This is a genomic window from Pseudoalteromonas sp. NZS11, assembly GCF_015864765.1.
GTDB lineage: Bacteria > Pseudomonadota > Gammaproteobacteria > Enterobacterales > Alteromonadaceae > Pseudoalteromonas > Pseudoalteromonas arctica.
This window is the reverse complement of the sequence record NZ_JADYWP010000005.1, coordinates 230686-288356: the sequence shown is the minus strand read 5'-3', so window position 1 is coordinate 288356 and position 57671 is coordinate 230686. Positions and strand designations below refer to the sequence as shown.

Here is a 57671-nt window from a genome sequence, read left to right as displayed (position 1 = left end):
GTTTTTAATAGCTGACTCCAAATTTACTTTGGAGTCAGCTTAAAAGGCTAGCGGTTAAAAGCCAAAATCTCTAGTGTGAAACTACTATTAATCGAATTGCATCAAGTTGTAACTGCGTTTTTTCAATATACGTAGTTAGGTCGTTGCGTTGCTTATCGTAGAAGGTAATTTCTTCTTGGCGAATATTCGGGTTAATTTGCTTAAGGGCAACAAGTCGTTCTTGCTCTTCACTGAGTGACGTTTGCATTTTAACAAGCGACGCTGCACGAATAACTTCAAGTTTTTCTTGTGCCATATCTTTAGCGGTAGTAATCATAGGGTGAACAGCACTTTGCAATGCACCTGCAAGTTTACTTGCTGTTTGGCGGCCAACGGCTGATAACTGCTGATTAAAGCCTTCAAATGCCACATTCTCACCTAAATTATTACCTGCTTTATCTAGCAATATACGAATTGGTGTAGGCGGTAAAAAGCGACCAACTTGTAATACTTTTGGTGCCATTGCTTCTGCAACAAAAATAAGCTCAACAAAAAAGGTACCAGGCGGTAACTTTTTGTTTTTAAGCAATGCAACCGATGCGCTACCAAAGTCGTCGTCACAAATCATATCCATGGTGCCTTGCACCATTGGGTGATCCCAACTAACAAAGTGCACGTCTTCTTGCGAAAGCGCCGTGTCGCGATCAAAGGTAACGGTCATACCGTCTTCTTTAAGCGATGGGAATGATGGGTTTAACATATGTTCAGTCGGCTTTAAGATAATGGTATTTTCGCCTTTATCTTCTTGGCTTACGCCAAATGTGTCGAACACGTTGATCATGTAGCTTGGTAATTCAAACTGATTGTCGAGTTTTTCGATTTCAGCTACAAGTGAATCTGCAGCACCTTGACCCGATGAATGTAGCTCTAGTAAACGATCTCGTCCGCTTTCCATTTTTTTACGCAATACGGCATTTTGCTGTGCTACTTGCTCAAGTAATGGATCGAGTTCGTCTTCATCGCAGTTATGCGCAGAAATATATTCAAGTAGATCATCACGGAACTCTTTATAAAGCATTTGGCCTGTTGACGAGGTAGATTCGAATGCATCTAGACCTTCGTTGTACCAACGTAGCAATACTTCTTGAGCGGTGTTTTCAAAATATGGCACATGAATGTTCACATCTTGCGTTTGACCTATACGGTCTAATCGACCAATACGCTGCTCTAGTAAATCTGGGTTCAGTGGTAAATCAAACAGTACTAAGTGATGCGAGAACTGGAAATTACGACCTTCTGAGCCAATTTCTGAACACAGTAATATTTGTGCATTATCGTACTCGTCTGCAAAAAATGCAGCAGCGCGGTCACGCTCAATAATAGACATACCTTCGTGGAATACCGACGCTTTAATTGCTTCGCGTTCACGCAGTATTTGCTCAAGGCTGATAGCTGTTTCAGCTTTAGCACATATAAGTAGTACTTTTTCGCGCTTAAGCGTTTTAAGAGTGTCGATTAACCAATCTACACGTGGGTCAAATAAACCCCAGCTTGCGCTTTCGCCTTCAAACTCTTGAAATATTTTTTCAGGAAAAAGAGCGCGGTGTGCACTTAGTTCAGGGTTTTGAATGCCGCCCATATTACCGAGAACCGACATAGCCGTTTTATACTGTTTTGGCAGTGCCATAGGGTAGGCGTGTAATTTACGACTTGGGTAGCCATCAATGCCGCTGCGGCTGTTTCTAAATAATATGCGACCCGTGCCGTGGCGATCGAGCAGCATGTTAAGTATTTCTTTACGTGCTGGTAAATCACCTTGCTGTGCTTTTTCAAGAATATCAGTAATATCGGTTTCTTTTAATAGCTCAATTAGTGTGGCTTTGGCTGTGTCGTCTAGCCCTTGCTCTTGCAGTAATTGATTTGCAGCTTCAGCAACGTCTTTATAATTTGCTTCTTCTTCTTTAAACACGTCGTAGTCGTAAAAACGGTCAGGATCGAGTAACTGTAAACGTGCAAAGTGGCTGCTGTGACCAAGTTGGTCAGGCGTTGCGGTAAGTAAAATAAGGCCAGGAATATCTTGGCTAAGCTCTGCCATACGTTGATACTCTGAGCTTGGCTTGCCGTTATTTATACTTAGGTGATGGGCTTCATCTATAACTAGTAAATCCCAATCAGCAAGCGTTGCTTGTTCAAACCAGCGTTTTTTCTTGGTTAAAAACTCAAGACTGGTAAGTACTAGTTGCTCTGTATCAAACACGTTTGGAGAATCTGCAAACGCTTCGTCGCAACGTTCTTCATCAAAAATAGAAAAGTGTAAGTTAAAGCGGCGTAGCATTTCTACTAACCATTGGTGTTGTAGGTTTTCTGGTACAACTATTAATACGCGACTTGCACGACCACTAATAATTTGTTGGTGTAAAATCATGCCCGCTTCAATTGTTTTACCAAGGCCTACTTCATCTGATAAAAGTACGCGTGGTGCAAAACGTTTACCCACTTCTTGGGCAATATAAAGCTGGTGCGGAATAAGATTAGCACGCTGACCAATTAAGCCTTTAATAGGCGATTGTTCACGTTCAAATTTATGTAACCACGTTTGGTAGCGAAGTGTATAGCGATCAAAACGATCGACTTGGCCCGCAAATAAACGATCTTGTGGTTTATTAAACTTAATAAAATGATCTAAAAAGGTTTCTTTAAGCTTGGCAGTTTCGCCGTTATCAACACGGGTGCCGTGATAACACAGTAACTCGCCTTGTACTTCAATAGACTCTACTTCTAATTCCCATTCTTCAACGCTTTTGATCACATCGCCAGGATTAAATGCCACACGGGTAACAGGTGCTTCTGCACAAGAATAAACACGGCTCTCACCACTGGCAGGAAATAATATGCTGACCTGACGGCCTTCAATGGCAACAACGGTGCCTAATCCTAAATCTGACTCTGTATCACTGATCCAACGCTGACCTAAGGAAAAATTCATGTATGTCTCGTCTATGATGAAAAAGGCGGCTATGTTACCTGTAAGCTAACACCACTGCAAGGCGCTATTTGGCTCACTTTTAATTAATTTTGTAAGTGTTAATTATTACTATTAAAACAACTTGTTTATGACTCTTTTTTAGGTAAATCAAAACTAATTACAGTTTGTAATAAAACGGACTTTTATGACAAATAGACTAAACTTACATTATGCCTTGGCAATTAAGTATTGCAGGTTTAAGTTTTGCCCGTTTTACTTAGTTATTTTGGTATAGCATAAAAATCATAAAACGTAAGGAAAGTGCTATGGAAAAAGCTTCGAACCTTGAAAGTAAAATGTATGTGCTAGATACCAACGTACTACTTCACGAACCCCTCGCTTATTTGTCTTTTCAAGAACATGACGTTGTAATTCCGATGACAGTGCTTGAAGAGCTTGACCACATAAAAGACAGAAAACACGACGTAAGCCGCGATGCGCGCGTCGCTATTCGTGGATTAGATGAAGTACTTAAAAATGCAACGCCCGAGCAAATGCTACAAGGCGTGGCGCTGCCGAGTAACAAAAAGGCAAAAGCGAGCTCTGCAGGTACCCTCATTATTGTAAACGACCATTTATTTGCCGACTCCATTTCTGGTTTGCCTGGTAACGAAAACGACCATCGTATTATTAATTGCGCCGTGTATTTACAAAAGCAGCACAGTGATTCAAAAGTTATATTAGTAACAAAAGACATAAACATGCGTTTAAAGGCCAAAGGCGCAGGGCTTAAATATGTTGAGGATTACCGTACCGATCAACTTATTGACGATATAAGCTTACTCACTAGTGGTTATAAAAAAATTGAAGGTGATTTTTGGGACCATGTAGGGGAATGTAATACGCAGCAACACGGACGAGATACGTTTCATCATGTGCCTAAAAACTTAATACCTGATGTATTTTGTAATGAATATTTACTTGATGGAGGGGATCAGTTTGCGGCGCGTGTTAAATCGTACGATAACGAGCACATAACGCTAAAAGATATTGGTGTTGAGCGTTTAATGCATCAACAAGCATGGGGCGTTAAGCCCAAAAATATTTATCAGGGAATGGCGCTTGATGCGCTGCTAGATACAAGTATTGAACTTGTTATTTTAACCGGCCCTGCGGGGTGTGGTAAAACCTTGTTAGCGCTTGCCAGCGCCCTTGAAATGGTCATCGAAAAAGGTATTTACGATAAAGTAATAGTTACCCGTAATACGCCAGAAATAGCAGAGTCCATTGGCTTTTTACCAGGCACTGAAGAGGAAAAAATGGCGCCATGGCTCGCAGCCATTACCGATACGCTGGAGGTATTGCACAAAGGCGACGAAAATCCGATATCAAGCCGAAACTACATTATGGAGAAGGCTAATGTTCAGTTTAAATCGGTTAACTTTATGCGTGGGCGTAGCATTCAAAATGCGGTGGTCATTTTAGATGAGAGCCAAAATTTAACGGCATCTCAACTTAAAACGATTATTACCCGCTGCGGCGAAGGTACTAAATTAATTTGTACGGGTAACTTGGCGCAAATAGATAGTAACTATTTAACGCCAGTAACATCGGGCTTAACGTACATAGTAGAGCGCTTTAAAAACTTTGAAGGCAGCGCAACTATAAACCTCAACGGTGTTGTACGTAGTCGCTTAGCGTCATTTGCAGAAGAAAATTTATAACTTGCGCTTAACAAATTGGCTCGATAGTCTATCGATTGATTTTCGAGCCAAATGGCAGGCAGTACATTGAATTTTTTACCTCTGAAGCATTATTATCGTTCATTATTTATTGCGCTTTTAGTGCCATTGATTGTCGCTTTTTTACTGTGCTTGCACTTATATAATATAAAGCTTGAGCGGGCGGTTGAAAAACGCGAAGCCGATTTTACGAATGTTTCAGCACAGGTTACTCACGGGATGGAGTCGGTGAGTAATCTACTCACCACCATGTTTAGCTTATACGAACAAACGACCTATCCAAAAGTAAACCAAAGCTTACTTGAGGGCATAAATCAATATGATGGTTACTATTACCGTCACTTTAGTGAGCAAGGCACTGAAATTGTAGGTAAGGGGGAGTTTGCGTTATCTACTAAGGCATTAGTACAGTGGCAACAGGCGATTGCATTAGGGCCTTCGTTTAATACAACGCTTGCATTAATGCAGTCGTTGTCTGGTGTAGCATATGTTGATAATAATGGCTTTGCTTATGTAAGCAGGCGTAACAAAAGCCAAAGTTTAATGCTTACTGAAATCCTAAATGGAAAATTTAAGCCAAAATTTGCACCAAACAAACTTACTTCAAGTCCTATTGTTAAAGTGAATGATAAATCGTATTTTGCTATTGGCCGACAACGAAGCACCGGCTCAGCCGATTACATTATTTTGATTTATGATGTTCAGGCAATTTCTGGGTGGTTAAAAAAGGTTTCACCGAACAGTGGTGAATACGTTTTTATGAACCAATCACATCAAGTTATCGCCAGCTCTAAACAGTTAATAGAGCAAGCAACAGCATTAAAAAATTATTGGCCTGATTTGGCCCAGCACCATAGTAAAAAAACAGTCTTAACTAGTGATAGTAATTACTTTATGCAGCCAATGGATGAGTTACCTATTCACGCAGCATTTTACGAGCACAAACCCCAACTAATAAGCCCAATTAAGTATGAAATACTATTAGAGTTTGCATTTTTAACGCTATTTTTAAGTATTATGTTTGGCGTGTTTTTTTGGTTAAGTCAGCGCATTTTTATTAAGCCAATGACTCACTTAATGTCGTACCTTGAGAGTAACGGTACACAGCAAGAAGAGCAGCTCGATTATAAAGTACCGCTGAGCTGGCAACCTTGGTTTTCTAAAGTGAAGCGGGTATTTACTAAAAACAAACAGTTAGTTGATTCATTACAAAGTGCAAATAAAGCTCTGGACGACCAGGTTCAGTTGCAATCAGAAAAGCTAAGCCGCAGTTACGAAGCAAAAGAGCGCCACTTGGCTTTGCTCAACACTATGCTAAACAGTGTGCCAGATCTTATTTATTTTAAAAATATTGATGGATCATTCTTAGGATGCAATAAAGCATTTGAGGCGTACATCGGTAAAGATCAAACTGCATTAGTCGGTAAATATGTAGATGATTTAGGCGATAACGATCAACAAATAAATGCGCTTGAAAAACAAGTATTACAAAATAGAAACAGTGTTGAACAGCGAATAGAAACCGATAAAAAAACGTATCAACTTACTATTGCACCTTTTTATAACGAGCACCAACATCTGTTGGGGACTATGGGTATTGGTCGCGATATTACCGAACAGCAACAAGCATTATTGGCCTTAAAAGCATCAGAATCTAAATTTAGAAGTGCGATTGAATTTGCGGCTAACTGCGTGGTTTTACTCTCGCTTGAGCACACAATATTACAAGTAAATAAAGCGGCAAGAAAGCAGTTTTCTGAACAGCCAGTACTGGTTGGTGAGCAGTTAAAAGCATTGTTTGACGATACTCAATGGCAGCAAATAAAAAGCACTTTAGCGCAATTGCTAGATGACAAAAAACGCGTATACCACTTAACGCTTGCTCAAGGGCGCTTAACAAGTTGGTTGCAACTGAGTGTATCGCTTGTATGGGATGAAAACCGCGACCCAGCTTATTACGTTATTCACATTCAGGATGTGAGCGCATTAACTAAATCAAAACTAGATGCCGAACGAGCAACCCTTGCTAAAAGTCGCTTTATAGCCAATTTAAGTCATGAAATACGCACTCCTCTTAACGCTGTTTTAGGGTTGCTTGATATGCTTATTGAGCAAGGATTAACGCAAAAGCAATTACAACAAACGGATCAAGCTAAGCATGCAGCACAAAGCTTGTTGCTAATGCTCAATAGAATGCTTGATTTTGCACGCATAGAAAGTTCGCAAACCGATTTAAAACAAGCATCTTTTAGTATGGTTGAGCTGGTGGATATTTGTGAAAGTTTAACGGCTCCATTGTGCGAAGGAAAAGGTATTGAATTTGTTATTGATATTGACCCGTTAATAGCGCCTGATTTGATATGCGACAGTATTCGCTTACAGCAAATATTAGGTAATTTATTAACAAATGCTGTTAAGTTTACAAAAACAGGTTCTATCACTTTAAAAATGGAACTTATTGAAAGCGATAGCCTAGAGCAACAGCATATTTGCTTTAAAGTAATTGATACCGGTATGGGCATAGATGAAGCCGATCAGAGGCGTTTATTTGACGCCTTTACGCAAGGTGATGAGTCTTCAACACGTATACATCATGGTGTTGGGTTAGGTTTAGCGATTGTTAAACATGCGGTGTCATTAATGGGAGGGGAGATTGCTTTAAAGAGTAAAAAAGGTCATGGCTGTGAGTTTTACTTCAGCGTTAGTTTTTTGGTTGATACCACTAAAAATACGATGTTACCGACTAATACATTGGCTATTTTATCGGATCAAAGTAAAGAGCTTAAGCAAGTAACAAATGCTTATACAGAGCTTGCTAATATTAATTTAGATGAAGTACTCAAATACCCAATTAAGCTCTCCAATACTCAGCAAATAATAATCGATGCGACCGATTTACCTGCACTTTTAAATGTTGAAGCAATTAATGATTCGTTATCAGCTAAAGAAACATCGGTAATTATTATTAATCATCAGCACACACTTAATTTACCAACAAGTGAGCATTTAGCTGCGCATCACGTTAAAGCATCGGCATTGGGACAAAGGCTATTTAGCTTGAACTCTCAGCAACAGCCTAAAGCTAGTACCAATGCCGTAATATATAATATTGCTGAAACTAAAGTTGATATATCGGGTCTACTTGTATTAGCCATTGATGATAATCAACTTAATTTAGAAATAATTAGCAGTGTATTACGCCAAGCAAACGTAAGTGTTGTTACCGCTTTAAGCGCATCTATCGGCATGGAATTATTGCAAGTTTTAAAGCCTGACTTAATATTGATGGATGTGCAAATGCCGCAAATAGATGGCTGCCAAGCTACGGCTTTAATTCGTCAACAGTTTGACGCAAAGCAACTGCCTATTTTTGCTTTAACGGCTCATTGTGAACCCGCTGATATTGAACGTTCTTTAAAGTGCGGTATGAATAAGCATTTAACTAAACCAGTTGTTGCTAAGGTACTTATTGATGCAATTGCCGATTTAAACTTAGTTAAACCAAGCTTTTTTGAAAAATCATTCGCATTAACGCAGTTTAGTATGGATGAAAAGCTCCTCAATACAATGATTGGTAAATTTGCTAATTTATGCGAAACCCAGCTATTGCAAATAGAAGAAACAACCAATAAGGATGATTTGGTACGCTTAGTGCATAGTATAAAAGGTGTAGCAGGTAATTTAGGTTTTAGACGATTGTCTCACTGCGCTTTATTGTGTGAAAGAACACTTAAAACAACTAACAAGCCTGTTGAAATAACACTGAAAGAGCTTATTATGCAGTTAGAACAGGTAATTGTTTTTATAAAAGGGGTAGGGGCTAGGGATGTCGAAAAGAGCTAAAGTACTTATTGTAGATGATGATCCAATCAACAGATTAGTACTTGAAAAAACACTTAAAGTAGAACACGACGTATTCTTAGTTGAAAGTGGTGAAAAAGCACTGACCTTTGTAAAAACTGCGCAAGTTGATTTAATTATCCTTGATGTGATTATGCCAGGAATTGACGGCTATGAAGTGCTTGTGCAACTTAAAGAAAATCCGATAACTCAATCGATCCCCGTTATATTTATATCAGCTAATCGTAGCCATGACGACGAAGCTAAGGGCCTAGAGCTCGGTGCTATGGATTATATCACCAAGCCATTTAGCCCTTCTATTGTGCGTGTTAGGGTTCGTAACCAATTACTTATAAAGCAAAAAAATGATCTGCTAGAAATGTTAGCCTCAATCGACGGCTTAACTGAAATCCCAAATAGACGCTACCTAGACGAAAACTTAGCTCGTGAATGGCGCCGAAGTAAACGCAGTGGAACCCCGCTATCAGTGTTACTTATGGATATAGACCACTTTAAGCGTTACAACGATTGCTACGGACATCGTGCTGGTGATGAATGCTTAAAGGATGTTGCACAAGCACTCGCAGCTCAATGTGAACGTGGTAGTGACTTTATAGCTCGTTATGGTGGTGAAGAATTTGCAGCTGTATTACCTGGAATGAATAGGCATGAGGCTATGGAGTTTGCTAACAAATTACGCAATGCTGTAAATGCTTTGAATATAGAACATAAAGGCTCATTAAATGCAGACCACATCACTATTAGTATAGGTATCGCCACCACTCAAAGTGGTAAAGTGTATGCTGAGCAAGCGTTATTAGAAGAGGCCGATTTAGGCCTATATGCCGCTAAAGATGCAGGGCGAGATAGAATAGTTGCACTCTAAAAACTTAATATACAAAAACGCCAATATTCATATATTGGCGTTTTTGTATCAAACTACTTTTTATTGGTTACTGCGTGATCATACCTAAAGCGGTTTCACCAATGCCCACTAACTTATCATTTTTAAATACAAGTGGCGTACATTCATCTTTCGTTGTTTTAGAATCTGAATGCTTGCTATGAGTTACATAAAAAAGTACTTGGTATACATCGTCATCTTTTTTTAATAGCTCTGTGAAATTAGGCGTTTTTAATTGCGTCAAAACAGATTGGTAACTGCTATCCATTTTTAGCTCTGATATAACTTCACGATTATTTTTATGTTGTGCTTGCCAGCTAGATGAATTCTTACCAGCCCAATGAGTCTCAGCTTCACCATCTGATACGGCAATAACACAGCCTGTTAAAAATGGAGCGATTAAAGCGGCTGCTAAAAGTGATTTTTTCATTTTTATTTACCTTAATAAGATTTTTAATTGGTTATTAGCTGTATTAAAGCAAAGAGTAGACCATATTTATAAGTTGTTATTAATCAGTTTGTTAAGTAGGTTAAGCTGTTTTTATCTAATAAAATATTAAATGTATTAGTAAAAACAGCCATTTTTTAGCTTATTTGATTACTACAATAAAATCACTACACCAAGCGGTTGCGTGATTCGCCTTTATTAAATGCAGCAATATTTAAACTTACTTCATTAATTAAACGCACAATAGATTCGGTGCTTGCCCATGCTATATGTGGAGTAAGTAAAAGGTTATTACCTTTGTAATTAGCAAGTGGGTTTGAAAGCTCAGCAGGTTCTTTAGTTAGTACATCAACACCGGCTCCAGCAATTAGGTTTTGCTCAAGCGCTGTAGCTAAGTCGGATTCGTTAATAATTCCACCACGTGCTGTATTAATAATTATAGCACTTGGCTTCATCATTTTAAGCTCATTAAGTGCAATTAAATCACGTGTTTCATCTGTTAGAGGGCAGTGTACGCTGATTATATCGGCTGTTTTAATGACGTCTTCAAAAGGCGTACGACCGTCGCGACATTTAACACCTTTGCGCTCTGCAACAATAACATTTGCGCCAAATGCCTCAGCCACTTTAGCAACGCCTTTACCTAGCGTACCACCGCCTATAATGGCAAATGTTTTACCTTGTAAGTCGTTAAAGCTGTAATCGAGTATGCAAAACATTTCACTTTTTTGCCACGCGCCTTGCTGGCAATCCGCCTGATAGCGGTGGGTGTTACCCAGTAAGTTAGTAATTAAAGAAAACGTATGTTGAACAACAGAAGGTGTTGAATAGCCAGCTACATTAGTTACGGCAATACCAAATTCTTTAGCGGCTTCTAGATCAACATTATTAGTACCAGTTGCACTTACACAAATTAATTTAAGCTGTGTAAGTTTGCTAATAGTGTCGCGATTTAAAACGGCTTTATTAGTGATTAATACATCAGCACCTTGGCAATGTTCAATAACTTGCTCTGGGCTAGTAAGTTCATAAGTCGTTAATTTACCAAGTTGTTCAATACCAGTAAGAGACGTTTTAGCTAACGTTGCGTTATCAAGAATAGTAATGTTCATTATGAGCCCTAAAATAAGTGGATCTGAAAGAGTTAAAATCGTAAAAAGATGCCTACGATCCATCAAAAATCTAAAATACGAGCTTAAGGTACTACGAAAGAAAGGCTTTGTTAATGGTATTACTACCAAATGATTAGAGGGCTTTGTATTAGTGGTCTGCCCACTAGCAGATTGAGAACATGGTATTTTGCTAGACTGATCAGATTTTTGCACTTTTGAGCAAGCTCATGGTCATAGAAGGTAATTAAACTCGGCTTTAAAGCAAGTTGCTAAAAATAAAATCGCTTTTTTGGTTATTTCGCATTTTAGATTGGCTGAGTTATAATCGGATATAGACATAAACGGTGCGCTTTGGCGTACCGTTTTTTAACATTGTAGATGTAGTAATGAGTGAATTAGAAGATAAATACGCAGATATACGCCCATACAACGACGACGAAGTTGCGGCGTCGCTTACACGTTTAATTAACGATGATGCGTTTATTGATGTAATAGCAAAGTATAATTTACCGCGCTTTTTATCGGCAGTGCCTTTTATTGCGCGTCCAATGGTAAGAAGTCAGTTACGCAAAAAATGGGGCAAAGTAAGCACCGTTGAAGATGTGCAAAATGAAGTGGCACAATACTTAGATAAACTAGTGAAGCGCACCACATCAAAAGTTACCTTTTCTGGGTTAGAACAGTTAGATGCTAACCAGGCCTATTTATTTATTTCAAACCACAGAGACATAGTGCTTGATCCTGCATTAGTTAACTGGGGTTTATACCAACATAAAATGAAAACAGTGCGTATTGCTATTGGCGATAATTTATTGCAAATACCTTACATTACTGAGCTTATGCGTCTAAATAAAAGCTTTATAGTTAAGCGCTCTGCTAAAGCACCAAAAGAGATGTTAAAAGCACTGACTCAATTATCGTCATACATTTACGATTCTGTGGTCGGTGGAAATTCTATTTGGATTGCGCAAAAAGAAGGGCGTGCAAAAGACGGTTTTGATCAAACTGATCCTGCGCTTTTAAAAATGCTGCAATTAAATGGGCGTAAACAAAAGAAAGAGTTTGGCGATTATATTAAAGAGTTAAAAATAGTGCCTGTTTCTATTTCTTATCAATATGAGCCGTGTGCAATTGCTAAAGCCAAAGAGCTTTACCACAAGCAACATCATGGTGAGTACGTTAAATCGGCTGGTGAAGATATTGCGAGCATTGTTGAAGGCTTTAGTACTGCTAAAGGGCACGTGCATTTAGCATTTGGGCAACCAATTGAATCTAAATGTGATAGTGCTGAAGAGCTTGCTAAAACAATTGATAGGCAAATTGTTGATTCGTTTTATTTACACCCAGGCAATTACATCGCTGGTGGTTGTAAAGATGCGGTAATAGACTCTCCTGATACAGCGACATTTGAACAACGTTTAGCCTGTGTACCTGAAGAGTTAAAACCATTAGTGCTAGCTATGTACGCTAAGCCATTTCACCGTAAAACAGAGATAAATACTAATAGCTGTGAACATTAATACTCACAGCTCAATGAAACTAAGCAGCAATTAAATTGCTGCTTTTTTTTTTGCTCAAAAATAACGCTATACTAATACCTCCTCTTCAACTGGGCGGTACTTATGCATGCAACAAATTGAAATATTTGATATTCCAAGTCCTTGCAAGAGTATTTGCTTAGTTAATAACAGAGGGTATTGCAAAGGGTGTTATCGTAGTCGGGATGAACGCTTTTCGTGGAATACCTTAACCAACGACCAAAAAAAGAAGGTGCTTAGTTTGTGCCAGCAGCGCTACAAACGTTATCTTCAAAAAAAGCAGCAAAATGCAGTGCCAAGCACACAGGCGCAGCAGCAAGGGTTCGACTTTTAAAAGCTTAATCCATACTTGGCTCTTAGTGCGTACACAGTGCCATTGTTAGTTAAGTTAATTAATGACATTTTAAGCTTTTCTACCAAGTTTTCATTACGCTTATTTAAATAATGATAAAGCGGATAAGTATTCAGCACTTCTTTTACAAAGCAACCTTGAGGTGACGGGAGCTCATTGTTTTGCATTATAAAATTAATCATTAAAGCTCCCTGTACTTTTTTCTGAGCAAGCAAATTAAGTTGGGTATTCATGCTTTTAACTTTAATAATATTCCCTGCAAACTGTGTGCTTGCTAAATAATGTTCTTGGACAGGGTAGCCATCAACAATTGCGACGCTATCGAGCTGTTCTAAACTGCTAGGTAAACAGTTTTTATATAATACTAAGTCAAACTTAAATAGCTCATAATCGACCCTAATTAAGTTTTCGTAATTTTCTTCAACGCTTGCATCTCTTCCTAACTGCCCATCAAGTACGCCATTATTTGCAGCTAGCAAAGCATTTTGGTGGCTAAAATCGATTATATGTATTTTAAAACCGATATCTGCGTATGCTAACTTTAATAACTCTAAGGCATAATCAGCTTGTGGTGTGCTTTGCGGACGATTAAAAGTGAGGTTGTATTGATGACTAAAACAAGAGGCACTAAAAAATAAATTTACCAATAATAACAAGATACTAAAATGTCTATTCATTATCAGTTCCAATTACTACAGAAATAAATAAAATAAGACGCGTATAATAACAAGGAGATTACCTCTTGCCCAGTTTCGGGGTTAATCAAATAATTTTAAAAGCGAATGAGGAAGTATTGTGAGTTTTAATTTATGCCTATTGCCACGTGAAGAAAAATACCAAATTCAGTTAGATTATGAAGCGTCTTTTTGGGCGTATCAAATTAAGCGAAATAAAAAAACGAGAGAGCAAGTTTATAATACAATCCATAGCCGTCCAATGGCTGAACAAATGGTTTTGAAGCAAAAGTTTGAGCAATATTTAGCGCTAATGCTTAGCTAAGTGTTGATATAAAAATGTATATAGTTAAGTTGCTGGATGGGCTAAAAGTTCCACTCGTTAATAAATTTTATAAAAAATATAATGTAAGAGGGCGGGCTAATAAACAAGATAAGGTATGGGTTACTTACTATAATAATGAAATAGTTGCAGCATGTAGGCTGCAAGATAAAACAGAGTTCTTATTTTTATCTACCATGTTTGTTGCGCTGGAACATCGCGGTAAAGGTGTTGCTAAACAGCTATTATCAACACTCTTAAAGTCGCAAGATAAGATGATTAATACCTTCGCATATAAAAACGTAGTTGATTTATATTGTGCTATTGGTTTTAACCAAGTGTTAACATATACTCTTGCTTTACAAGTACTTTTTGATACTTACAAACATCGAAATATAGTCGCTCTAGAGTACCCATAATAATAAATAATAATATGGAATAAGCATGAGTAAATGCGTTAATGGGATCATTAGTTGCTTTGTAGTTTTAATAACTATCCTAAGTTGCCAAGTAGGCGCACAAGTAAAACGTTTATCTCCAAGCGAAGGCTTATCGCAAAGCTACGTTAATACAATGCTTATCGACACTAATGGTTACCTTTGGCTTTCTACTGAGGCTGGGCTTAATCGTTATGATGGCTATCAAGTTATTCCAATAAACGGCCCTAATGGTGAATTAGAAGAAGCGATCATTGATCGTATTTACCAAGACCCTCAAGGGCACATTTGGATAGCCTCTTTACTTGCAGGCCTATTTAGATACGACCCCGTAACAGATTCATATCAGCAATTCCTAGAAAAACCTACCAGTGAAGAAGAGATTATCAATCAGTCTGTGTTTAGTATGGTGGCCGTTGATAAAAAAACACTTTGGATTGGCCGAGGCCGCGATTTTGCAAAGCTTGATATCGCAACCGGAAAAATAACAACTATTTTTGAGCTGCCTGCTAAATATAAAAATACTCTTGTGAGAAAGCTGTTTGCTTACAATGGTTATATATTTATAGGTACAAGCCATGGCGCATACGTATTTGATATTGCCACAGAGCAAGTTAGACCCCTGCAGCATTTAAAAGGTGAAGCTGAGCATATTTACCAAAATAATGTTAAGTCTTTCGCATTAGGTGAAAATAAACAACTATTAGTCGGGGCGGTACAAGGCTTATACGAAGTTGATATTAGTAATTTATCAAAAATGTTTGAACGCCCAGATTTACCTTTTAAAAGTAAAGTATTACTAAGTGACCTAAATGTTTGGAGCATAGTAAACGAACACGGAACAATAGATTTAGCTACCGACAAAGGCTTGTTTAAATTTGATTTAAACACCGGGGAGATGATTAAAAACACTCGAATAGCCCAAAGTAAGTACACACTTGCCGATACCAGTATTATTGATATGGCAAAAGATAAATCGGGTGGTACGTGGGTTGCGACTAAGACTGATGGTGCGTTTTATTTATCTCATGACAGCTATCATTTTAATAATGTCGATGGCACTTTGCTCGGGGGGGATGGTTTATCGCATCACTCTATCTGGGGGATTACCGAATATAAAGACAAGCTTTGGCTTGCAACGCATAACGGTATTACCGAGGTTGATTTAAAAACAAATATTGGTAAAGCTTATTTAAAAGATTACAAAGTTGACTTACTCACCACTGAGTTTACCGTATATGAAATAACGCCTTATAAAAATAATTTATGGCTTTATACGAACCGTGGTTTGTTTATTTTTGACCCTGTAACGCATCAAGTTAGCGAACCTAAAGTGCATAACCCTGCTAATCAGGAGTTAATTACCGGTAGGGTGCATGGCGTAACACTAATGCCAAATGGCGATCTATACTTTGTACACTCAGATCATGGGGTATTTATATACAATATAGATTCTCAAGTAATAACGCGTTTGGGTGGCCAGTTTGATCAGTTTGAACCATTTTTAGCTCATGGCTTTTTACCTGCGCTGAGCAATAAACCAGATTCACCATTATTTTTTAATGCCGGTATTTTATACCAAGTAAACCCAAGTGATTTAGCACTTAAAATGATTTATAAAGTGCCAAAACAGCATGAAAACGTAGCCATTAGTGTGCTTTCTTACTTAATAGATAACAACAATATATTGTGGATATCACTTTCTAATTTCGGCTTAATAGGCCTTGACGCATCTACCTATCAATTAGTCCATACAATTGATTTAGAAAGGAATAAATTAGGCACTCTGCTATACGATATGGTGCTAGATGATGATGGCATGATCTGGATGAGTAGCCATAAAGGCATTTGGCGATTAAACCCAGAAACACTTCATTTTCAGCAATTTTCTACATCAGAAGGGCTACTCTCTGCTGAGTTTAATAGCAACGCCATGGCACAGCTCAAAGATGGCCATATTGCGTATGGTAGCTTAAAAGGTTTTACTTATTTTCATCCAATGGAAAACCAAAACTATCAGTCGCTTATTGATCACGTAAATATTACGCGAGTTGATTTAATGTCACGAGATTTATCGCTTGATTTAAAACAACCGCTCAACGAGGTTGTGTTAAACCATGATGATATAGGGCTTGAAGTTGCATTTTCGGCCATGGCATTTAGTAATCAAGAACGCATCATTTATGAGTATCAACTCGATAACGGACAAAAAAGTTATACCCGAAATAACAACCGTGTATTGTTTCCAAAATTGAATCCAGGTAATTATCAATTAAAAGTTTGGGCTAAAGACCCCCTGACTGGCGAATATACCTCGCCTGCTATTTTAAAAATAAAAGTAAAGTATCCGCTTTGGCGTGCACCTTATTTTATGGTGCTTTACGGCATGCTGTTTATTGGCTTTGTTGCTATGTGGGTTATGCGCCGTAATAAAATTCAGCGTATTTTATTGGCAGCAAATAAAGAAAGTAAAGAAAGCGAAGCCCGTCTAAAGCTAGCGCTTGAAGGTAGCGAATCGGGTGTTTGGGATTGGGAATCAAGCAATCCAAGTATTTATCAACCTCGCTTAGCGAGTGAGTTAGGCTACGAAAATGAAACCGTGAGCCTTGATGAATATTTATCTAAAATTCATCCGCAAGACAAACAGCTATTTCGCTTAGAGTGGCTTGAGTTTTTATCTACCGATAAAGGTTACTTTAATTGCACCTACCGCCTGCGCCATGCAAAAGGCTATTGGCGCTGGTATAAGGATTTTGGAAAAGTAGTTGAGTGGGATGATAAAACGCCACAAAAAGTAGCGGGTACCTACACAAATATGACCCGTGAGATGGTGTTTGAAGAACACGCTTTACTATTTACGGCAGCATTTGAGCAAACACGTGATTGGGTGTTTATCCTCGATAAAAATTTAAATATTCGGGCTTCTAATAAATCACTGCAAACTGCCTTTAATTTCTCTGCTGAGTCGTTATCTAGTCGAGCATTAAATTTAGGTATATCGCGCAGCAATCGTTTTGATTATTTACGCATAATGCAAAAGCTATCTATTGGAGAACACTTTTCGTGTGAAGACAGTGTAGTTTTAGCAAGTGGTGAGTCGCGTCATGTACTTGTGAAAATAAGTGCAGTGGCCGATAACGAACAGCGCCTTAATAGTTATGTCATTATTTTAACCGATATAAACGCACAAAAATCAGCCGAAAACGAGCTGCACTTATTGGCCAACTACGATGCCTTAACAGGGTTGCCAAATCGTACGTTATTTAATGACCGCGTTGAACACGCCCTTGAGCAAGCAAAATTTCACGAATGTAAAGTCGCTTTATTACATATAAATATTAAGCGTTTTAAATACTTTAATGACTCTTTGGGGCATGCAGTTGCTGATGAGCTAATTAAAGAAGTTGCTGAGCGTTTAAAATGCTCCTTGCGTCCATCTGATAGTGTTGCTCGATTTGGTGGCGATGAATTTGTAGTACTGGTGGAAGATATTCAGCAAATCGAACAAGTACTCATTATATGCACTAAGTTGATGGATTGTGTGAATCAAAATATTACGATTAATGGCCAAGTTGTAAACGTTAATTTAAGTATTGGTGTGTCTATATCACCAGATGATGCACAGCAAGGCTCTGCGCTTTTAAAAGCTGCGAGTATAGCGTTATATCATGCAAAAGACTCTTTAGAGGGGCGTTATCAGTTTTATAAGCAAGAGATGAATCAGCATGTTCAAAGAGCGCTGCATCTTGAGTCTCAGCTAACTAAAGCGTATCAAGAAGAAGAATTTTGTAATTACTACCAGCCTATCATTAACGCTGAAAGTCAAAAAACAGAAGGCTTTGAAGTACTGCTGCGTTGGCCTGAAAATAAGCTTGTGCAAACTCAAGAATTTTCGGTGGCAGCAGAAGGTATAGGCCTAATTACAAAAATTATGCTGCAGACTTTTGCGCGCGCTTTATTAGAGCTAAAAAAGTGGCGAAAAGCCTCACCTAGCCTGTATTTATCTATTAATTTATCGGCTCTTGATTTTGAGTTTAAAGACCTTGTTCCTGAAATTAAAAAAGCGTTAAGTAATTCAGGAGTATCGTCTGAGGCAATTGTTTTTGAAATAACCGAATCAATATTAATGCGTGATTCAAAAGAAGCGCTACACAGCATGGAACAACTTAAAAAGTTGGGCTGTAGATTGTATATGGATGATTTTGGTACGGGTTACGCATCGCTTACTTATTTAAAGCGTTTTCCTATTGATGTATTAAAAATAGATCGAAGCTTTGTACAAGACATAGGCATAGATTCTGACGATGAAGCTATTATTCAATCAATACTCGCGCTTGCAGATAGTTTAGGTAAAGAATGTGTAGCTGAAGGCGTAGAAAGCTCGCACCAACTCGCCTTTTTAAAGGCGCGAGGATGCATGCATTTTCAAGGGTACTTATTTAGTAAACCGGTACCTAATACCGAAGTACTACCGCTTATTAATCGCAATTGGAGTGATATATTTAATTAATAATAGCAGTACTTATTTAAGGCCTTTTACCGCAGTGCCTGCAAAACAAATGGCTATTATGCTCATTCAACTGCGTTTTAATGGCCTTATTAGCTTCTAGTTTACTCAAGCCTAATTTATAGCGTAGTTCTTCTAGGTGTTCTTGTTGAGTATCATTAAGAGTGCCATCTTGAATTTGTTCATGTACGGCATCTTCAAAAAATTGGCGGCGTTTACGTATTTGTTCTGAAAAACTAGACGCCAGTAAACCGGTAGGTATTGCAACCATTCCCATGCTCAGTAGTGTGATAACCCCGCCGAAAAACTTACCCAATGGCGTTATAGGTACTACATCGCCATAACCAACGGTTGTTAATGTTGCCATTGCCCACCACATAGCCGCGGGAATAGAGCCAAATTTATCGGGTTGTATGTCGTGCTCAATTAAGTAAATTCCGCATGAAGCTAAAATAAGCACGACGGCCATAATAAAAAAAGCAGCCATTAATGAACTACCTTCATCGTTAAAGGCTTTTAAAAGTAGCTGCATGGCGCGTGAGTAGCGAGTGAGTTTAAATACCCTTAATAGTCGGAGCACGCGTAAAAAACGTAAATCGAGAGGAAATAAAAACATCATTAAGCTTGGTAAAATCGCAATTAAATCAACAATTGCCAAAGGAGAGAAAAAATAGCTAAGCCGACGTTTGGTATGAGACCCTTCCATTGCTGCATATTGTGTTTTATCTACGCAAGCCCAAAGCCTGGCTAAGTACTCAATAGCAAAAATAGCGACCGAGACAATTTCTAAAACTAAGAATTCGTTGTAATACTGCTCTGCCACACTTGGGATTGACTCAATAACAATGGCTACAACGTTGATCATTATTAAGCTAATGAGTGCAATATCAAGAATATGTCCCGCTCGATGGTACTGGCCTGTGCCTTCAAACAGGCAAGCCATTTTTTGTCTTAAAGTGTGTGGTTCATTCATTATTTAAGTTTAAGTACCATGTTAATACTGCCTTCTTCAAAGTCGCGACTAATTTTAAAACCTAACTTACGGGCAAGCTCAATCATCCCTGTATTCTCTGGTAAGGTTATGCCTTCAATCGATTCCACACCTTGACGTTTACAGTGGTTAATTGCTGCACTCATTAATATGCGACCAAGCCCTAAACCTTGGCAATCTGAGCGTACTACAATGGCAAACTCAGCATGCAGGTTATCGGGGTCCATAATGACGCGAGACACACCTAATGTGCGAGTTTTACCTTCAAAGCGTTGGCAAACAATAAACGCCATTTCACGGTCGTAATCAATTTGCGTCATTTTAGCGAGTTGATCGTGGTTAAACTGTGGTAGTTCGCCAAAAAAGCGTTTATATCTGTCTTCTTTATTAAGTGACTCGTCAAATGCTTTATGAGCTTGTTCATCTTCTGGCTTTATTGGCCTGAGCGTAGCTTGGGTGTTGTTTTTAAGTGTTACCACTTCAACAAGTTCAATAGGGTAGGGACGAATAGATAAGCGCTTACGATTGCTCTGAGTTTGATAGCGGCTAAGTGTCATGGTGGCATCGAGCACTAAAAACTGTCCATTACTGGCAAGTATAGGATTAAGTTCCATTGAGCTTATGTCAGGTTGATCAATAACTAACTGAGAAATACGCGTTAGCAGTGCACACAAACGATACTTATCAACTTTTTCGGGTAATATGCGCTCCTTTAGTACGCCTTTATCGTGCGCTGCGGCAATTAAATACTTTGCTAAGTTCATATTTAGTGGAGGCAGAGCAACAGCGGCTTGCGCATATTCAAGGCCGGTTCCTGCTTCACCTAATAATATAACAGGACCAAAATTAGGCTCGGTTTTAATCGCAATTCGCAGCTCATTTGCGCCTGCTCGCGGCGCCATTTTTTGTAATGAAAACCCTTCAATAACAGCATCCGGATAAGTGTTTTTAATACGGATAAGCATTGCAAAAGCGGTTTGTTCAACCTCGTTGGCGTCGTTTAAGTTAAGCACCACACCACCTACTTCAGACTTTGAAGCAATACTTGGGCTAATAAGTTTTAACGCGACCGGAAAACCAAGTTCTATGGCTTGCTCTCTGGCTTCTGTTGGGGTGTAAGCCACCTCAGTTTGAATGCATGTAATACCATAGTGATTTAATACTTGGCTTGCCTGATGGGTAGGTAAGTAGCTTTGTCCGTCATCTAAAAACTCATTAATAAGCGCTTTAGCTGCTACTTTATTTATTTTTGCGTCATCTGTATTCGACTCAGGTGTTTGCGTTAAATGCTTTTGGTTACGGCGATACGTTACCAAGTGCATAAACGCGCCAACAGCACCCTCTGGTGTTCTATAAGTTGGTATTGCGTTGTTTGAGCACACTTTTCTGGCGGCGTAAGATGCGTCTTCACCCATAAAATTAGTTATAACGTAAGGGCGTGCCATTTTGGGTAATGTTTGTAAGGTTTCTACAATAATGTTGGCGTAGTCTTCGCTGGGTGCAAGCGCTGAGGGAGTATGGATAATCAGTAAGTTTTTAACTTCTTTTGCGTGCAGTAAAATTTCTAATGCTTGCTTATAACGCGCAGGTGCTGAGTCGCCAAAAATATCCACAGGGTTTGAGGTGGTTTCTGATTGCGGAATTACTTTATTTAGCGCATTTCGGGTTTCAGCGCTCAACTCGGCTAATTTACCGGAGCTTTGAATTAGCTCATCAACGGCCATAACACCCGGGCCGCCACCATTAGTTAAAATTGTCAGTTGCTCTACTTTTAATAATTTTGGATGCATGGCGAGTGTTTGTGTTGCTGCAAATAGCTCTCGTAAATCATTTACGCGCAGCATACCCGCTCGTTGAAATAACGCATCGTAAACAGCATCAGAGCTTTGCTTTCCGCCGGTGTGAATTTCGGCTGCAAGTGCGCCTGCACTTGTTTTACCTGTTTTAATCGCAATTACAGGTTTACTAAAGGCAGCAGCTCTTGCTGCTGATATAAAGCCACGAATATCTTCAATGTTATCAATGTAGAGTAAAATAGCTTTGGTTTTAGCATCACGACCTAAAAAGTCGAGTAGTTCATTAAAGTTTATATCAAGGCAATCACCTACCGATACAAAATATGAAAATCCAATTTCTTTGTTTTTAGCCCAATCTAAAATGGTTGAGCATACTGCTGCTGATTGCGATACAAATGCAATTTTACCTGGGCTTGCTACTGTATGTGAAAAGCTCGCATTTAAACCAATATGAGGGATCAGCAAGCCCAAACAATTGGGTCCAAGCAAAGTAACCAGCTTGGCTTGAGCGCATGCTTTAAGTGCGCTTTTTTGCTCTCCAGAAAGCCCATCTGCAATAACAATAGCCGTTTTACAGCCAAGCTCTCCAAGCTGCTCAATAATATCAATTAAGGTATTTTTGTTAGTACAAATAACAGCAAGGTCGGGTACTTTTGGTAAGTCAGCAATAGAGGGGTAAGCAAGTACGCCATGTACTGCGCTATGGCTTGGAGTAACGGGCATTATCGGCCCTTTAAAACCGCCTTGAAGTAAGTTGCGCATAACCACAAAACCAGCACGAGTTGATATATTAGAGGCACCAATAACGGCCACTGAGCTTGGGTTAAAAAACTGGGTAATGCGCTTAAGGCTCATGGTTTTTCCTAGGCTGATTAAATTTTGCGTTATTTATAGTCTCAATGTACCCTGTTTACTGTGTTATTTCGAGCGTCTAGATACTTATTATTGATATCAATCAAGGAGATTATTGTGAATAAAACCCCCGGTTTTTACATTGTTATAGCGGCTATTTGTTTAAGTATAGGCTTAATTAGCTTAGGGTTTATTTTAAAGAGCACAGCTCTCAGTGTAAAAAAGATGGAGCGTACTGTGCAGGTTAAGGGATTGGCCGAGCGAGAAGTTATAGCCGATACGGTAATTTGGCCTCTGCAATTTAGTGATGCCGACAATAATCTTGAAAAATTAGTCAGCCGAGTTGAGAAAAAAAATGATGCTGTAACTGCTTTCTTAAAACTCCATGGTTTTGACGACGATGAAATAACAATAGGCAGCCAGTCAGTTATTGATAAGCAAGCACGTGAATACAGTAATGAAAATCAGCAATTTAGATACATAGTGCGTTCAAATATTATTGTTTATTCTGATGCGCCAGATAAAGTGCAAAACGCGCTGAGTAAAGTAAGCCAGCTTGCTAAACAAGATATCGCGATAGTGCAAGACAGCTACGAAACAAAAGTTGAATACATTTTTACAGGCCTCAATGATGTAAAACCTGCGATGGTGCAAGAAGCAACTGAAAAAGCGCGTGAAGTCGCTAATAAATTTGCTAAAGACTCTAATTCAAAATTAGGCAAAATAAAAACAGCTCGCCAAGGGCAATTTAGTATCAGTAATCGAGATTCAAACACACCGCAAATAAAAAATATAAGAGTGGTAACCAGTGTTGAATATTATTTAAATGACTAGGGCCTGTTGACCTTTCAGGATTAAAATTTGTTCAATCTAGGGGCGATTTAATCGCGGCGTGAGGTTTGTAACCTAGCGGGCTAAGTAAAAACCGAGCAAAGCTTCCGCGTCCTGCTCACGCCCCTTACCTACATCCATGTAGGCAACAAAGAGTAAATTGCCCCTAGGCAGAACCCTTCGGGCAGCGCATGTTTGGCATTTATTCCACGTTATCGCCTATTTATGGGGAATAACCACACTGCATAGGCTCTGCCTTGCCTAAATACCAAACATACTGCTGCAAATTTAACCTCGAAAGATAAACAGGCCCTAGGAAATAATATGTCAGAGTCTAAATATGGTCAGTTTGTACTGGCGCCCCGTTCGTATTTTTTTACTGCTATAGCGAGCGTGGTGTTTGCGTTTATTGGCTTTAGTTATAATGCATGGCGAATGGAGGCAAGTGAAGAGAACAACAATACACGCATTGCTAGCTTTCAAATATTACAAGAACTAGCCGAGCTTGAGCTTATTGTATTTGCGGCACATTACGATAATAACAAAATAGATGGCAGCCCTAGAAAAGGCTGGGTTAAAGTTAACTTAATTCATGACTTAAGCTACTTAGCCGTTGATAAAGTACATTTAAAAACAAAAGACTTACAAAAGGTCTGGCAAACAAATTGGCCAAATATGATTGATCAGCAAAGTGCTGCGCAATCTATTACACATGCCATAGACAGTGTGCGTACAGAAGTTGTGAGTGAATTAAAGCGCCTTGATTAAGTGAGCAACTTGCGCCGTTGAGCGTTGCAAGTAAGCGGCGCTCAGTAAAATTGTGGTCTCGTTAACTTTTTGCCCTTTTAGTACGTTGGCAAGCTGCTGTTTTGCGTTAGGATTTTGTTTTTGCTCTATTTCCATTAATGCTAACAAAGCTGAAAATTCATGCTTTACCGGTGTGCTCGATTTATTTGCATAGGCAATGTAGCAGGCAACTGGTGTTAATCCGTGAGAGTTGGGCTGCGCCAACGCTTTAACTAAGTCATCATTTGATTCAAACAACATTAAAGAGCGTACATAGTTAAATGGCAGCTTTGTAGCATCGGCATGCTTAAACACATTGTGCAGTACGTTATTTCCTTGAGTATCTTGTACTAAAAAGCCTTTATTTACTCTCAGCGCTGGGGTAAAAAAGCTCAATGCGTCAATATTAGTGAGTTGGTTAATAAATAGAGAAGGTGCTGTATTAGTACTTAATATATGGATTGCTATGTTTTGCATAAAGTCATACTTAACACTCAACCGTTGGGCGCTGTCATATAAATGGTTAAGCTGCAAAGTTTGCTGAGCAGGACTTAACTGCCTAAAGTCGTTATCGAGTTCATTTAACTGTTGCTTTGAAATACGCGCATTAAGTAGTTGTATGCTTAAATCCATTATTATTTCCAAAATCTTTTTTGATACTATAAAACAAAAAAGGCCGCAAATGCGACCTTTCATATTTAAAGCAATTGTTTAAATTGGTTTTAAGCCTTTTTGCTTGCTACCCATTCATTAACAAAGTTTTCTAGTACATTAAGTGGTACAGGACCATTTTTAAGCACTACGTCGTGGAACTGGCGAATATCAAATTTATCACCAAGTTGCTTTTTAGCCTCTTCACGAAGCTCTAAAATCTTAAGCATACCCACTTTATAAGCTGTTGCTTGTGAAGGCATTACAATGTGACGCTCAACCATTTTAACACCGTCAGATGTTGCATTAGGCGTGTTATTTACGTAGTAATCAATACCTTCTTGGCGAGTCCACTTCATTGCGTGAATACCCGTATCAACCACTAGACGACATGCGCGCCATAGCTCCATTGAAAGACGACCAAAATCTGAGTAAGGGTCTGAGTACATGCCCATTTCTTTAGGAATGAACTCTGAGTATAAACCCCAGCCTTCAATATACGCTGTGTAGCCACCAAATTTACGGAATTTAGGAATACCTTCTAGCTCTTGCGAAATAGCTATTTGCATGTGGTGTCCCGGAATACCTTCATGGTATGCCAGTGCTTCCATTTGATACGTTGGCATTGCTTCCATATCGTAAAGGTTAGCGTAGTAAACACCTGGGCGTGACCCATCTGGAGCCGGCTGTTGGTAAAATGCTTTACCTGCTGCTTTTTCACGGAATGCTTCAACCGCTTTTACTTTTAAACCTGCTTTTGGTTTAACAATGAATAACTCATCTAAACGCGTTTTCATTGTATCAATAAGCCCAGTGGCTTCATCAAGGTAGCGTTGTTTACCTTGTGCATCATTAGGGTAGTAAAATTGCTTGTCAGTTTTCATAAACTGCATAAACGCTTTTAAGTCGCCTTTAAAGCCAACTTTATCTTTAATTTCACGCATTTCATCATGAATACGTGTCACTTCAGATAGACCAATTGCATGAATTTCTTTAGCCGTTAAATCTGTTGTAGTTGTGCGCTTAAGTGCGTTGTTATAAAACGCTTCGCCATCAGGTAATTTCCATGCGCCATCGCGATCATCTGCGCGTTTTTCAAGCTGTGCAAGGTAATTAATTAGTTTAGAGTAAGATGGTTTAACAGCCGATTTTAATGCATCTGATGCATCGCTGATTAACGAGTCTTTTTCGTCTTGGCTAATTTCAAGCGCTGTTACTTTACGTTTAAAGTCAGCAAGCAATGTAGAATCATCGCCTTTTTCAAACGGTGCACCGTGAATAATGTTTTTGCTTGAATCAATAACATGCGGGAATACAAATTTAGGGGCAATGATGCCTTTTTCTGCACGTACAGTTAAATCATCGATAAGCTGATCAATAACACCAGTTACACCATTTAAACGTGAAATGTAGTCTTTAGCTTCTTTTACATTACTAATTGAGTGCTGATTAATTAAAAACGCAGGGATCATAGAATGCGTACCAAACATTTGGTTCACAGGGTAATTATGGTAGCGCCATTTAAAGTCAGCAATTGAGCTTTCAAGATCTTGTTTTTTTAAGTCGTAGCTAACTTTTGTTGCATCATCTAATAAATCACGGCTGATTGCTTTTAGTGCAACTAGGTCAGCTTTTGTTTGCGCTAAATCTTTAAGCTGTCTTTCTTCGCTGCCATCATCCCACTTATCGTAATCTTGCTTAATACCCATGTATGTTTGATATACAGGACTGCTCATTACGTCGCGGTTAAATGTATCTTCAAAAAATGCATTGGCTTTGTCTATTTCACTTTGTTGTGATTGAACTGCTTGTGCAATAGGAGCTGAAGTCGCTTGTTGTGTTGTTTGCTGGCAACCAGCAAGTAGTGCAACGCTTACTGCGGCCGCAATAAAAGTAAGTTTACGCATTGTTTTCCCTTTTGTTGTTAGAAACCCATTAGGGTATTTTATATTTATTTTTTGTGTAGCGCTGGGGGCTACACAAATAATTCTAGCAGGTCATTTAAAAAGCGATGACCTTTTAAGCTTACCTGCCAATGGCTGTCTGTTTGAGTCAATAAACCTTTATTAATTGCTTGGTTTAATGCACTTTGCTGACTTTGCAGTGGCAGTGTTGTAAGTTTATTAAAATCATTAATTGGGCAAGGCTCAACAAGGCGAAAGCGATTCATAAAAAATTCAAACGCTAAATCGTCTTGCTCTACATGCCAGCTTTTATACATATACGGTTTAATTAAATCCATATAGCCGCGTGGGTGTTTAACCTTTTCAGTACGCGTAATAAGCCCTGTATTTGCATCAGTAACCTTACCATGCGCGCCGCAGCCAATACCGAGATAATCGCCAAAACGCCAATAATTCAAGTTATGTTGGCACTGATAACCTGGTTTTGCATAGCCCGATATTTCGTATTGTATGTAACCTGCTTGAGCTAGTAACTCGACCCCTTGCTCTTGAATGTCCCACAGTATTTCGTCTTGTGGCAAGGTAGGTGGTTTTGAAGCAAACTGAGTATTGGGTTCAATAGTTAATTGATACCAAGATATATGCGGTGGATCGAGCGCTATTATTTGTTTTAAATCACTCAGTGCATCATCAAGTGTTTGCCCAGGTAAGCCATGCATTAAATCAAGGTTAAAGCTATTTAAACCGGCTTCTTTAGCTTGTTGCGCGGCATAGTTTGCCTCGTCGCTGCCATGAATCCGACCAAGTGCTTTTAACTTGTCGTTTTGCATGCTTTGCACACCGATAGAAATACGGTTAATGCCTGCTTTTACGTAATCTTTAAAACGACCTGTTTCTACTGTACCTGGGTTGGCTTCAAGGGTAACTTCGCAGTGTTCTTCAAGACCAATTAGGTTGTCGACTTCATTTAATAAACGGGTATAAGCTGCACCAGTTAATAGGCTCGGAGTGCCGCCGCCAATAAAAATACTATGAATTTTACGCCCTTGCACTAGGTGCAAATCAGCTTTTAAGTCATCAATTAAGTGTTGAACATATTCAGCTTCAGGTATTTCACCTTTTTGTCCGTGGCTATTAAAATCGCAGTACGGGCATTTTTGCACGCACCAAGGTACGTGCACATATAAGCTCAGTGGTGGAAGGTTCACAGGCCGCCTTTTTGCTGTAGCTCTAGCAATAGTTTTTGTAGTGCTTGGCCGCGATGACTCACTGCATTTTTTTGCTCTTTTGTAAGCTCAGCACTGGTACAATTTTTCTCTGGTACAAAAAATACAGGGTCGTAACCAAAGCCACCGTTGCCATTTTGAGTGAGCGTAATTTTGCCTTCCCAGCTTGCACTGCAAATAAGGGGGGTAGGGTCATCTGCGTGGCGCATTAATACCAGTACACACCAAAAACGAGCACTACGGATAGGGTTATTACCCAAGTCTACGAGTAACTTATCAATGTTATCTTGATCGCTGGCACCTGGGCCTGCAAAACGGGCAGAGTAAACACCGGGTGCGCCATTTAGGCCATCAACTTCTAAACCTGAGTCATCGGCAATAGCAGGCATGCCAGTAATTTTAGCGGCATGACGCGCTTTAATAATGGCATTTTCAACAAAGGTAGTGCCGGTTTCGGCAACTTCACCTACGTTAAAATCGCTCTGTGGAACTACATTAATATTCAGAGGGCTTAGCATGTTAGCTAGCTCATTTACTTTGCCAGGGTTACCTGTAGCAAGTACTAAAGTTTTGGTCATGTTATTAATCTACGTAAAATTTTTGCTGAAACTGTAATTTTTGAAATTGATTACTTTGTTGTATTTCAATCTCAAAGCGTAAAATCTCTTCGTTGGTATAATCAACTTGGGCAAGGTAATAAATTGAATCACCTTCTTTTACTTCTTTAAAAGTAAGCGTTTGTTTATTGCCAAGTAGGTTTCTAGCTGTGCCAGTAAGCTTTGCTGTTTGGGCTGTATTTTCGGCATCATTTTTTAAAACAGAAATATTCACAATGCCTTTGTATCCGCTTCGCTCAAGGCCATACGCTTTTGCTATTTTTGGCTGAATAAAAGTAGAAGGAAAGGCGATGTAATGCACTTGCCAAGGGCCAAGCTCTTTATATTGTGCGCCTTGCATTTCTTCGCTTTGCGCGTTAAATGCAAATGCTAAACAAGCAATAAAACAAAACTTAATTAAACGGTTCATTATGTATTCCTCAAAACATATAAAAAAGAGGCCTTTGGGCCTCTAATTAAAAAATCCATATTAGACTAAAAAATCCATAAGCAGCATTTGCAAAAACTGAATACCAATAATAAGCACTAAAACTGATAAATCTAAGCCACCCATTGATGGCAATATTTTACGAATTGGTTTTAGCATTGGTTCAGTAAGCTGATGGAAAACCGCTTCTATAGGGTTATAACCTTGGCTAACCCAACTTAAAATAGCGCGAATAATAAGTACCCAAAAAACTAAGTTAAGGCCTTCTTTTAGTACCGTTATAAGTGCTTGTATAATTACAGGCTGTATTGCCCACGCATTATATATAACAAGCATTAAAGTACTAATTTTGGCTACAGCCACTATAAATGCCAGCAACAGAGATGCTAAATCAAGTCCGCCAAACCCCGGAATGATTTTACGCAGTGGTTTTACCGCAAACGAAGTGGCTTTAACCACAAACTGGCTCATTGGATTATAAAAGTCGGCTTTTGCCCACTGCAGCCAAAAGCGCAGTAATACCACCATTAAAAACAAATCAAACAGGGTACTGATTAAAAATTGCATGGCATTCATAGTGTAACCTTCAATAAAAAAGTGGTTTTAAAGTTCTTTTTCCATTTGCTCTGCACGCGCAATACACGCATCCATTGCATCGCCAACGGTTTTAGTTAAGCCTTCATCTTTTAAGTGCTCAACAGCTGCGTGAGTAGTACCGCCTTTAGATGTTACGTTTGAACGTAGTTGCGAAATAGTAATATCAGGCTGGCTAAGTGCCATTTCTGCGGCGCCAAGGGCTGTTTGCTGTACTAAACGACGAGCGTCTTCATCATTAAAGCCCAGCGCTTTAGCTTTTTCTTCTATGGCTTCCATAAATAAGAAAAAGTAAGCTGGTGATGAGCCGGTCACAGCAATAATATCGTTAATTTGTGATTCTTTTTCGACCCATACAACAATGCCAGTGCATTCAAAAACTTGTTGTACAAACTCGTGTTCGCTTTGTGTTTCGCCCGCGCCATATAAACCTGATACACCACGGCCTAATAAAGACGGTGTATTTGGCATACAGCGTACCATTTTAACGTCTTGACCTAGCATTTCACGTAAACGTTTTACAGTTAAGCCAGCAGCAACAGAAATAAACAGTTTATCGCTAAAATCTACGCCCGACTCTTGAAACGATTTACATAAATCGCCCATCATTTGTGGTTTAACAGACAAAACAATTACATCAGCATCGCGCAGGGCTTCGTTATTGTCACTGGTGGTTTGCACCTTGAAATCAAAGGCTACCTTTTCAAGCTTTTCTTGGTTGCGGTTAGTCGCAATAATGTTACTTGCGTTAAAACCGTTTTTTACCATGCCACCAATAATGGCGTAGCTCATATTACCTGTGCCTATAAATGCGATTTTTTTATCTGACATAAATCTGTTATCACCTTTTAAGTTCGTGTTCCAAAAATGTCTGTGCCGATCCTTACCATGGTTGAGCCTGCACTAATGGCAGCTTCAACATCGTTACTCATACCCATCGACAAAGTATCTACTTGAGGATATTGGGTCTTTAGTTTATCAAAGCAAGTTTGTAATTGCTCAAAAGATTGAATTTGCGTATCCAGATCGTTGCTTTTAGCGGGAATCGCCATTAAACCTCGAAGTGTTAAGTGCTCACATTGGTTAATAAAATCGGCAAGTTCATCTATTTCATCGCGGTGGCAACCCGACTTCGCTTCTTCATTACTTATATTTACTTGAATAAGTATATTAAGAGGCTGTTTATCGTCTGGGCGCTGGGAATCTAATCGTTTCGCTATTTTTATGCGATCAACACTTTGCACCCAATCAAAGTTGGCAGCCACTAAAGCACTTTTATTAGATTGAATAGGGCCAATGAAATGCCAAATGATGTCGCTATATGACTGTAGTTGAGCTATTTTATCTATAGCCTCTTGAACATAAGATTCACCAAATTCGCGCTGACCATGCTCATAAGCTGCAATAACATCTTCGCTTGGTTTAGTTTTAGACACTGCCAGTAGAGTGACTTCGTTAGTGTTTCGTTGTGCAATTTTTGCCGCGTCTGCAATTCTAGCGTAGGCGGATGTGAGTCGTTCTGCTATTGTAACCATATATTTATCAGTTAGTTGTGGAGTCATAAATGGATATTACCGAATTATTAGCGTTTAGTGTGCAACACAAAGCATCCGATTTACATTTATCGTCGGGTGTTTCACCTATGATACGCGTAGACGGTGATGTTCGCCGCATTAATATACCAGCCCTTGCAGACAAAGACGTAAACAGTCTGGTTTACGATATTATGAACGATAATCAACGCAAGGACTATGAACAAAATCTCGAAGTGGATTTTTCGTTTGAAGTGCCTAATTTAGCACGTTTTCGTGTGAATGCGTTTAACTCTAATCGCGGGCCTGCTGCGGTATTTCGTACCATACCAAGTGAAGTGTTAACGCTTGATGATTTAGGCGCGCCAGATATTTTTAAAACAATCTCCGATACCCCACGTGGACTCGTGTTAGTAACAGGGCCAACGGGCTCTGGTAAATCAACAACACTTGCCGCTATGGTCGATTATATAAATCAAAATAAACATCACCATATTCTAACAATCGAAGATCCAATCGAGTTTGTTCACGATAATAAATTAAGCCTTATTAATCAACGTGAGGTACATCGCGATACTCATAGCTTTTCAAACGCGCTACGTAGTGCATTGCGTGAAGATCCAGATGTAATATTGGTTGGTGAGTTACGTGATTTAGAAACAATTCGTCTTGCAATGACCGCTGCTGAAACAGGCCACTTAGTGTTTGGCACGTTACATACAACATCTGCACCAAAAACCATTGACCGTATTATCGATGTATTCCCAGGTGAAGAAAAATCAATGGTACGTTCAATGTTATCTGAATCTTTGCGTGCTGTTATCTCGCAAACACTGCTTAAAAAGATTGGTGGCGGGCGAGTTGCAGCACACGAAATTATGATTGCAGTACCTGCTATTCGTAACTTAATTCGTGAAGATAAAATTGCACAAATGTACTCGTCTATTCAAACCGGTGCGTCTGTGGGCATGCAAACAATGGATCAATGTTTAACTAATTTAGTTAATCACGGCATTGTTACAAATGCGGCAGCGAAAGAAAAAGCACAAGACAAAACACAATTTGGCGGGTAAGAAACTATTATGGCTTTATCTTTAAACGACTTTTTACTCATCATGATTGAGAAAAAAGGCTCTGACTTATTTGTATCGAGTCAGCTACCTGTAAGTGCAAAAATAAACGGCGAGCTAACAGCCCTCAGTGACGATAGGCTTACAGATGAGCAATCGCTTGAGTTAGTTGAATCTGCAATGAGCGAAAAGCAAAAAGCAGAGTTTCATACAACGAAAGAATGTAACTTTGCGATTGCCACCGACGAAGGACGCTTTCGTATTTCTGCCTTTTGGCAACGCGATAAAGCAGGTATGGTTATTCGCCGTATTGTTACGCAAATACCTGATGTGAGTGAGCTAGGTCTTCCTTCTATTCTTACCGATGTAATTATGTCTAAGCGTGGCCTTGTTTTGTTCGTTGGTGGTACTGGCACGGGTAAATCAACCTCGCTAGCCGCACTTATTGGCTACAGAAACCGACATCAACGTGGTCATATACTGACTATTGAAGATCCGATTGAATTTGTTCATGAGCATCGTAAAAGTATTATTACTCAACGCGAAGTAGGGCTTGATACCGAAAGCTTTGAGTCAGCACTTAAAAGCTCATTACGCCAAGCTCCCGATGTAATTTTGATTGGTGAAATTCGCTCTCAAGAAACTATGGAATACGCACTAAGCTTTGCCGAAACAGGTCATTTATGTGTTGCAACACTGCATGCTAATAATGCTAACCAAGCGATTGACCGTATTATGCATTTAGTTCCAAAAGAAAAACACGATAAGCTTAAGTACGATTTAGCACTTAATTTACGTGCTATCGTGGCGCAGCAATTAGTGCCGACTGCTGATGGTGAAAGCCGTGTTGCAGCTATTGAAATATTGCTTAACTCACCAATGGTTGCTGAACTGATTAAAAACGGTGATATTGGTGGTATTAAAGAGGCAATGGCTAAATCGAAAGAAATGGGCATGCAAACCTTTGACCAAGCATTATTTGAGCTGTATAGACAGCAGCGAATTAATTACGCTGATGCACTGCATCATGCTGATTCGCCAAATGATTTACGCTTAATGATTAAACTGCGCAATAACGAACAGCAAGGTGCGGGCTTTTTACAAGGCGTTACTATTGATGGCCTTGACGATAAAAATAGCGATCAATGATTTAAAAAGTAATGAATATAAATACTTAATATAAAAAAAGCGCCAATTGGCGCTTTTTATTTATATAACAGGTTATTTATATAGCCTGTTTATTCACCGTAACTAGACTCAAAAAAACTTTCTAAAATAATAACCGCAGACATATTATCTACGTTACCTTTGCCTAAGTTTTTATAGCCACCACTTTCAAAAAGTCGCGCTTTAGCATCCGCAGTCGTTAAACGCTCGTCTTGTGTTTGCACCGGAATGCCATAATGATTATGTAATCTGTTGGCAAACTTTTTTGCTTTAAAGGTAACCTCTTGTGACGTTCCATCCATATTTAGTGGTAAGCCAACAACCATTAAGTCAGGCTGCCATTCGGTTACTTGTACAGCAATATGGTCCCAGTTAGGAATGCCATCTTGTGCTTTTACAGCCTTAAGGCTAGAGGCGCTGCCTGTTAGCTCTTGCCCAATAGCAATACCAATACTTTTGGTGCCAAAGTCAAAGCCCATTACAGTGCGTTCGCCTTGCGGCTTAAGCGATTTTTTTGTCATGTGTATCTTGTTTAAGTTTGCTAAGGGTTAAGTTACTATTATGCGTGACCAGCTTCAGGGCTGAGTTGGCTAATATCAAAGCCCAACATTGAAACTGCTTTTTCCCATCGTTTTTCAACGGGGGTATCAAAAATGATCTTCGGATCGGCTTCTATTATCAACCAACTGTTATCAAGTAACTCTTGTTCGAGTTGTCCTTGCTCCCATCCTGAATAACCCAATGTAATAATAAATTGTTCAGGTGCTTGTGCGGTAGTTAAGCTTGCTAAAACATCTTTTGAGGTAGTGATCATAATATCGCTACTGAGTTTTTGGCTTGCTGAATAACCTGATTGAGGAGAGTGCAAAACAAAACCACGGTCAGTTTTAACGGGTCCGCCTGCAAACACACTTACTTTTGCTGCGTTTTGAGTTTTGTCGTTATCAATTTCTATTTTATCTAAAAGTTCGCCAACGGTAACATCAATAGGTTGGTTTATTACCAAGCCCATAGCCCCATCTTCATTGTGCTCACAAATATAGGTAACAGCACGTTTAAAAAAAGGGTCTTGCATCGACGGCATCGCGATTAAAAAATGATTTTCTAATGACTGCATAGATTTCACCCTTTTTAGTTAATGAACTTTGAGTATGGCACATACCTTTGTTTTTAAAACTAAAAAAGCACTTTCATACAGTTTAAAAATTAATAGTTAACAACTATATTAAAATTTATGACACGAAAGTGCTTTTAATAACGATAGGTAGATACTTATTTATTTATTTATTTATTTATCTAGCTTTCTTTCAATGGCATCAAACAAAATACCTGTAATAGAAATATCATAAGCAGCTTCAATTTCGCGCACGCACGTTGGTGCAGTTACGTTAATTTCAGTTAATTTATCGCCAATAATATCTAAACCTACAAATATTAAGCCTTTTTCTTTAAGCGTTGGTGCAACCGCTTGCGCTATTTTTAAATCTGACTCGCTAAGTGGACGGGCTTCGCCTCGACCGCCAACAGCTAAATTACCGCGTGTTTCACCATTTTGTGGAATTCGCGCTAAACAATACGGAATAACCTCACCATCAATAACCAATACGCGCTTGTCGCCTTGTTTGATCTCTGGGATGTAATTTTGCACCATAGCAAAGCGGCTGCCGTGCTCGGTTAGCGTTTCACAAATTACACCAATGTTGGCATCGTCTTCTCTAAGGCGGAAAATAGATGCGCCACCCATGCCATCAAGGGGTTTTAAAATAATGTCTTTATGCTCGGCTAAAAACTCACGAATTTGTTTTTGGCTACGTGTAACAAGTGTGTCTGGCGTATGTTCGCTAAACCATGCTGTAAATAGCTTTTCGTTAGCATCGCGAAGGCTTTGTGGCTTGTTAATTATTAACGTACCTTCTTGTTCTGCACGCTCTAAAATATACGTCGCGTAAATGTATTCAGTATCAAAAGGAGGATCTTTTCGCATTAAAATAACATCAAGGTCGGCAAGGGCTATAGTGGCTTTTTCTTCAAGCTCGTACCATTTTTCTGCATTATTAAACACTTGCGCTTTAGACGCTGTAGCGTACGACTTACCTTTACGAAGAGATAAATCATCCATCTCCATATAATAAATTTCGTAGCCGCGTTCTTGCGCTTGCATCATCATTGCAAAACCGGTGTCTTTTTTGATGTTAAATCCACTAATAGGATCTGAAATAATACCTAACTTAATTGCCATGCGCTGTGCCTTACTATAAATGTTACTGTTTATATGAGGGTGCTTTTAGTTATTTCAATTAGCTAAATCGCCAAATTGAAGTTGTAATGCACTTAAGACCGTTAAAGCGGCTGTTTCCGTTCGTAAAACGCGCGGGCCTAAGCGAATATCCACAAATTCTAGTTGTTTAGTTAGTGCCATTTCATCGTCGGTAAAGCCGCCTTCTGGGCCGACTAAAAAGCGAACGCCATCTTTAGGTACCGTAATGGTTTTAATGCTGTGCTCAGCACGAGGGTGAAGAGTGAGCTTAATTGCATTGGTTTGTTGTGCAAGCCATTGTTTTAAATCTACAGGGGGATGAATAATTGGCACAAAATTACGCCCAGATTGCTCTGCCGCTGCTATTGCAATTTTTTGCCATTGTTGGTGTTTTTTCTCAAGACGATCGCCCATTAGTTTCACGCCACAGCGCTGACTAAAAATAGGGGTGATTTCGGTAATACCCAGTTCAACTGACTTTTGAATTGTAAAATCCATTTTATCACCACGGGATACACACTGGCCTAAATGAATTTTAAGCGGAGATTCTACATCATGAGGATTAAGCTCTAACGGCATTACGACGACTGTTTTTTTTGTTACCTCAATTATTTCACTAAGGTATTCGCCGCCTTCGCCATTAAAAATAGATACATGCTCGCCTACTTTCATGCGCAGCACTCTGCCAATATGCCCTGCAGCATCGTCATCTAAAGTTACAGGGGTGTTTAGGGCAATACTCGATGTTTGATAAATATGAGGAACTCGCATAGGGCGTCACTTATTACTTAGCGTAAAAATATATACTGCTATGGTAAGTAAGCTGGGAGCTGTGCGCAATTATTTATTTTTATTAAGTTGCTCTGCAAGGTCTATTAAATCTTGTGGTGTGTGCGCTATATCGTGGTGATTTTGCGAAGGTTCCGTTAACGTCTCGTCAGTAACTAGGCTTAGTGTATAGCCTGTATCATCAAAGCTTATTAAAAAGCGCTCTTCATGTAACGAGTTATAAATAAAGCGTTGTTTATCGCTTGCTAGTAAGTAATCGGTACTATTAAAAAGGACTCCGTGTAAATCGTGATGCTCTTTTAGATAGTTAATTAATTCAGAAACGCTTATTTCGTTTTCAAGGTCGCAATAACTATAGTCTTTAATAAGTTCGTCAAACATCATTTTTACTAACTGGCGGGTATTGCTGCCTGCAGCAATAAGCGTACTCGCTTTTGTTTTACCATTATTATTTACATAGTATTCGGCAAATGCTCGGCTAAATTCGTTGTCTATGTCAATTAACAAGTAATTCGTTATTTCAAGTGGCATAGAGCTAGGACCTTGTTGCATTTAAGTAATTACCATTATTACTTAAATGCAGACTTTTAATGGCTGTATTTTAGTAAAAAGGTCTAAAGAGAAAACATGCTAATAAGTAAATAACCTATAGCACAAAAAACAGCAAACTCTATACATGCTACCCCAATATTATCTTGATGGTCTATTTCAAGAGCCGTATCAATATTTGGTAAAGAGATAACTTTTATCACATACGTTAAGCTGTAAAGCAGTATCCACATTACACCGCAATGCATAACGAGTGTAAATATGTTTTCTACCATTTTACCGTTTTGAAATGCTGCGCTAGATAAACCAGCATATACAGCCAATGCTAAACCTATTGATTTGCCAGCATACCTTATACCAATAGATGTATTCTCTAGGTTAAAGTTACTTTGTAGCGAAGCTCCTTGATTTGCTTTTGCAAAACGGTGTTCTCGTATTTTACTATCCAGTGCAAACATTCCCTGAAGCGTAAAAAAGCTAACACAAGCAATAAGTAAGTTGCTAAATCCTTGGGTGTGCGTCCACGTGTACAAGCCAAGTGCGATAATACAGTTAGCGATTAACATGCCTGAATCTACCAATGCAGCACATACATTTTGTTTTAGTATGGCAGCTTCTTCGTTAAACCTGTGGAGTATCCATTTTCTGTGAATTAAATGACCCACTTTTATAAAAGTGAATAAAAGAATAATAATAATTAACACTTTTAACGGGTTTGACTGTGCGGTACTTATACTTATTTCGTCAAATAAGAAAGCCATAGTGGCTATAACAACTGATATTTCAGATGCAAAACTAATACCCATGGCAAAGTTGTCGTGTTGTGCTAGCTCATCTTTAAGCGCTTGTTTTGCTTTGATTTGAGTGACAACTCGTAAACAAAAAATAGTTATGCAAATAACCGCAAAACTAATGGCAATCGCAATAAAACTAGTGTTAGATAAAGACAAATATGACATGGTAATCCTAATTAAGTTAACCTTTCTAGGTTTTAATCATTCTAGTACGGTTATTGATGATATAAAAGAGAGGATTGATGAGTAACGTAAAGCAACTTCCTATTCAATTACAAAAACTTGGCTTGATGCGCTTTGAACAGTTATACCCGCAGCAAAGTAAACAAAGTGAAGTTGTAAGGTTATTAGCATTAAGCGACTTTGCTTGGCGCAGTTTAGAATCACAACCTGATTTAAATACTTGGCTATTATGCAAAGACGAAATACAAAATAGAGTAATAGATTCTCCTTTTAAAAACCTTAATTTAGCTGATATTGATGAAGTGCAGTGCCATAAAGTATTTCGCCAATATCGTGAAAAGTACTGGCTCAAAGTCGCCTTTTTAGATTTATGCTGTAACAATCCCATTGCCGATAGTATTAATTACATAAGCCAACTGGCTGACATGCTAATAAATAGTGCTAACCAATGGGCGCATGCACAGGTGGCAAAAGTAAATGGTGAGCCGCTTGATGAGCAAAACCAAGCAATGCCGTTAATGGTGTTGGGTATGGGAAAACTTGGCGGACAAGAGCTAAATTACTCCTCTGATATTGATCTCATTTTTGCATATCCGCGCAGTACAAAAACCCAAGGTGGCCGCAGAAGCCTTGAGGCTCAAGTATTTTATACCAAAGTTGCACAAAAGCTCATTGCATCACTTAACCAAGCCACCGGTGACGGGCAGGTATTTAGGGTTGATATGCGCCTACGCCCGTTTGGCGAAAGTGGCCCTTTGGTTATGAGCTTTAATGCCATTGAAGATTACTACCAAGAACAAGGTCGCGACTGGGAACGCTACGCGATGTTAAAAGGGCGCTTAATTGGCACGCCTAACAAATATTGGGATGAATTTATTAAGCTTTTAAAGCCGTTTGTTTATCGCCGGTATATTGATTTTTCGGTGATTGAATCTTTGCGTAAAATGAAGTTAATGATTGCACAAGAGGTTCGCCGTAAACGCTTAACTAATAATATAAAATTAGGAGCTGGTGGTATTCGTGAAGTTGAATTTATAGTGCAAGCCCTACAAATGGTACGAGGTGGGCGAGAGGCTAATTTACAAACTCAATCATTACTTAAAGCATTAAATGAGCTGGCACTTAGCCAAGTTATAGATGAGCAAGAAGCGAGCGAGCTTAAACGTAATTACCTTTATTTGCGAAAAGTTGAACAGTACTTACAAATATTTGACGATCAGCAAACGCAAACACTCCCCGATGATGAATTGAACCAGCAGCGCTTAAATTTATTATTAGAACAAGCTGATTTTTCTGCCACTTTAATCACTATTGAAAAGGTAATGAAGCAAGTTAACGGCGAGTTTGCACTCGTTATTGGTGAAGAAACCGCACCACTAGATACCTGTGAAGGTGCATTTATTAGTGCTTGGGATCATGGTGATGTGAGCTTTCTAAAAGAGGCTAGAGATGAATGGCAAACACCCCTTAACGATTTTAAATTAAGGTTGTCTAAGGTCAACATAGGTAACCGAGGGCGTGAAACCCTTGATAAATTAATGCCTGTTTTATTGAGCCAGTTAAATGACTTTAATGCCAGCGCAGCTGCTTTTACAATGGTTTGCCAAATTTTTAATAAGATAATTTCACGTACTGCTTATTTAGAATTGTTGTACGAAAACCAAGGTGCGTTAAAGCAACTTGTTTTACTGTGTTGTCATAGCAAATGGATAGGCGAGCATATTTCTCGCTACCCTATATTGCTGGATGAGCTAATAGACCCGGCTGTTCTTTATAAACCGACACCATTAACCGCTTATAAAGATGAAATAAGACAGTATTTTTTACGAATAGAGCATGACGATTTAGAACTGCAAATGGAGTCGCTTAGGCAATTTAAGCAAACGCATCAATTACGAATTGCAGCTGCCGATGCAACCGGTGTTCTTGATGTGATGAAAGTAAGCGATCACTTAACTGTATTGGCTGAAGCGATTGTTGATCAAGCTGTTAATATTGCATGGCATAACACCGTTAAGCGTTTTGGTATGCCCCCTGGCACTGATGATGAAAACAAAGGTTTTGCTGTTATTGCATATGGTAAAACAGGCGGCTTAGAAGTAGGGTACGACTCAGATTTAGATTTGGTGTTTGTGCATAATCATGATGGCTCAAGCCAAACCAATGGTGAAAAACCGATAGATTCTCGCCAGTTTTATTTAAAACTCGCTCAGCGCTTAATGCATTTATTTAATACTCGTACTGCATCGGGTATTTTGTATGAGCTTGATACGCGATTACGCCCTGAAGGTGCATCAGGTTTACTTGCTATCAATTTAGAGAGCTTTAATCACTATCAGCAAACTCAAGCATGGACGTGGGAACATCAAGCACTTGTGCGGGCTCGGTTAATTTTGGGCCAAGACGATCTTATAGATCGTTTTTCACAAATCCGTAAAAATATACTTTGCCAACAGCGCGATGATACCGTGTTAAAAGCCGATGTAATAAAAATGCGCGAAAAAATGCGCGACCATCTAGCGAAAGGAAATACTGAGCAATTTGACTTAAAACAAGATGTTGGTGGTATGGCTGATATTGAGTTTATTACGCAATATTTAGTACTTAAACACGCGAATGAGTTTGAGCAGCTTACCGTTTACTCAGATAACGTAAGAATATTAACGGATGCAGCAAATATAGGCTGTATTACTAAAGAGCAAAAACAGCAGTTGATCAAAGCGTATATAGATTATCGCTCGTGTTATCACGTGCTGAGCTTGGATCAAAAAGGCAAATTGATCTCGCGAGAAACTTTTTTACAAGATATTACTAACGTAACGAATATTTGGAATAGTATTTTTGAATTGAATTGAATTGAATTGTAAAACCCAAGCGCTTGCTTGGGTTTTTTGTACGTGTAACCCCTTAAATCTTTAGCTTTAAACAGTTTGTTCGCACAAATTCTGATGGTAACTCTGTAATAACCGCTGCTCTTTGTTTGTGGCAAAAGTAAGTGTAAACCTCATGCTCAAAGTCGTCATTTATAGCACGACCAATTTGATAAAGTGCTGAAGTAAAGTTGCTGTCTACTCTAAAATGATCTTTAACTACGTAGTCTTTACTTAAATACCAGTAAAGCTCAATACCTTCATTTTTAGCATATTGATAGAGTACGTCTTTAAGTGTTGTGCCATTTTCAAAGCGTCTAGGTTCAACTTCTCCAGTCCAAGTGGTCGGCATTGGATCTACTGTTCGCGCACGTTCCGCTAATACTCTATCTAAGGTCTGTTCTGGTGTTTTAAGTTTTAAAACAAATTGATCTCGTTCTTTATTACTTTTTACTTGGTTACGAATAGAGGAGTAAAAACGTGATAATCCTTCGGCAGCTGCATTTTTAGATTTTTTAATATCAAATAAAGAACCATCACTCAACAAAAAGTATACGGCGAGTGCTATTAGTACAGCTGCAAATGATAAATGCCTAATCCAAAACCACATGATTATTACCCACCTTATTTGTTCCTATTATTGTTATACCATTACTTTTTATAAAAAGAAGGGGTATTTTTATCAGGTCGAGTTTTAAAACGACGGTGTAGCCACATATATTGTTCGGGTGCGGCATTAACAGATTGTTCCATGCGTTGATTTACACGTGTTACATCAGCCTTATTATCCCCACTGGGGAAGTTTTCAAGCTCTGGCAGTATTTCTAAGTGATATTTACCATTTTCATCACGGCGAGTTATTAAACTCATTGTTTCGCAGTTTTTACTGCCTGCAAACATAAGAGTACCCGTTGTAGTTGCAGCGTCAGGTACTGCGTAAAATGGGACAAATTCACAGCGGTTACGACCGTAATCTTGATCGGGTAAGTAATAACATACCTTTTTATTTTTTAATGCTTTCAGTAAACCTTTTACATCTTTTCGACCGATTAAATATTCGTTAGAGCGAAGGCGCCCATTAGTCGTAAAGTATTCCATTAGTGGGTTGTTATGAGGGCGATAAAAGCCAACACCCTGACACTCTAAGCCCATAATACGGCTAGCCATTTCAAGATGCAGAATATGAGGGACAAGCAATAAAACACCTTTACCAGACGCTTGTACGCGTTCAAAGTGCTCAAGCCCTTTAAAAGACCCTAATGCTTTTTGTGCTCGCCACTGCGGCCACCACCAGGCCATACCAGTCTCAACCATTGCAATACCGGTGTTTTCCATATTTTTGAGCACAAGTTTTTTTTGATCTGCTTCGCTCATATCAGGAAAACACAGCTTAATATTTACTTCTGCAATATGGCGACGGCGCTTCATAAATTTATGAACTAAGCGACCAAGCTGTTTACCCATTGCCAATTGTAGTTTTTGCGGTAACCAAGAAATTAAATATAAAAATAGAACGCCAATCCACGTTAACCAGTATCGAGGGCCCAAAAAAGATGCTTTAAAAGGAGATGAGGTGACCACAAAAATATCTCTGAGAATAAAAACGATAGTTTAACGCTAAGCGCTGTAAAATACAAAAAGCCAGCATTTAGCTGGCTTCCAATGTGTTCATACTACACGAGTAATGAAAATTAAGCGGCTTTTAAACCTTGGTTTATAGCAACTAAATCTGCACTTGTTAATGTACCCGCAGCTTGTTTTAGGCGAAGGGTAGATAACACATAACGGTAACGTACATCAGCAAGGTTACGCTTTGCATCGTACAAATTTTGCGTACTTACTAGTACGTCAACAATGGTACGAGTACCTACTTCAAAACCAGCTTCAGTTGCTTTAAGGGCACTTTGAGCTGAAACAACCGCTTGCTCTAGCGCTTTGTAAGTAGCAATGTCTGAAACAACTTGATTATAAGATGTAATCACTGTGCGAGTTACTGCGCGGTAATTTGTTTCATAGTCTTGGCTCGCACCTACGTAAAACGCACGGGCCTGATTTGTTGCAGCAACTGTTGCACCACCTGAATATAAAGGTACGCTAAAGTTAAGCCCTACAGAGCTTGAGTCTGAACGTGGCTGATCATCAAAGTTAGCGCCATTTATTTGATTGTCTGTAAGAGAATCGCCGTAACTAGCACTTAGGGTTAGCTTTGGGTAATGACCCGCTTTTGCTAATTCAATTTGATCTTTTGCAATATCAACCGTTACTTTAGACACTTGTAGGTTTATATTTTTATCTTCAGCTACTTTAACAAAGTCGCTTGAGCGCTTAGTTGGTTTAGTTGTTGAGAAAGTATCTGTATTTAAAAAGTCTAATTTTTCGTGATATTTACCTGTAATCTCACGAAGTTGCTCACGTGCTGTTTCTACAGCATTACCTGCAATAATTTCTTGAGCTACAGAGTTATCAAACTGAGCTTGCGCTTCATGTACGTCTGTAATAGCTGTTAAGCCTACCGCATAACGTTGTTTTGTTTGCTCAAGTTGACGTTCAATTGCACGTTTTTCAGCTTCAACAAATTCAAGGTTATCGCTTGCACTTAATACGTTAAAATAACCTTCAGCAACGCGTACAATTAAGTTTTGTTTAGCTGCATCGTATAGGCCGTTTGCTTGAAGCGCTTGCTTGTCGGCAATATCTAACGTATTCCAGGCACCTAAATCAAATAATGTTTGGCTTAAGCTCACACCGCGAGAGAATTGGTCTGTATCACTTTCAACTTTTACTTGGTTAGATAAGTCGCCAACGCTTTGGTACGACGTTGCATCGCTTTTTGTATAACCCATAGTTAAACCAATTTGAGGTAATAGTGCACTCATCGCCAAATCGCTTTGGTAAGACTGCGCATCGGCTTGGGCTTTTGCTTTTAAAACAGTAGGATCGTTAGCTGTCGCTATTTCAAAAACTTGTAGTAAATCTTCAGCTTTCACTGCTGTTGCACCTAATGCGCATGATAAACTAACTAGCGCCGCAAGAATGTTCTTTTTCATGTGGGGTTCGGTCCTTAGACAATTTTTGTACTAAAAGCATGTTAACCTGTTTTACTGCATAACAAAAAAAATAATTAGTAAAACAGTATGTTCAAGTGTAACAGAATATATTAACGCATTTTAAAGCTTTAGATAAGTAGGAGGTATGTACGTGGTTGATAAAAAGCTCGTTCAATTTACACATAAAGATGTGAATTTAAAGCCAATAAAAAACCTTTATAAAGGTTTTTTTCAGGTTGATTTATACCAGTTTGAACATGCTCTTTTTGCGGGTGGAAAATCTAAAGTAATTAGTCGAGAAATATTAGAACGTGGCGATGCAATTGCAGTACTCCCTTACGATCCAATATCAGATACTGTTCTTTTAATTGAGCAAATACGTATTGGCGCTATTAAAAGCAAGCATTCGCCTTGGCTGCTAGAGTGTATAGCCGGAATGACAGACGGCAGTACGGATTACGAATCAGTTGTAAAAAAAGAAGCGTATGAAGAAGCTGGGCTTGAATTAACTGAACTTGAATTTATGCTTTCATACCTATCAAGCCCTGGTGGTACAACTGAGCGCTTGCATTTGTATTTAGCGCGTACTGACTTAAGCCAAGTGAAATCAGGTGTATATGGTCTTGAAACTGAAGGGGAGGATATAAAAACTCACATTCTATCAGTTGATGATGCGCTAATGCGCCTCAATAACGGTGAAATGGATAATGCGGCAACGGTTATTTGTATGCAGTGGCTTGCGCTTAATCGTGAAAAAATGGCAAGCAAATGGGCATAAACTCTTACTAATATTATGGTGGTACTTTGACAGCACGATTAGTAACAAAGCGATATATTCAGAGCCTCCCAAAGTATTTAACACTTTGTGAGCATAACTATGTGCGACTATTAAAGTTGTTACCGAGCGAGCGCAATATAGGAAGCATTCGTGAAGTTAAACTTGGCAACAGTGAGTTTGCTACAAAAATTGATGGCAGCGCAAAATACACCATGGATATTTCAATTAAGCAGCTAACAGGAATGGTTAAAGGGATTACGCCACTGTATTTAACGGTACGCATGTATCACGATGCCAAAGTGGCTGAAATTGTTCATCACGATTACCATCAACGCATAAAACCATCTTATGGATACCCTAACCCTAAAATGCATCAAAAAGATGAAAAGTATCAACTTAATGCTTTTTTATACGATTGGTTAGTGGCCTGTGTAGAGCACGGACAAGCGACGTTAAATTGGGATGTAAATAATGGCTTGGTTTGATGATACATATACATTTGATAAATCATCTTTGTGGATTGCGCATATTACTGACAGCCATTTATTTGCAGACAAAAGCGGTGAGTACTTTACTGTAAATACCGCAGATCATTTTGAACAAGCCTTGGCACACATAGCAAAACAATCAATAGACTGCATTATTTTTGGTGGCGATTTAACACAAGATCATAGTTTTGAATCGTACTTATTATTTAGTGAACTTATAAATGCCAGTGACATTACTTGTCCTGTATTTTGGGTGCCAGGTAATCATGATGAATTAGCAATGCTTAATCGCATAAGTGGTGGGCAAATAAATTCGGCTAAACATATTATTGCTAATGGGATTGAGCTACTTCTTATTAATTCTAAAGGGCCCACGCCCGCAGGATGGGTTACTGGCACGCATTTAGATGAAGTAACGGACGCTTTAGTCAACTCGAATAATAGTAAAGTTATATTTTGTCATCATAATCCGCTGCCAATAAACGGCTACCTTGATAAACACTTATTAGAAAATGGCCCACAGCTTTTAAATATCTTAGTTAATAGTAATAATGTATCTGCGCTTTTTCATGGGCATGTGCACAATGATTACGAACAAAGTTTTAGAGGGCTGCCCATATATGCGACCCCGGCCAGCTCAATACAGTTTGTAAAGCACACTTCACAGTGGGAGCAAAAAAATGCGGGGCCAGCTTACAGAACGCTAAATATAAAGAGTAAAAAAGATAAAGTAGAAGTAAAAACGGAAGTAGTATGGCTAAACGCGTAATTTATATTCATGGCTTTAATAGTTCACAAAAATCATATAAAGCTGTGCGCTTTGGTGAGCTTATGGCAAACTATGACGTTGATTATTGTGTACCGAACTTAAACCACGAGCCCCTACAAGCTATAATTGAGCTTGAACAATTACTAACGCCAAATACCGTTTTATTAGGTAGCTCGTTAGGTGGTTTTTTTGCCACGTATTTATCGCAGCGTTATCAAATTCCTGCAGTGGTTATTAATCCCGCGGTCGCACCCTATAATTTATTACAGTCGTTACTTGGACCTAATTATAATCCGTATCAAGATTATCATTACGATTTAAATCACAGCCATATTGAGGCACTTAAATTACTCGCTGTAGATAAATTAGCATACCCTGAGTTACTGTACTTATTACAGCAAACAGGCGATGAAGTGTTGAACTTTCAACACGCAGTAAAATATTATTCGCAATGCAAGCAATTGATAGAATTTGGTGGCGATCATAGCTACGTTGAATTTGAACGCACCTTTGCAAGTATTGTAGATTTTCTTAAAATCACGTAAAACTAGTTAGCCTGAACTGAGGTTAGTTACTATATTAACGCTTTAGCGCATATAACAATAAAACTAGTAAAACGTATTAGAGCCTTAGCGGATATAAAGACAAAAACTATGAGTGATCAAAATTATAACGCCGAAGCCATTGAAGTACTTAATGGATTAGATCCGGTAAAACGACGCCCAGGGATGTACACAGATACAACACGTCCCAATCATTTAGGCCAAGAGGTTATCGATAACAGTGTCGATGAAGCTATGGCTGGTCATGCTACTCGTATCGACGTAATACTCCACGAAGACAATTCGCTTGAAGTAAGTGATGACGGGCGTGGTATGCCTATTGATATTCACCCAGAAGAAGGTATCCCTGGGGTTGAATTGATCTTCACTAAATTACACGCCGGTGGTAAGTTTTCTAACAAAAACTACCAATTTTCGGGTGGTTTACACGGCGTAGGTATTTCGGTAGTAAATGCGTTATCTACGCGTGTAGAAGTAACAGTAAGGCGCGACGCTCAGCAATTTAGAATGGCATTTGAAAGCGGCGATAAAGTAGAAGACTTAAACGTAATTGGTACAGTGGGTAAGCGTAACACCGGCACTACGGTTCGTTTTTGGGCTGATGTTAGCTACTTTGATTCACCAAACTACTCAATTACCAAGCTTAATCATTTATTAAAAGCCAAAGCAGTTTTGTGCCCAGGACTTCGTATTAAGTTTGTTAATAAGCAAACAAAAGAAACCCAAGAATGGTTTTACGAAACAGGCTTAAAAGATTATTTAGTTGAAGCAATTAAAGGTTTTGAAACATTACCGCAAGACCCGTTTGTTGGCGAATTTAAAAGTTCAATTGAAGGCGCTGACTGGGCTGTTGTATGGCTACCAGAAGGTGGTGAATCAATAGCTGAAAGCTACGTAAACCTTATTCCTACCGCGCAAGGTGGTACGCATGTAAATGGTTTACGCCAAGGTTTGCTTGAAGCAATGCGTGAATTTTGTGAGTTTAGAAACTTACTCCCTCGTGGTGTGAAATTAACTCCTGATGACATTTGGGATCGTTGTAGTTACGTGTTATCGGTTAAAATGCAAGACCCTCAATTTGCCGGTCAAACAAAAGAAAAACTATCATCACGCTCGTGTTCTGCGTTTGTATCGGGGGTTGTAAAAGACTCGTTTAGTTTATGGTTGAATGAACATACTGATACCGCAGAGTTATTAGCTGAGTTATGTATTTCAAATGCACAAACTCGCTTGCGTGCAGCTAAAAAAGTAGTGCGTAAACGTGTTACTGCAGGTCCTGCTTTACCGGGTAAATTGACCGATTGTAGCGCGGCCGATAACGACCGTACCGAATTGTTTTTAGTGGAAGGTGATTCTGCTGGTGGCTCTGCTAAACAAGCAAGAGACCGTGAATTTCAGGCTATCATGCCGCTACGTGGTAAAATTTTGAATACCTGGGAAGTTGAGTCAGGCCAAATACTAGCATCACAAGAAGTACACGATATTTCAGTGGCGCTGGGTATTGATCCAGAATCAACCGATATGTCGGCATTACGCTACAATAAAATTTGTATATTGGCCGATGCTGACTCGGATGGACTACACATCGCAACACTATTATGTGCACTGTTTGTTCGCCATTTCCCAGAGTTAGTAAAAACAGGGCATGTGTATGTAGCAATGCCGCCATTATTTAGAATCGATATTGGTAAAGAAGTTTATTACGCACTTGATGAGCAAGAAAAAACCGCTATTTTGGCGCGCATAGAAGCCGAGAAAAAACGCGGAAAAGTAAACGTACAACGATTCAAAGGTCTGGGTGAAATGAATCCGTTACAACTGCGTGAAACCACGATGGATCCAAATACACGACGTTTAGTGCAGCTTACGCTTGATGAAGAAGTAGAAACCATGGAAATGATGGATATGCTGCTTGCTAAGAAACGATCGCCTGATCGTCGTCAATGGTTAGAAGATCATGGTAACAAGGCACTCGTTTAATTACCTGTGCTTAACACTAGGAGAGGCGAATGAAAAAACTACTAGGAAGTTTGCTGTTACTTGGGCTGACTACCGCTCCTGTAATGGCGAAAAATATACTCGATAAGCTCACAGTCGCACCGGGATTTGAAATAAGCTTATTTGCAAATGATGTAGAAAATGCACGTCAAATAGCCGTTTCAAAAAAAGGTATTGTGTATGTTGGCTCTCGCAAAGCGGGCAACGTATATGCGCTTATTGATCATAATAGCGATGGCGTAGCAGATAAAAAAATTGTTGTGGCTAAAGGCCTAAACATGCCCTCTGGCATAGCAATTAAAGATGGCGATTTATACGTAGGCGAAGTACATCGTATTATTCGCTTTAAAAATATTGATACCCAATTAAAAGATCCAAAATTTGATGTGGTTTATGACGCATTACCGAGCGAGCGTCATCATGGTTGGAAATTTTTACGTTTTGCACCAACGGGCGAGCTAATCATTCCGGTGGGTGTACCGTGTAATATTTGTGCTGAGGATGAACGTTTTGGTCGTATTTTTGCGCTTAATGTAGAAACAAAACAAATAAAAACAATAGCCAAGGGCGTTAGAAACACCGTCGGTTTTGATTTTCATCCAGCTACTCAAGCTTTATGGTTTAGTGATAACGGTCGCGACATGATGGGCGATGATATTCCGCCTGATGAGTTAAACCGTGCAACGCAAGAAGGTGAGCATTTTGGTTTTCCGTATGTTCATGCCGGTGCAATTATTGACCCTGAGTTTGGTGAAGGTAAAAATATTGCCGATTACACGTCGCCAGCTCTTGCACTTGCTGCGCATGTAGCGCCACTGGGCATTCATTTTTATAACGGTAAGCAATTTCCAGCAAGCTATAAGCAACAATTATTTGTTGCTGAACATGGCTCATGGAACCGCTCTAAAAAGTCAGGTTATAAAGTAGGGCTAGCAACAATTGAAGTAGGTCGCGTAACTAAATATACGCCATTTATTACTGGCTTTATGAAAGACGAAACAACATTTGGACGCCCTGTTGCATTTGCAGAATTAGGTGACGGCAGTCTGTTAGTAAGCGATGATTACGCCAATGTAATCTACCGTGTAAGCTATAAGAAAAACTAGGTAAGCTTTAATGAGTGATACAGATACCTTGCTAATGCAAGGAATTGAGCAACAAACAATGGGGCGTTTTACCGAAGACGCCTATTTAAATTATTCCATGTACGTGATCATGGACCGCGCCTTACCGCATGTAGGTGATGGTTTAAAACCAGTACAGCGTCGTATTATTTATGCGATGAGCGAACTGGGTTTGTCGGCTAACGCTAAGTACAAAAAATCAGCCCGTACAGTGGGTGACGTACTCGGTAAGTACCATCCACACGGCGACAGTGCATGTTACGAAGCGATGGTATTAATGGCGCAGCCGTTTTCTTACCGCTACCCTTTGGTAGATGGACAAGGAAACTGGGGTGCGGCAGATGACCCTAAATCGTTTGCAGCAATGCGTTATACCGAAGCGCGTTTATCTAAGTTTTCAGAAGTACTATTAAAAGAGCTTGGCCAAGGCACCGTAGATTGGACACCAAACTTTGATGGTACGATGGATGAGCCTGTTGTACTGCCTTCTCGTTTACCGCATATTTTACTAAACGGTATAACGGGTATTGCCGTAGGTATGGCAACCGATATTCCGCCACATAACGTACGTGAAGTGGCTAGTGCATGTTGTTTATTACTTGATAAACCAAAAACAGAGCTTGAAGAATTACTTGAGCTTGTACATGCACCAGATTACCCAACAGATGCTGAAATAATTACTCCAAAAGCCGATATTCATAAAATATATAAAACCGGTCGTGGGTCTATCAAAATGCGTGCGGTTTATACCGAAGAGCATGGCGATATTGTTATTACAGCGCTGCCGCATCAATGTTCTGGTGGTAAAGTACTTGAGCAAATTGCAGCGCAAATGAACGCTAAAAAATTACCAATGATTGCCGATTTACGTGACGAGTCAGATCACGAAAATCCAACACGCATTGTAATTATTCCGCGCTCAAACCGCATTAAAGCTGAGCCATTAATGGCGCATTTATTTGCAACCACCGATCTTGAAAAAAATTACCGCGTAAACTTAAACATGCTAGGCCTCGATGGCCGCCCGCAAGTTAAAGATTTACGCTGTATTTTAAGTGAGTGGCTAATATTTAGACGCGAAACAGTGCGTCGTCGTTTGCAGTATCGTTTAGATAAAGTATTAGCGCGTCTACATATTTTAGAGGGTTTATTAGCCGCCTTTTTAAATATTGATGAAGTGATTGAGATAATTCGCAGCGAAGATAAACCAAAGCCTGTATTAATGGAGCGCTTTGATTTAACTGATACGCAAGCAGAAGCAATTCTAGAATTAAAACTTCGTCATTTAGCAAAACTTGAAGAGTTTAAAATTCGTGGTGAGCAAGACGAACTAGCCAAAGAGCGTGATAAATTAGCGCAAATTTTGGGCTCAGAACGTCGTATGTCTACACTGCTTAAAAAAGAAATTCAAGAAGCCGCTGAAATGTACGGTGACGATCGTCGCTCACCAGTGATTGAGCGCTCAGAAGCGAAAGCACTTAACGAAAAAGATTTAATTCCGTCAGAGTCAGTTACTGTTGTGCTATCAGACAAAGGCTGGGCACGCGTTGGTAAAGGTCATGACTTAGATGTACAAGGCTTAAATTATCGCTCAGGTGACGGCTTTAGAGCCTCTGCTCGTGGTAAGAGTAATCAACCTGCGGTATTTTTAGATTCAGCAGGGCGGGCGTTTGCAACTGATGCGCACAGTCTACCTTCGGCGCGTAGCCAAGGGGAGCCAATGACAGGTCGTTTTAACTTAACACCAGGCGCTAATTTTGAGCACGTGGTAATGAGTGAAGACGAGCAAGTATTGCTTATGGCGTCAGATGCAGGTTACGGCTTTATTACCGACTTTAAAGACTTAGTTAGTAAAAATAAAAACGGTAAAGCGCTCGTAAGTGTCCCTAAAGGTGGAATATTACTTTCTCCTATTAGAGTGAACGATGTTGCTAGCGATTACTGTATGGCTATTTCTAACGAAGGTCGAATGCTTTTATTCCCGCTGCGAGACTTACCAAAATTAGGTAAGGGTAAAGGTAATAAAATCATCTCTATACCAGGTGCTAAAGTACAAGCCCGTGAAGAGTTTGTAAAAGTGCTTGCTGTTGTACCACTAGGTAGCAGTGTTACGCTTCATGCTGGTAAGCGTAAACTAACACTTAAACCAAGTGATTTAGAGCATTATCATGGTGAGCGAGGACGTAGGGGTAATAAACTACCGCGTGGCTTACAGCGTGTTGACGAAGCCGTTGTTGAGCTAACACCTCAAGATGATGAACCAATAGACGTTATTAGCGAAGAGTAGCCAATTACTTTTTTGTATAAATAAAAACGGTCTGCATTTGCAGGCCGTTTTTGTTTTAAAATAAAGAGCTTAAATATTTCAGCGTACACTTGTGCGCTATTGACTCGTTTGTGTCACAAAATAACGCTATAATAATTATAATTCATTTTTGGAGAAGCCCATTTGCTAGCTGTTATACGCGTTTTTATTATGCTGCTGTTTATATTATTCAGTTGTATTTTTGGTTTATTACTTTCGATTGTAAGACCATTTCACCCTAATAATGTACATATTATAGCGGGTTGGTTTGGCTCAATGGCTAAAATGGTTGGCGTTAAGCTAGTTCTAACACGTCATAAAGATGCCGTTGATCCAGGTCCTGCAGTTTATGTTGCTAATCATCAAAATAGCTACGACTTATTTACAGTGCCAGCAATGGTGCCAAAAAACTGCGTAAGTTTAGGTAAAAAGAGCTTAAAGTGGATCCCATTTTTTGGTCAGCTTTATTGGTTGTCGGGTAATATATTAATAGACAGATCGAATCGCTCTAAAGCGGCAGGAACTATCTCAAAAGCAGCCGAAAAAATTAAAAATAATGGCTTATCTGTATGGATGTTTCCAGAAGGCACACGAAGCTATGGAAGAGGGTTGCTACCATTTAAAACGGGTGCATTTCACACCGCAATGAGCGCAGATGTACCCATAATTCCGGTATGTATGAATACAACACATAAAACCATTAAGCTAAATCGTTGGGATAATGGTACAATTCACATCGAAATGTTAGCGCCTATACCGCTTGATAAAGAAATTAGCGCGCGTGAGCATGCTAAAAGCGTGCATAGCATTATGGCTGCTAAAATAACTGAATTAGATGCTCAAGTGAGAGAAAAATAATGGAAAACTGGCGTGAAATAAGTGAAGACATCGTAAGTTCACTACTTGAAGATGGGTCAGACCCTGAAATACTTTATGAAGTAGAGCACCACTTTGTGTGTGAAGACTTTCCTAAGTTAGAGCAAGCTGCACTTGCTGCTTTTAAATTGGGTTACGATGTTGAAGAACCAGCAGAGCTTGAGCTTGAAGACGGTAACAAAATTTGGAGCTTTGACATTGTAGTTGAAGCTGAGCTAGACGTAGACGTTATTATGGAAGACGTTGATAAGCTAGCGCAACTAGCCGTTGAGTGCGAAGTTGAGTACGATGGTTGGGGTACTTACTTTCAAGAGTAATTAGCTGACTGTTATAAAAAAGACGATCATTGCAAAGTGTTCGTCTTTTTTAATGCCTGTAAAAGCGTGCTACCAAACATGCGCTTCCCCTCAGGTTTTTTCTAGGGACGATTACTCTTTGTTGCCTAAATGGATGTGGTAAGGGGCGTGAACAGGATGCGGAAGCTTTGCTCGGTTTTTACTTATTTTCACATGAAAGTAAGCCAGTAGCGTAACGCAGGAGTAGTTACCGAGCCCGCTTGATTACAAACCCCGCGCCGCGATTTAACCGCCCCTAGATTAAACTAATTTCAATCCGCAAAGGGCAACATGCCGAGTTCTGCTGAAGCTTTTAATTCGAACTAAATTGAATCAACCTTCTAGGTGTTTTCAATAATTTATTTAAAACTTATTGGTATGTTTTGTATAAATATTATTAATAAATTATCTATAAAAAATAAAATATTCACCTTCACTGAACTCAAACACCTCTTAAGTTTTTTAAGCTACCCTTCACTAATATAATAATACTTTCATCTTTAAATTCTTATTTCAAATGCATTTCGTTCTGCCATTATTTTGTTTTATTTTATATAAACAGTCTAAATTAATTGGTTAACCAGTGGTATTCTAGTTAATTAAACTGAACGTAAGCTTTACTGCATAAAATAAAATGAAAACCAATTTTGTTATCACAAGAAATACGATTTTGAATTTTTAATAAATTACCAATTAAAGTTGTATTTAATGCTTTTTCATTATTTTATATTTTGTTCCTTATCTGGTGTTCGTTATTTTTTTGATAGTTATTGTTTTTAAGTATTTGTTTTAATTTGTTTTTATTTATTGTTGATTTAATGAATCTAAATGAAATCAATACTTATTACCTATTAAATAAATTGTTGCAAATTTATTACAAGCAATATAACTTGTGTCTCAGCCCAGCTGGCAACAATCATTGGTAATATTTCATTGTAAACCAGGAGTGGTTTTTTTTACATTTAACTTATTACCAATTACACATAAAAACACAAGTTAAAACCTGTTTACAGGCGGTGATCTAGGCTCAAGTGAAATACTCATTTATAGCCATGTAGTAAGATTTTTTCATGTACAGGTTTGGAGAAATAAAGATAATGATTAACCAAAAATCCCTATTTATGCTTGCAGCAATGACTGCTAGCTCAAGTTTTGTACAAGCGGCAACTGTTAATAATGCTGGATTTGAAGATGGTTGGAATAACTGGAATGAAACAGAACCAGCGGCTATTTCAGGTAGTGCTTACAAGGGCTCTAAATCATTAAAAATTCAAGGTAGCCCAGGGCGTGTTTACCAGAATGTAGATGTAGATCGAAATACTCAGTACACGTTAAGTGCGTACGTACTTGGCAAGGGACAAATCGGCATTAACGATCTTAATGGTTTGTTTAAAAGTGAGAAATTTAACGTTTCTTCGTGGACAAAAGTATCTAAAACTTTTACCACAGCTAATACAGGTTCGCTACAGGTATTTGCCAAGCATGATAAGAGCTCAAGCGATGTTCGTTTTGATGACTTTTCGTTAACTAAGGGGAGTTCTTCTGGCGGCGGAGACACAGGTGGTGGTGATACCGGCGGTGGCGACACTGGTAGTGGCTCAGGTATAGCAAGCAACATCACCAACGGTAGTATTTTTGACCTTGAAGGTAACGATCCTCATCCATTAGTAAATAGCGACACTTTAGAGTTTGTTCCTCTAGAAGCGCGTCATATCACTCCAAACGGGAATGGCTGGCGTCATGAATATAAAGTAAAAGAAAGTGCACGTGTTGCAATGACCGAAACCTATGAGGTTTTTGAGGCAACTGTAAAAGTTGAAATGTCAGATGGTGGTAAAACGATTATTTCTCAGCACCATGCTAGCGATACGGGTACGATTTCAAAAGTATATGTTTCAGATACTGATGAATCAGGTTTTGATGATAGCGTAGCGGATAACGGAATTTTTGACGTTTATGTTCGCCTGCGTAACACCAGTGGTAAAGAAGAAAAACATGCACTGGGTACTATCAGAAGTGGTGGTTCATTCAATCTAAAAGTAGTTAATAATTACGGTGATGTAGATGTGACTGCATTAGGTACTACCTTTGGTATTCCGGTAGAAGATGATTCAGAATCTTACTTTAAGTTTGGTAATTATTTACAATCACAAGACCCATATACACTAGATGAGTGTGGCGAGTCAGGAAACTCAGATTCATTTAAAGAGTGCTTTAAAGATTTAGGAATTACAAAAGCTAAAGTAACAATGACTGACGTTAGTTATACGCGTAAAACTAACTAATTATTTAGTTATTCAGTAGTTTAGAAGGCCACTCAGTTTAAAGCTGAGTGGCTTTTTTAATGCTTTTTAAATGTATAAACTTAATCTATAACCATTTTTTATTTTTAAAATACACACCAATACCGCCAGTAAGTACAATCAAAAATATAACAAACGCACTAAATGCATAGGGGCTCTCGGTACCCGGAATACCTCCTACGTTTACGCCTAACAGGCCGGTTAAAAAGCCTAAAGGTAAAAACAATGCAGCTACAACCGACATTACATACATACGCTGATTTAATTGCTCAGACACTTGGTTAGTGATTGTTTGCTGAATGATTTGCGCACGTTCAATAGAGCTATCAAGCTCCTCTAAATAACGAATAAGTAAGTTTGTTGTTTCGTTTAATTTTGCTTTATCGTCATCTAACAGCCACGGGTAGTGATTATTTACCATTGAGCTAAGGGCTTCTTTTTGCGGTTTTAAATAACGCTTTAAGGCAATTGTTTGACGGCGCAACTGTGATAAACCTTGGTTATCAAACTTTTTACTTGGTTCATCTATTTCTTCTTCAAATTCGTCGAGTGTTTCATCTAGTGAGTCAATAACGCTTTGCATACGTGAGGTTAATTTTTGTGTAATAGAGCATACTAGCTCAGAAATATTGCATGGGCCATTATTTTCATTTAAACAGGTGAGCGTATCCTGCACCGATAATAAACGACGCTTGCGGGTAGTAATAAGAATGTCTTCGCTAATAAATAAACGAATTGAAACCATGTCTTCAGGGCTTTGTGCTGGATTTAAATTTACACCACGTAAAAATAACATATGTCCGTTAGTCGTTGATGTAATTCGCGGGCGTGTTTCATCAGCAATTAAGGACTCTAATTCGTAATCGTTTAAATGAGGCTGTGCCTTGAGCCACTCAACAGCCTCGCTTTGGCTATAGTCCATGTGCACCCAAAGTTTTCCGTGGCTTGGTTGCCAGCTATTTAGCTCATTAGTGCTTTCAATAGGGCGAGCGCCGCCTTGTCCATCAAGTACAAGTGCATGTAGTAAACCATTAATCATAATTATTTCTCATAATAGTGTATTTTTAATACCGTTAACTATAGTGTATCTACTTAAGTATTTTAAACTTACCTTTATTTTTAATAAGTTAAGCTTAAATAGCAAAATATATGCAGAGCCTTTGGGCTGAGTAAAGTGGCATAAAGTACTATTCAGCAAGGCGTGCATTGTGTGACCAGTTGTTTAAAAAGATCAATTTAATTTACTAATCGACTAGATAAATTTATTTCGTTGGTGTTTTTTTACCTGTAGCGTATAAGTCACTTTTTTATTAAGGGCACATTTATGACAGCAAAGATCACAGTTGGTTGGCGTGAGTGGTTAAGTTTACCTGGGCTTGGTATTAACGAGATAAAAGCAAAAATTGATACTGGCGCTCGCACTTCATGTATTCATGCAATTAACATTGAAGAATACGAAGTTGACTCAGAAAAATGGGTTAAATTTACGGCCCAGCCACTGCAAGATGATGAGCAAACACAAGTCACTTGCAATGCAAAAGTTAAAAAAATGAAGTACGTAACCAGCTCAAGTGGGCAAAAAGAGTTACGTTACTTTATAGAAACTACATTGCATGCAGGCGAGCACAGCTGGCCTATCGAGCTTACTTTAACAAGCCGTGCAACAATGAAGTTTAGAATGTTATTAGGGCGTACAGCCATGGAAAATCGTATAGTCGTTGACCCGGCTTTATCTCAACTATTAGGTCGTAAGGTTTAACTATGAAAATCGGTATTTTATCTCGCAACAGAAAATTATATTCAACGCGTCGCTTAATTGAGGCGGCAGAGGCACGCGGTCACGAAGTTAAAGTGATTGATGCATTGCGCTGTTATATGAATATAAACTCTGAGCAACCAGAAATTCACTATCGCGGTGAAAACTTAAAAGAATTTGACGCAATCGTCCCGCGTATTGGTGCATCGGTTACATTTTATGGCTGTTCGGTACTTCGTCAGTTTGAAATGATGGGTGTTTACCCTGTAAATGAATCAGTCGCTATTTCTCGTTCGCGCGATAAATTACGCTCACTTCAGTTACTTTCGCGCAAAGGCGTTGGTATGCCAGTAACAGGTTTTGCTAGCAAACCAGATGATGTAAAAGACTTACTAGAAATGGTAGGCGGTGCACCTGTTGTAATTAAATTACTTGAAGGCACACAAGGCATTGGTGTTGTACTTGCTGAAACACGCAAAGCGGCAGAAAGCGTTATTGAAGCATTTATGGGCTTAAAAGCTAATATTATGGTTCAGGAATACATTAAAGAAGCGGGTGGTGCCGATATACGTTGTTTCGTATTAGGCGATAAAGTAATAGCAGCTATGAAGCGCCAAGCACAA

The 57671-nt window shown here is 39.0% G+C and carries 49 protein-coding genes (1 of these 49 running past the window's edge); 25 read left to right on the top strand and 24 right to left on the bottom strand.

The genetic code is table 11. The features are described 5' to 3' along the window. Window positions 1–70 precede the first annotated feature (70 nt). A complete protein-coding gene (rapA, locus tag I6E82_RS13365; protein WP_010553308.1) occupies window positions 71–2965 on the bottom strand; it encodes an RNA polymerase-associated protein RapA in 2895 nt (964 codons plus the stop codon). A 305-nt stretch (window positions 2966–3270) separates the two neighbouring features. Here rapA and I6E82_RS13360 point away from each other — a divergent pair, with 305 nt between their 5' ends. Genes I6E82_RS13360 through I6E82_RS13350 form a run of 3 tightly spaced genes read left to right on the top strand, consistent with a single transcriptional unit; the run spans window position 3271 to window position 9412 of the window. Then, window positions 3271–4668 (top strand): PhoH family protein, encoded by a 1398-nt coding sequence (locus I6E82_RS13360; protein WP_024609043.1) that lies wholly within the window; start codon window positions 3271–3273, stop codon window positions 4666–4668. A 51-nt stretch (window positions 4669–4719) separates the two neighbouring features. Beyond that, a complete protein-coding gene (locus I6E82_RS13355) occupies window positions 4720–8529 on the top strand; it encodes a PAS domain-containing hybrid sensor histidine kinase/response regulator (RefSeq protein ID WP_197118080.1) in 3810 nt (1269 codons plus the stop codon). Continuing rightward, entirely contained in the window at window positions 8513–9412 is a 900-nt protein-coding gene (locus I6E82_RS13350; protein WP_007581985.1) for a diguanylate cyclase, read from the top strand. The genes I6E82_RS13355 and I6E82_RS13350 overlap by 17 nt, the downstream gene beginning before the upstream one ends. Window positions 9413–9479: 67 nt before the next feature. Here the strand turns inward: I6E82_RS13350 and I6E82_RS13345 are convergent, their stop codons facing one another. Then, a complete protein-coding gene (locus I6E82_RS13345; RefSeq protein WP_007586943.1) occupies window positions 9480–9860 on the bottom strand; it encodes a DUF3192 domain-containing protein in 381 nt (126 codons plus the stop codon). A gap of 185 nt (window positions 9861–10045) precedes the next feature. Further along, window positions 10046–10990 carry a D-2-hydroxyacid dehydrogenase gene (locus I6E82_RS13340; protein WP_007586942.1) on the bottom strand — a complete coding sequence of 315 codons (945 nt, stop codon included), beginning with the start codon at window positions 10988–10990 and terminating at the stop codon, window positions 10046–10048. Window positions 10991–11376: 386 nt separating this feature from the next. Here I6E82_RS13340 and I6E82_RS13335 point away from each other — a divergent pair, with 386 nt between their 5' ends. Next, the gene (locus I6E82_RS13335; RefSeq protein ID WP_024590668.1) at window positions 11377–12510 is read left to right on the top strand and encodes a 1-acyl-sn-glycerol-3-phosphate acyltransferase; all 1134 of its coding nucleotides are present in this window, start codon (window positions 11377–11379) and stop codon (window positions 12508–12510) included. A 106-nt stretch (window positions 12511–12616) separates the two neighbouring features. Further along, on the top strand, window positions 12617–12862 hold the full coding sequence (locus I6E82_RS13330; RefSeq protein ID WP_007586940.1) for a DUF1289 domain-containing protein: 246 nt from the start codon (window positions 12617–12619) through the stop codon (window positions 12860–12862). On the opposite strand, the gene I6E82_RS13325 is transcribed toward I6E82_RS13330, so the two are convergent. Beyond that, window positions 12859–13557, bottom strand: coding sequence for a substrate-binding periplasmic protein (locus I6E82_RS13325; protein ID WP_007586939.1), 699 nt, complete (start codon window positions 13555–13557; stop codon window positions 12859–12861). The two genes, I6E82_RS13330 and I6E82_RS13325, sit on opposite strands and share 4 nt — an antisense overlap. A gap of 118 nt (window positions 13558–13675) precedes the next feature. Between I6E82_RS13325 and I6E82_RS13320 the strand changes: the two genes are divergently transcribed. Genes I6E82_RS13320 through I6E82_RS13310 form a run of 3 tightly spaced genes read left to right on the top strand, consistent with a single transcriptional unit; the run spans window position 13676 to window position 18823 of the window. Beyond that, entirely contained in the window at window positions 13676–13879 is a 204-nt protein-coding gene (locus I6E82_RS13320; protein WP_002962585.1) for a DUF3283 family protein, read from the top strand. A 14-nt stretch (window positions 13880–13893) separates the two neighbouring features. Next, entirely contained in the window at window positions 13894–14295 is a 402-nt protein-coding gene (locus I6E82_RS13315; protein WP_197118079.1) for a GNAT family N-acetyltransferase, read from the top strand. Window positions 14296–14320: 25 nt separating this feature from the next. Next, window positions 14321–18823: an EAL domain-containing protein gene (locus I6E82_RS13310; protein WP_197118078.1), complete on the top strand. Its 4503-nt coding sequence runs from the start codon at window positions 14321–14323 to the stop codon at window positions 18821–18823. Window positions 18824–18839: 16 nt separating this feature from the next. Here I6E82_RS13310 and I6E82_RS13305 read toward each other — a convergent pair whose 3' ends face one another. Both I6E82_RS13305 and I6E82_RS13300 read right to left on the bottom strand, forming a co-directional pair. After that, a complete protein-coding gene (locus tag I6E82_RS13305) occupies window positions 18840–19793 on the bottom strand; it encodes an ion transporter (RefSeq protein ID WP_024590672.1) in 954 nt (317 codons plus the stop codon). Next, on the bottom strand, window positions 19793–22462 hold the full coding sequence (locus I6E82_RS13300; protein WP_197118077.1) for a bifunctional acetate--CoA ligase family protein/GNAT family N-acetyltransferase: 2670 nt from the start codon (window positions 22460–22462) through the stop codon (window positions 19793–19795). The genes I6E82_RS13305 and I6E82_RS13300 overlap by 1 nt, the downstream gene beginning before the upstream one ends. Before the next feature lie 114 nt (window positions 22463–22576). Between I6E82_RS13300 and I6E82_RS13295 the strand changes: the two genes are divergently transcribed. Further along, complete coding sequence (locus I6E82_RS13295) at window positions 22577–23293, top strand: SIMPL domain-containing protein (RefSeq protein WP_197118076.1); 717 nt, start codon at window positions 22577–22579, stop codon at window positions 23291–23293. A 321-nt stretch (window positions 23294–23614) separates the two neighbouring features. Beyond that, complete coding sequence (locus I6E82_RS13290) at window positions 23615–24058, top strand: hypothetical protein (RefSeq protein WP_197102160.1); 444 nt, start codon at window positions 23615–23617, stop codon at window positions 24056–24058. Here the strand turns inward: I6E82_RS13290 and I6E82_RS13285 are convergent. The 8 genes from I6E82_RS13285 to I6E82_RS13250 form a co-directional block, all read right to left on the bottom strand. Continuing rightward, window positions 24041–24709, bottom strand: a complete 669-nt coding sequence (locus tag I6E82_RS13285) for a hypothetical protein (protein ID WP_197118075.1) — start codon at window positions 24707–24709, stop codon at window positions 24041–24043. The genes I6E82_RS13290 and I6E82_RS13285 overlap by 18 nt on opposite strands. A gap of 89 nt (window positions 24710–24798) precedes the next feature. Then, window positions 24799–26634, bottom strand: a complete 1836-nt coding sequence (locus I6E82_RS13280; protein WP_197118074.1) for a DUF885 domain-containing protein — start codon at window positions 26632–26634, stop codon at window positions 24799–24801. Window positions 26635–26702: 68 nt separating this feature from the next. Continuing rightward, window positions 26703–27839 (bottom strand): radical SAM family heme chaperone HemW, encoded by a 1137-nt coding sequence (gene hemW, locus I6E82_RS13275; protein ID WP_197102164.1) that lies wholly within the window; start codon window positions 27837–27839, stop codon window positions 26703–26705. After that, on the bottom strand, window positions 27836–28435 hold the full coding sequence (locus I6E82_RS13270; RefSeq protein ID WP_197102166.1) for an XTP/dITP diphosphatase: 600 nt from the start codon (window positions 28433–28435) through the stop codon (window positions 27836–27838). Before I6E82_RS13270 ends, hemW begins: the two co-directional genes overlap by 4 nt. 4 nt (window positions 28436–28439) lie before the next feature. After that, the gene (locus I6E82_RS13265; RefSeq protein WP_007376526.1) at window positions 28440–28883 is read right to left on the bottom strand and encodes a DUF4426 domain-containing protein; all 444 of its coding nucleotides are present in this window, start codon (window positions 28881–28883) and stop codon (window positions 28440–28442) included. 60 nt (window positions 28884–28943) lie between these two features. After that, window positions 28944–29477 (bottom strand): YggT family protein, encoded by a 534-nt coding sequence (locus tag I6E82_RS13260; RefSeq protein ID WP_007585413.1) that lies wholly within the window; start codon window positions 29475–29477, stop codon window positions 28944–28946. 27 nt (window positions 29478–29504) lie between these two features. Next, the gene (proC, locus tag I6E82_RS13255) at window positions 29505–30326 is read right to left on the bottom strand and encodes a pyrroline-5-carboxylate reductase (RefSeq protein WP_007585412.1); all 822 of its coding nucleotides are present in this window, start codon (window positions 30324–30326) and stop codon (window positions 29505–29507) included. A gap of 17 nt (window positions 30327–30343) precedes the next feature. Continuing rightward, window positions 30344–31057: a YggS family pyridoxal phosphate-dependent enzyme gene (locus I6E82_RS13250; protein ID WP_007585410.1), complete on the bottom strand. Its 714-nt coding sequence runs from the start codon at window positions 31055–31057 to the stop codon at window positions 30344–30346. Window positions 31058–31059: 2 nt separating this feature from the next. Here I6E82_RS13250 and I6E82_RS13245 point away from each other — a divergent pair, with 2 nt between their 5' ends. After that, on the top strand, window positions 31060–32100 hold the full coding sequence (locus I6E82_RS13245) for a type IV pilus twitching motility protein PilT (protein WP_007585408.1): 1041 nt from the start codon (window positions 31060–31062) through the stop codon (window positions 32098–32100). 9 nt (window positions 32101–32109) lie between these two features. Beyond that, window positions 32110–33246, top strand: a complete 1137-nt coding sequence (locus I6E82_RS13240; RefSeq protein ID WP_010553294.1) for a PilT/PilU family type 4a pilus ATPase — start codon at window positions 32110–32112, stop codon at window positions 33244–33246. An 89-nt stretch (window positions 33247–33335) separates the two neighbouring features. Here I6E82_RS13240 and ruvX read toward each other — a convergent pair whose 3' ends face one another. The 6 genes from ruvX to I6E82_RS13210 form a co-directional block, all read right to left on the bottom strand. Then, the gene (gene ruvX / locus I6E82_RS13235; RefSeq protein ID WP_008170791.1) at window positions 33336–33785 is read right to left on the bottom strand and encodes a Holliday junction resolvase RuvX; all 450 of its coding nucleotides are present in this window, start codon (window positions 33783–33785) and stop codon (window positions 33336–33338) included. A gap of 38 nt (window positions 33786–33823) precedes the next feature. Then, complete coding sequence (locus tag I6E82_RS13230) at window positions 33824–34381, bottom strand: YqgE/AlgH family protein (protein WP_007585401.1); 558 nt, start codon at window positions 34379–34381, stop codon at window positions 33824–33826. A gap of 171 nt (window positions 34382–34552) precedes the next feature. Next, window positions 34553–35503 (bottom strand): glutathione synthase, encoded by a 951-nt coding sequence (gene gshB, locus I6E82_RS13225; RefSeq protein WP_007585399.1) that lies wholly within the window; start codon window positions 35501–35503, stop codon window positions 34553–34555. A gap of 54 nt (window positions 35504–35557) precedes the next feature. Continuing rightward, a complete protein-coding gene (gene rsmE, locus I6E82_RS13220) occupies window positions 35558–36292 on the bottom strand; it encodes a 16S rRNA (uracil(1498)-N(3))-methyltransferase (RefSeq protein WP_007585397.1) in 735 nt (244 codons plus the stop codon). Window positions 36293–36361: 69 nt separating this feature from the next. Continuing rightward, the gene (locus I6E82_RS13215; RefSeq protein ID WP_007585395.1) at window positions 36362–36862 is read right to left on the bottom strand and encodes a hypothetical protein; all 501 of its coding nucleotides are present in this window, start codon (window positions 36860–36862) and stop codon (window positions 36362–36364) included. A 62-nt stretch (window positions 36863–36924) separates the two neighbouring features. Next, window positions 36925–37818, bottom strand: a complete 894-nt coding sequence (locus tag I6E82_RS13210) for a DUF350 domain-containing protein (RefSeq protein ID WP_007585393.1) — start codon at window positions 37816–37818, stop codon at window positions 36925–36927. Between the two features lie 77 nt (window positions 37819–37895). Between I6E82_RS13210 and glnE the strand changes: the two genes are divergently transcribed. Next, the gene (gene glnE, locus I6E82_RS13205; RefSeq protein WP_197118073.1) at window positions 37896–40691 is read left to right on the top strand and encodes a bifunctional [glutamate--ammonia ligase]-adenylyl-L-tyrosine phosphorylase/[glutamate--ammonia-ligase] adenylyltransferase; all 2796 of its coding nucleotides are present in this window, start codon (window positions 37896–37898) and stop codon (window positions 40689–40691) included. Window positions 40692–40743: 52 nt separating this feature from the next. Here the strand turns inward: glnE and I6E82_RS13200 are convergent, their stop codons facing one another. The 3 genes from I6E82_RS13200 to tolC form a co-directional block, all read right to left on the bottom strand. Beyond that, entirely contained in the window at window positions 40744–41316 is a 573-nt protein-coding gene (locus I6E82_RS13200) for a toxin co-regulated pilus biosynthesis Q family protein (protein WP_024592837.1), read from the bottom strand. Window positions 41317–41357: 41 nt separating this feature from the next. Beyond that, complete coding sequence (gene lpxL / locus I6E82_RS13195) at window positions 41358–42287, bottom strand: LpxL/LpxP family Kdo(2)-lipid IV(A) lauroyl/palmitoleoyl acyltransferase (protein WP_197118072.1); 930 nt, start codon at window positions 42285–42287, stop codon at window positions 41358–41360. Window positions 42288–42397: 110 nt separating this feature from the next. Then, window positions 42398–43753: an outer membrane channel protein TolC gene (gene tolC / locus I6E82_RS13190; protein WP_197118071.1), complete on the bottom strand. Its 1356-nt coding sequence runs from the start codon at window positions 43751–43753 to the stop codon at window positions 42398–42400. A 151-nt stretch (window positions 43754–43904) separates the two neighbouring features. Between tolC and I6E82_RS13185 the strand changes: the two genes are divergently transcribed. The 10 genes from I6E82_RS13185 to I6E82_RS13140 all read left to right on the top strand — a co-directional run bounded on the left by I6E82_RS13185 (window position 43905) and on the right by I6E82_RS13140 (window position 55274). Then, complete coding sequence (locus tag I6E82_RS13185; protein WP_010553288.1) at window positions 43905–44531, top strand: NUDIX domain-containing protein; 627 nt, start codon at window positions 43905–43907, stop codon at window positions 44529–44531. Window positions 44532–44557: 26 nt separating this feature from the next. Beyond that, window positions 44558–45016, top strand: a complete 459-nt coding sequence (locus I6E82_RS13180; protein WP_197118070.1) for a DUF1249 domain-containing protein — start codon at window positions 44558–44560, stop codon at window positions 45014–45016. After that, window positions 45003–45788: a metallophosphoesterase gene (locus tag I6E82_RS13175; RefSeq protein ID WP_197118069.1), complete on the top strand. Its 786-nt coding sequence runs from the start codon at window positions 45003–45005 to the stop codon at window positions 45786–45788. The genes I6E82_RS13180 and I6E82_RS13175 overlap by 14 nt, the downstream gene beginning before the upstream one ends. After that, window positions 45773–46333: a YqiA/YcfP family alpha/beta fold hydrolase gene (locus I6E82_RS13170; protein WP_197118068.1), complete on the top strand. Its 561-nt coding sequence runs from the start codon at window positions 45773–45775 to the stop codon at window positions 46331–46333. The genes I6E82_RS13175 and I6E82_RS13170 overlap by 16 nt, the downstream gene beginning before the upstream one ends. A 108-nt stretch (window positions 46334–46441) precedes the next feature. Beyond that, window positions 46442–48331 (top strand): DNA topoisomerase IV subunit B, encoded by a 1890-nt coding sequence (parE, locus tag I6E82_RS13165; RefSeq protein WP_010553287.1) that lies wholly within the window; start codon window positions 46442–46444, stop codon window positions 48329–48331. A 29-nt stretch (window positions 48332–48360) separates the two neighbouring features. Further along, window positions 48361–49455 (top strand): PQQ-dependent sugar dehydrogenase, encoded by a 1095-nt coding sequence (locus I6E82_RS13160; RefSeq protein ID WP_010553286.1) that lies wholly within the window; start codon window positions 48361–48363, stop codon window positions 49453–49455. Window positions 49456–49465: 10 nt separating this feature from the next. Beyond that, entirely contained in the window at window positions 49466–51760 is a 2295-nt protein-coding gene (gene parC / locus I6E82_RS13155) for a DNA topoisomerase IV subunit A (RefSeq protein WP_010553285.1), read from the top strand. A 162-nt stretch (window positions 51761–51922) separates the two neighbouring features. Then, window positions 51923–52636 (top strand): 1-acylglycerol-3-phosphate O-acyltransferase, encoded by a 714-nt coding sequence (locus I6E82_RS13150; RefSeq protein WP_024590693.1) that lies wholly within the window; start codon window positions 51923–51925, stop codon window positions 52634–52636. Continuing rightward, window positions 52636–52971 carry a ribonuclease E inhibitor RraB gene (rraB, locus tag I6E82_RS13145; protein ID WP_007585369.1) on the top strand — a complete coding sequence of 112 codons (336 nt, stop codon included), beginning with the start codon at window positions 52636–52638 and terminating at the stop codon, window positions 52969–52971. The genes I6E82_RS13150 and rraB overlap by 1 nt, the downstream gene beginning before the upstream one ends. A 1115-nt stretch (window positions 52972–54086) precedes the next feature. After that, window positions 54087–55274: a polysaccharide lyase family 7 protein gene (locus I6E82_RS13140; RefSeq protein WP_101162842.1), complete on the top strand. Its 1188-nt coding sequence runs from the start codon at window positions 54087–54089 to the stop codon at window positions 55272–55274. An 85-nt stretch (window positions 55275–55359) separates the two neighbouring features. Here the strand turns inward: I6E82_RS13140 and I6E82_RS13135 are convergent, their stop codons facing one another. Next, window positions 55360–56331: a zinc transporter ZntB gene (locus tag I6E82_RS13135; RefSeq protein ID WP_197111672.1), complete on the bottom strand. Its 972-nt coding sequence runs from the start codon at window positions 56329–56331 to the stop codon at window positions 55360–55362. A 285-nt stretch (window positions 56332–56616) separates the two neighbouring features. On the opposite strand from I6E82_RS13135, the gene I6E82_RS13130 reads away from it, so the two are divergent. Both I6E82_RS13130 and rimK read left to right on the top strand, forming a co-directional pair. Then, window positions 56617–57051: an ATP-dependent zinc protease family protein gene (locus tag I6E82_RS13130; RefSeq protein WP_007585784.1), complete on the top strand. Its 435-nt coding sequence runs from the start codon at window positions 56617–56619 to the stop codon at window positions 57049–57051. A gap of 2 nt (window positions 57052–57053) precedes the next feature. Next, window positions 57054–57671, top strand: partial view of a 30S ribosomal protein S6--L-glutamate ligase gene (gene rimK, locus I6E82_RS13125; RefSeq protein ID WP_002961977.1) — the 5' portion only. 288 nt of this gene lie beyond the right edge of the window; only the first 618 of its 906 coding nucleotides appear in the window; the start codon lies at window positions 57054–57056; its stop codon lies beyond the right edge, outside the window.

Excerpts from the sequence above, each read along its gene's own strand:
- rapA (WP_010553308.1), bottom strand. The coding sequence starts at position 2,965 with ATGAATTTTTCCTTAGGTCAGCGTTGGATCAGTGATACAGAGTCAGAT.
- I6E82_RS13360 (WP_024609043.1), top strand. The coding sequence starts at position 3,271 with ATGGAAAAAGCTTCGAACCTTGAAAGTAAAATGTATGTGCTAGATACC.
- I6E82_RS13355 (WP_197118080.1), top strand. The coding sequence starts at position 4,720 with ATGGCAGGCAGTACATTGAATTTTTTACCTCTGAAGCATTATTATCGT.
- I6E82_RS13350 (WP_007581985.1), top strand. The coding sequence starts at position 8,513 with ATGTCGAAAAGAGCTAAAGTACTTATTGTAGATGATGATCCAATCAAC.
- I6E82_RS13345 (WP_007586943.1), bottom strand. The coding sequence starts at position 9,860 with ATGAAAAAATCACTTTTAGCAGCCGCTTTAATCGCTCCATTTTTAACA.
- I6E82_RS13340 (WP_007586942.1), bottom strand. The coding sequence starts at position 10,990 with ATGAACATTACTATTCTTGATAACGCAACGTTAGCTAAAACGTCTCTT.
- I6E82_RS13335 (WP_024590668.1), top strand. The coding sequence starts at position 11,377 with ATGAGTGAATTAGAAGATAAATACGCAGATATACGCCCATACAACGAC.
- I6E82_RS13330 (WP_007586940.1), top strand. The coding sequence starts at position 12,617 with ATGCAACAAATTGAAATATTTGATATTCCAAGTCCTTGCAAGAGTATT.
- I6E82_RS13325 (WP_007586939.1), bottom strand. The coding sequence starts at position 13,557 with ATGAATAGACATTTTAGTATCTTGTTATTATTGGTAAATTTATTTTTT.
- I6E82_RS13315 (WP_197118079.1), top strand. The coding sequence starts at position 13,894 with ATGTATATAGTTAAGTTGCTGGATGGGCTAAAAGTTCCACTCGTTAAT.
- I6E82_RS13310 (WP_197118078.1), top strand. The coding sequence starts at position 14,321 with ATGAGTAAATGCGTTAATGGGATCATTAGTTGCTTTGTAGTTTTAATA.
- I6E82_RS13305 (WP_024590672.1), bottom strand. The coding sequence starts at position 19,793 with ATGAATGAACCACACACTTTAAGACAAAAAATGGCTTGCCTGTTTGAA.
- I6E82_RS13300 (WP_197118077.1), bottom strand. The coding sequence starts at position 22,462 with ATGAGCCTTAAGCGCATTACCCAGTTTTTTAACCCAAGCTCAGTGGCC.
- I6E82_RS13290 (WP_197102160.1), top strand. The coding sequence starts at position 23,615 with ATGTCAGAGTCTAAATATGGTCAGTTTGTACTGGCGCCCCGTTCGTAT.
- I6E82_RS13285 (WP_197118075.1), bottom strand. The coding sequence starts at position 24,709 with ATGGATTTAAGCATACAACTACTTAATGCGCGTATTTCAAAGCAACAG.
- I6E82_RS13280 (WP_197118074.1), bottom strand. The coding sequence starts at position 26,634 with ATGCGTAAACTTACTTTTATTGCGGCCGCAGTAAGCGTTGCACTACTT.
- I6E82_RS13270 (WP_197102166.1), bottom strand. The coding sequence starts at position 28,435 with ATGACCAAAACTTTAGTACTTGCTACAGGTAACCCTGGCAAAGTAAAT.
- I6E82_RS13265 (WP_007376526.1), bottom strand. The coding sequence starts at position 28,883 with ATGAACCGTTTAATTAAGTTTTGTTTTATTGCTTGTTTAGCATTTGCA.
- I6E82_RS13260 (WP_007585413.1), bottom strand. The coding sequence starts at position 29,477 with ATGAATGCCATGCAATTTTTAATCAGTACCCTGTTTGATTTGTTTTTA.
- proC (WP_007585412.1), bottom strand. The coding sequence starts at position 30,326 with ATGTCAGATAAAAAAATCGCATTTATAGGCACAGGTAATATGAGCTAC.
- I6E82_RS13250 (WP_007585410.1), bottom strand. The coding sequence starts at position 31,057 with ATGACTCCACAACTAACTGATAAATATATGGTTACAATAGCAGAACGA.
- I6E82_RS13245 (WP_007585408.1), top strand. The coding sequence starts at position 31,060 with ATGGATATTACCGAATTATTAGCGTTTAGTGTGCAACACAAAGCATCC.
- I6E82_RS13240 (WP_010553294.1), top strand. The coding sequence starts at position 32,110 with ATGGCTTTATCTTTAAACGACTTTTTACTCATCATGATTGAGAAAAAA.
- ruvX (WP_008170791.1), bottom strand. The coding sequence starts at position 33,785 with ATGACAAAAAAATCGCTTAAGCCGCAAGGCGAACGCACTGTAATGGGC.
- I6E82_RS13230 (WP_007585401.1), bottom strand. The coding sequence starts at position 34,381 with ATGCAGTCATTAGAAAATCATTTTTTAATCGCGATGCCGTCGATGCAA.
- gshB (WP_007585399.1), bottom strand. The coding sequence starts at position 35,503 with ATGGCAATTAAGTTAGGTATTATTTCAGATCCTATTAGTGGATTTAAC.
- rsmE (WP_007585397.1), bottom strand. The coding sequence starts at position 36,292 with ATGCGAGTTCCTCATATTTATCAAACATCGAGTATTGCCCTAAACACC.
- I6E82_RS13215 (WP_007585395.1), bottom strand. The coding sequence starts at position 36,862 with ATGCAACAAGGTCCTAGCTCTATGCCACTTGAAATAACGAATTACTTG.
- I6E82_RS13210 (WP_007585393.1), bottom strand. The coding sequence starts at position 37,818 with ATGTCATATTTGTCTTTATCTAACACTAGTTTTATTGCGATTGCCATT.
- glnE (WP_197118073.1), top strand. The coding sequence starts at position 37,896 with ATGAGTAACGTAAAGCAACTTCCTATTCAATTACAAAAACTTGGCTTG.
- I6E82_RS13200 (WP_024592837.1), bottom strand. The coding sequence starts at position 41,316 with ATGTGGTTTTGGATTAGGCATTTATCATTTGCAGCTGTACTAATAGCA.
- tolC (WP_197118071.1), bottom strand. The coding sequence starts at position 43,753 with ATGAAAAAGAACATTCTTGCGGCGCTAGTTAGTTTATCATGCGCATTA.
- I6E82_RS13175 (WP_197118069.1), top strand. The coding sequence starts at position 45,003 with ATGGCTTGGTTTGATGATACATATACATTTGATAAATCATCTTTGTGG.
- I6E82_RS13170 (WP_197118068.1), top strand. The coding sequence starts at position 45,773 with ATGGCTAAACGCGTAATTTATATTCATGGCTTTAATAGTTCACAAAAA.
- parE (WP_010553287.1), top strand. The coding sequence starts at position 46,442 with ATGAGTGATCAAAATTATAACGCCGAAGCCATTGAAGTACTTAATGGA.
- I6E82_RS13160 (WP_010553286.1), top strand. The coding sequence starts at position 48,361 with ATGAAAAAACTACTAGGAAGTTTGCTGTTACTTGGGCTGACTACCGCT.
- parC (WP_010553285.1), top strand. The coding sequence starts at position 49,466 with ATGAGTGATACAGATACCTTGCTAATGCAAGGAATTGAGCAACAAACA.
- rraB (WP_007585369.1), top strand. The coding sequence starts at position 52,636 with ATGGAAAACTGGCGTGAAATAAGTGAAGACATCGTAAGTTCACTACTT.
- I6E82_RS13140 (WP_101162842.1), top strand. The coding sequence starts at position 54,087 with ATGATTAACCAAAAATCCCTATTTATGCTTGCAGCAATGACTGCTAGC.
- I6E82_RS13135 (WP_197111672.1), bottom strand. The coding sequence starts at position 56,331 with ATGATTAATGGTTTACTACATGCACTTGTACTTGATGGACAAGGCGGC.
- I6E82_RS13130 (WP_007585784.1), top strand. The coding sequence starts at position 56,617 with ATGACAGCAAAGATCACAGTTGGTTGGCGTGAGTGGTTAAGTTTACCT.